Annotated in this window: 34 protein-coding genes; 19 read left to right on the top strand and 15 right to left on the bottom strand. The window is 43.0% G+C overall.

Features of this window, described 5'->3' with window-relative positions:
• Both V7K60_RS14645 and V7K60_RS14640 read right to left on the bottom strand, forming a co-directional pair.
• The coding region (locus V7K60_RS14645) for a leucine-rich repeat domain-containing protein (protein ID WP_334926604.1) at positions 1 to 924 on the bottom strand (924 nt) is incomplete at its 3' end.
• 168 nt (positions 925 to 1,092) lie between these two features.
• Complete coding sequence (locus V7K60_RS14640) at positions 1,093 to 1,356, bottom strand: hypothetical protein (protein ID WP_334926603.1); 264 nt, start codon at positions 1,354 to 1,356, stop codon at positions 1,093 to 1,095.
• Between the two features lie 180 nt (positions 1,357 to 1,536).
• Between V7K60_RS14640 and V7K60_RS14635 the strand changes: the two genes are divergently transcribed.
• The 3 genes from V7K60_RS14635 to V7K60_RS35255 all read left to right on the top strand — a co-directional run bounded on the left by V7K60_RS14635 (position 1,537) and on the right by V7K60_RS35255 (position 3,244).
• Positions 1,537 to 1,746 (top strand): hypothetical protein, encoded by a 210-nt coding sequence (locus V7K60_RS14635; RefSeq protein ID WP_334926602.1) that lies wholly within the window; start codon positions 1,537 to 1,539, stop codon positions 1,744 to 1,746.
• 257 nt (positions 1,747 to 2,003) lie between these two features.
• Complete coding sequence (locus V7K60_RS14630; protein ID WP_334926601.1) at positions 2,004 to 2,723, top strand: GUN4 domain-containing protein; 720 nt, start codon at positions 2,004 to 2,006, stop codon at positions 2,721 to 2,723.
• Positions 2,724 to 3,154: 431 nt separating this feature from the next.
• Positions 3,155 to 3,244, top strand: coding sequence for a nuclease A inhibitor family protein (locus tag V7K60_RS35255; RefSeq protein ID WP_292870531.1), 90 nt, complete (start codon positions 3,155 to 3,157; stop codon positions 3,242 to 3,244).
• A gap of 81 nt (positions 3,245 to 3,325) precedes the next feature.
• Here the strand turns inward: V7K60_RS35255 and V7K60_RS14625 are convergent, their stop codons facing one another.
• Positions 3,326 to 3,937, bottom strand: a complete 612-nt coding sequence (locus tag V7K60_RS14625; RefSeq protein ID WP_334926600.1) for a DUF4126 domain-containing protein — start codon at positions 3,935 to 3,937, stop codon at positions 3,326 to 3,328.
• Positions 3,938 to 4,704: 767 nt separating this feature from the next.
• Here V7K60_RS14625 and metH point away from each other — a divergent pair.
• From metH to V7K60_RS14595, 6 genes are all read left to right on the top strand, one after another.
• Positions 4,705 to 8,232 carry a methionine synthase gene (gene metH, locus V7K60_RS14620; RefSeq protein WP_334926599.1) on the top strand — a complete coding sequence of 1,176 codons (3,528 nt, stop codon included), beginning with the start codon at positions 4,705 to 4,707 and terminating at the stop codon, positions 8,230 to 8,232.
• Between the two features lie 518 nt (positions 8,233 to 8,750).
• Positions 8,751 to 9,392, top strand: a complete 642-nt coding sequence (locus tag V7K60_RS14615) for a class I SAM-dependent methyltransferase (protein ID WP_334926598.1) — start codon at positions 8,751 to 8,753, stop codon at positions 9,390 to 9,392.
• A gap of 52 nt (positions 9,393 to 9,444) precedes the next feature.
• Complete coding sequence (locus V7K60_RS14610; RefSeq protein WP_334926596.1) at positions 9,445 to 9,573, top strand: hypothetical protein; 129 nt, start codon at positions 9,445 to 9,447, stop codon at positions 9,571 to 9,573.
• Positions 9,574 to 9,634: 61 nt separating this feature from the next.
• Entirely contained in the window at positions 9,635 to 11,623 is a 1,989-nt protein-coding gene (gene htpG, locus V7K60_RS14605) for a molecular chaperone HtpG (protein ID WP_334926594.1), read from the top strand.
• A 169-nt stretch (positions 11,624 to 11,792) separates the two neighbouring features.
• On the top strand, positions 11,793 to 12,029 hold the full coding sequence (gene rpmB / locus V7K60_RS14600) for a 50S ribosomal protein L28 (RefSeq protein ID WP_334926592.1): 237 nt from the start codon (positions 11,793 to 11,795) through the stop codon (positions 12,027 to 12,029).
• Between the two features lie 833 nt (positions 12,030 to 12,862).
• Positions 12,863 to 16,054 carry a GAF domain-containing sensor histidine kinase gene (locus tag V7K60_RS14595; RefSeq protein ID WP_334926590.1) on the top strand — a complete coding sequence of 1,064 codons (3,192 nt, stop codon included), beginning with the start codon at positions 12,863 to 12,865 and terminating at the stop codon, positions 16,052 to 16,054.
• A gap of 363 nt (positions 16,055 to 16,417) precedes the next feature.
• On the opposite strand, the gene V7K60_RS14590 is transcribed toward V7K60_RS14595, so the two are convergent.
• The gene (locus tag V7K60_RS14590; protein WP_334926588.1) at positions 16,418 to 17,098 is read right to left on the bottom strand and encodes a DsbA family protein; all 681 of its coding nucleotides are present in this window, start codon (positions 17,096 to 17,098) and stop codon (positions 16,418 to 16,420) included.
• Between the two features lie 226 nt (positions 17,099 to 17,324).
• On the opposite strand from V7K60_RS14590, the gene ffh reads away from it, so the two are divergent.
• The 6 genes from ffh to V7K60_RS14560 all read left to right on the top strand — a co-directional run bounded on the left by ffh (position 17,325) and on the right by V7K60_RS14560 (position 21,596).
• On the top strand, positions 17,325 to 18,788 hold the full coding sequence (gene ffh / locus V7K60_RS14585; RefSeq protein ID WP_334926587.1) for a signal recognition particle protein: 1,464 nt from the start codon (positions 17,325 to 17,327) through the stop codon (positions 18,786 to 18,788).
• A 187-nt stretch (positions 18,789 to 18,975) separates the two neighbouring features.
• A complete protein-coding gene (gene rpsP, locus V7K60_RS14580; RefSeq protein WP_012409382.1) occupies positions 18,976 to 19,236 on the top strand; it encodes a 30S ribosomal protein S16 in 261 nt (86 codons plus the stop codon).
• Positions 19,199 to 19,633, top strand: coding sequence for a KH domain-containing protein (locus V7K60_RS14575; RefSeq protein WP_292735743.1), 435 nt, complete (start codon positions 19,199 to 19,201; stop codon positions 19,631 to 19,633). The genes rpsP and V7K60_RS14575 overlap by 38 nt, the downstream gene beginning before the upstream one ends.
• Positions 19,634 to 19,870: 237 nt before the next feature.
• Entirely contained in the window at positions 19,871 to 20,101 is a 231-nt protein-coding gene (locus V7K60_RS14570) for a hypothetical protein (protein WP_334926585.1), read from the top strand.
• Positions 20,102 to 20,181: 80 nt separating this feature from the next.
• On the top strand, positions 20,182 to 21,135 hold the full coding sequence (locus V7K60_RS14565) for a PhoH family protein (RefSeq protein WP_334926583.1): 954 nt from the start codon (positions 20,182 to 20,184) through the stop codon (positions 21,133 to 21,135).
• Between the two features lie 56 nt (positions 21,136 to 21,191).
• The gene (locus V7K60_RS14560) at positions 21,192 to 21,596 is read left to right on the top strand and encodes a ChuX/HutX family heme-like substrate-binding protein (protein WP_334926581.1); all 405 of its coding nucleotides are present in this window, start codon (positions 21,192 to 21,194) and stop codon (positions 21,594 to 21,596) included.
• A gap of 5 nt (positions 21,597 to 21,601) precedes the next feature.
• Here the strand turns inward: V7K60_RS14560 and V7K60_RS14555 are convergent, their stop codons facing one another.
• Complete coding sequence (locus V7K60_RS14555) at positions 21,602 to 21,940, bottom strand: carbon dioxide-concentrating mechanism protein CcmK (RefSeq protein WP_334926580.1); 339 nt, start codon at positions 21,938 to 21,940, stop codon at positions 21,602 to 21,604.
• Between the two features lie 94 nt (positions 21,941 to 22,034).
• Here V7K60_RS14555 and V7K60_RS14550 point away from each other — a divergent pair, with 94 nt between their 5' ends.
• On the top strand, positions 22,035 to 22,832 hold the full coding sequence (locus tag V7K60_RS14550) for a DUF6816 family protein (RefSeq protein ID WP_334926578.1): 798 nt from the start codon (positions 22,035 to 22,037) through the stop codon (positions 22,830 to 22,832).
• Positions 22,833 to 22,919: 87 nt separating this feature from the next.
• Positions 22,920 to 24,740 carry an ABC transporter ATP-binding protein gene (locus tag V7K60_RS14545; protein ID WP_334926576.1) on the top strand — a complete coding sequence of 607 codons (1,821 nt, stop codon included), beginning with the start codon at positions 22,920 to 22,922 and terminating at the stop codon, positions 24,738 to 24,740.
• 304 nt (positions 24,741 to 25,044) lie between these two features.
• Here V7K60_RS14545 and V7K60_RS14540 read toward each other — a convergent pair whose 3' ends face one another.
• Positions 25,045 to 26,001: a hypothetical protein gene (locus V7K60_RS14540; protein ID WP_334926574.1), complete on the bottom strand. Its 957-nt coding sequence runs from the start codon at positions 25,999 to 26,001 to the stop codon at positions 25,045 to 25,047.
• A 512-nt stretch (positions 26,002 to 26,513) separates the two neighbouring features.
• Between V7K60_RS14540 and V7K60_RS14535 the strand changes: the two genes are divergently transcribed.
• Positions 26,514 to 28,619 carry a M3 family metallopeptidase gene (locus V7K60_RS14535; protein ID WP_334926573.1) on the top strand — a complete coding sequence of 702 codons (2,106 nt, stop codon included), beginning with the start codon at positions 26,514 to 26,516 and terminating at the stop codon, positions 28,617 to 28,619.
• Positions 28,620 to 28,697: 78 nt separating this feature from the next.
• On the opposite strand, the gene V7K60_RS14530 is transcribed toward V7K60_RS14535, so the two are convergent.
• The 6 genes from V7K60_RS14530 to V7K60_RS14505 form a co-directional block, all read right to left on the bottom strand.
• On the bottom strand, positions 28,698 to 29,501 hold the full coding sequence (locus tag V7K60_RS14530) for a DUF928 domain-containing protein (RefSeq protein WP_334926571.1): 804 nt from the start codon (positions 29,499 to 29,501) through the stop codon (positions 28,698 to 28,700).
• Between the two features lie 121 nt (positions 29,502 to 29,622).
• Positions 29,623 to 31,962: a CHASE2 domain-containing protein gene (locus tag V7K60_RS14525; RefSeq protein WP_334926569.1), complete on the bottom strand. Its 2,340-nt coding sequence runs from the start codon at positions 31,960 to 31,962 to the stop codon at positions 29,623 to 29,625.
• Positions 31,963 to 32,145: 183 nt separating this feature from the next.
• A complete protein-coding gene (locus V7K60_RS14520) occupies positions 32,146 to 33,114 on the bottom strand; it encodes a DUF1822 family protein (protein ID WP_334926567.1) in 969 nt (322 codons plus the stop codon).
• 293 nt (positions 33,115 to 33,407) lie between these two features.
• Complete coding sequence (locus tag V7K60_RS14515; RefSeq protein WP_334926565.1) at positions 33,408 to 36,131, bottom strand: CHAT domain-containing protein; 2,724 nt, start codon at positions 36,129 to 36,131, stop codon at positions 33,408 to 33,410.
• Positions 36,132 to 36,475: 344 nt separating this feature from the next.
• Positions 36,476 to 37,126, bottom strand: coding sequence for a sigma-70 family RNA polymerase sigma factor (locus tag V7K60_RS14510; protein WP_334926563.1), 651 nt, complete (start codon positions 37,124 to 37,126; stop codon positions 36,476 to 36,478).
• Between the two features lie 160 nt (positions 37,127 to 37,286).
• Entirely contained in the window at positions 37,287 to 37,715 is a 429-nt protein-coding gene (locus tag V7K60_RS14505; protein WP_334926561.1) for a DUF4363 domain-containing protein, read from the bottom strand.
• A 272-nt stretch (positions 37,716 to 37,987) separates the two neighbouring features.
• On the opposite strand from V7K60_RS14505, the gene V7K60_RS14500 reads away from it, so the two are divergent.
• Entirely contained in the window at positions 37,988 to 38,272 is a 285-nt protein-coding gene (locus tag V7K60_RS14500; RefSeq protein ID WP_334926559.1) for a peptidase, read from the top strand.
• A 423-nt stretch (positions 38,273 to 38,695) separates the two neighbouring features.
• Here V7K60_RS14500 and V7K60_RS14495 read toward each other — a convergent pair whose 3' ends face one another.
• From V7K60_RS14495 to V7K60_RS14485, 3 genes are all read right to left on the bottom strand, one after another.
• A complete protein-coding gene (locus tag V7K60_RS14495) occupies positions 38,696 to 40,072 on the bottom strand; it encodes a DUF2330 domain-containing protein (protein ID WP_334926557.1) in 1,377 nt (458 codons plus the stop codon).
• Positions 40,073 to 40,108: 36 nt separating this feature from the next.
• Positions 40,109 to 41,029 (bottom strand): RnfABCDGE type electron transport complex subunit D, encoded by a 921-nt coding sequence (locus tag V7K60_RS14490; protein WP_334926555.1) that lies wholly within the window; start codon positions 41,027 to 41,029, stop codon positions 40,109 to 40,111.
• A gap of 231 nt (positions 41,030 to 41,260) precedes the next feature.
• Positions 41,261 to 41,710, bottom strand: a 450-nt coding sequence (locus V7K60_RS14485) for a M10 family metallopeptidase C-terminal domain-containing protein (protein WP_442944399.1), incomplete at its 5' end; no start/stop codon positions are given.

The following is a 41,710-nucleotide window of genomic DNA, read 5'->3' as shown; positions in this document are numbered from 1 at the left end:
CGGCAGGCTGCTGAGTTGATTGTTATTGAGGTATAGCGTTGTCAAGTTGGAGAGTTGGCTGATTTCTGGCGGCAGGCTGCTGAGTTGATTGTTATTGAGGTATAGCGTTGTCAAGTTGGAGAGTTGGCTGATTTCTGGCGGCAGGCTGCTGAGTTGATTGTTATCGAGGTCTAGCCTTGTCAAGTTGGAGAGTTGGCTGATTTCTGGCGGCAGGCTGCTGAGTTGATTGTTATTGAGGTATAGCCTTGTCAAGTTGGAGAGTTGGCTGATTTCTGGCGGCAGGCTGCTGAGTTGATTGTTATCGAGGTATAGCGTTGTCAAGTTGGAGAGTTGGCTGATTTCTGGCGGCAGGCTGCTGAGTTGATTGTTATCGAGGTCTAGCGTTGTCAAGTTGGAGAGTTGGCTGAATTCTGGCGGCAGGCTGCTGAGTTGATTGTTATCGAGGTATAGCCTTGTCAAGTTGGAGAGTTGGCTGAATTCTGGCGGCAGGCTGCTGAGTTGATTGTTATCGAGGTATAGCCTTGTCAAGTTGGAGAGTTGGCTGATTTCTGGCGGCAGGCTGCTAAGTTGATTGTTATTGAGGGATAGCGTTGTCAAGTTGGAGAGTTGGCTGATTTCTGGCGGCAGGCTGCTGAGTTGATTGTTATCGAGGGATAGCGTTGTCAAGTTGGAGAGTTGGCTGATTTCTGGCGGCAGGCTGCTGAGTTGATTGTTATTGAGGGATAGCGTTGTCAAGTTGGAGAGTTGGCTGATTTCTGGCGGCAGGCTGCTGAGTTGATTGTTATCGAGGAATAGCGTTGTCAAGTTGGAGAGTTGGCTGATTTCTGGCGGCAGGCTGCTGAGTTGATTGTTATGGAGGTATAGCTCCGTTACCTTTTCCTTAGCAGCTTGTTCAATAATTTGCAACAGTTCTTCGTTTGTCACCTGCAAACCTCACCAACTCTGTAGCGATATTTACTAAAGTAGTATATCGCAACTAAACGTTAGAGACTGGATTTGTGTGTTCATCTGCGTAATAACGGCTGTCATGTTTAAATTAGCAGGGTGCCGCAGCTACGCCCGTCGTAAACATCGCAACCCTCACAATAACATTCACTCATTCACGAGTATCAAAGACTCGCTCACGAGTATAAAAGACTCGTCAGCGAGTATCAAAGACTCATTCACGAGTATCAAAGACTCGTCGGCGAGTATCAAAGACTCGTCGGCGAGTATAAAAGACTCATTCACGAGTATCAAAGACTCGTCGGCGAGTATCAAAGACTCGTCCACGAGTATCAAAGACTCATCCACGAGTATTAAAGACTCATCCGCGAGTATAAAAGACTCATTCACGAGTATAAAAGACTCGCTCACCAGTATTAAAGACTCATTAACGAAGTTCAAAGGGTGCGTTACGCTTTCGCGCTAACACACCCGAAGACTACGATCGCTTTATAATTGCGATGTCTACGACGGGCGTAGCTGCGGCACCATCAACGCTACAGGCGATCGTCTTATGGCATACATTGAATATAGTTAACAGTCAGCAATTCTATGAGTATTCGTCAAGAATTTCTAAGTGTGATTGAACAACTGAATGATGAGCAGTTATCAGCATTGCAAGATTTAGCTGTTTCTTTCAAGAATGGTGAAAAATCTGTTAATCCTGCTGTTGAATCTCAGGCTTATCAGGATTGGGTAAGTCCTGAGAATGACATTTACGACGAAGTATTTGTTTTGGATAAATCAATACGCTTGAGTTAGCGTCAAAAACCAGTGGAAATGTTGTGTTTCCTTCCTCAACCCAACCTACGACTCTCCTTTACTTTCGCGCTAACATACCCGAAGATCGCTTTATAATTGCGATCGCAGATTCTTGGTTTTACATTATAGTGAAGTGACACAATGGTCTATGATCCACATAGAATAAGCTTTATAACTCTTCGACCTTGTTGAGAATCAGCCGATTTGTGACAAAGCGGCTATTGTCTTTACTCAATAGTTTAACGATAGACTAAGGTATGAAAAAAAAACGAATTCGGCTTGGAGTTGTTGTTCTACTTTTAACAGTCATAGGAACAATATTTCTAGGGGCATTAACTAAAAGCCCGTTTGGAGAAATGGGAACAGAGGTTAAAGCTGTACAACTGCTGTCGAAAAATAATACAGAATCAGAATTGAGAAAACAGGTTGAGAAACCTCTTTCTGAAGATTTATATGTTCAGCTTGAGAATTATTTGAAGTCTCAAAATTGGTTAGCAGCAAATACCCAAACATCCCAACTGATGCTCAATATTGCTAAAAAAGAAAAAGAACAATATTTAACTCCTGACGACATTAATAGTTTTTCTTGTCGAGACCTGCAAAGACTAGACAGACTTTGGGTCGCCAATTCACATAACCGTTTTGGCTTTAGTGTGCAAAAGGAGATATGGATTAAACAGGGAAATCTACTCGATATAAAAGCAAACCCCGCGATAGTTGAGTTGCGAGAAAGTGATCGTAAAACCTATTTACGGTTCGCTAAGTCAGTTGGGTGGGCGTCGGTAAAAGACAATGAAACGACAAGAGGCGAGTACATTGGTATCGACGACTTAACTTCACGTATAAAAAATGATCCAAATCTCTTGAGGGGGAGCTTACCAGTCTTTTCCACAGAACGTATTGCGTATACATTTTGGAGAGGGTGGATACGTTGGACTTACGGTCTTCTCTTGCGATCGCGTCAGTGCGGCTTGTAAAGTCTACCCTATAAGCGTTTCCGAATTTTTAATTATTACAGCACTTTTTATACGACAGAATCAGCATTCCACAAATCCAACGACAAAAGCTCGACTACCTATGCTGCTCAAACTGCTTTGATCTGCCCCAAAGCAGTTTTTTGTTATTGTATTGTTAAAAGTGGATTCTTGCACAAGTACTAACATCAATTGAACCGCATATGGTCAGTTCATTCTCGTCAAACACTGTCCTTTTCTTTGGGCAACCAAATCCTTTAAACATAGCTGTAGTTAGTAGACGCTATTTTAAAATGCCCAAAAGAAATACAGCGATCGCACTTTCCCTTAAGAAATAAGAATAGCATAATCAATTACAAAAGCAAGATGTTCCCAAATTTCAACGACTTGTGCAAACCCTTCGAGACAATCTCAATGCAGTTTAAGTTTATCGGATTGCACAAACAAATATTGATGTTTATATTGTTGGAGAAACTCCAGATGGTGGTTTAGCTGGAGTTGCAACAAAGCTGGTCGAAACTTAGTATCTCTTGCAGAATTTTATCTTTTCTAAATCAATTTAAATTGCAGCCTGTTTATATAAAGACTCATTCCAATTTTCTTGATCAAGAGACTGTTTCGCTAGTTTGAGAAGATGGTTTCTTGAAGAAGAAATTCCAAATTTTTTGAATAGCTATTATTAGACAACCAATTACAATCACTCCTGCTACCACTGGTAAAGCTAGCGCCAGCACAGACAGTGCGATTGCGATGACCAACTCAATGGTTGACACAACAGGATTGGTTAATCCACCTGAAACGCTTGTAGAACTTATCCGCAATGTATTCATTAATCCCTTAGTTAATCCTGCGGTTCCACCACCTGCAATTAAAGCTAACGTCCATTGCACCAGTGGATTCATCTCTGGAGCAACAGATGCTGTTACGATTGTCCCGGCGATAAATGCCGCAGGTGTGGCAACAATATCCAGCAGATGATCCAACCAAGGAATGTAATAACCGGTAATTTCTAGCAAACAAGCAACTGCAAATACAATTACAGCTTGAGGTGTTTCCAGCCAATCAAAGTTAGTCGGCAAATCTAAATGTCCAAAAACTGAAGTCACACTCAATGCTAGCAGTGGTACAAATACTCGAAAGCCAGCCGCCGCGCTCAAACTAATCCCCAGTAATAATTCAATAAATGTATTTAGATTGAACAAAGAATTTAAATCCATAGTAAGACTCAAATTATACTCCTGATGTTTTATTCCATCTTTGAGCTGAACGGAGTGACAACTCTAAGCTGTGATCCTAAGATAAGAAACTTGGCGAAAGTATTTCATCTGACTATGTGTAGAATTCAGTGAAACCCCACCTATGTCAATACTGCGTAGGTTTTGCCTAAAAAATAACTCTAATGTAGGTTGCGTTGAAGATTGTGAGCCTGCGACCTGTAGAGTGATATCATATCCGCATAATTAGTTAACCACAGTCATTACACCCTAACCCCTCCCCAATGGTGTCGAATTACCCCCCTTAATCCCCCCTTTGCAAGGGGGGAAACAAGAAATCCAGTTCCCTCCCTTTATAAGGCTACGGTGTACACACAAGTCGAATTACCCCCCTTAGAAAGAGGGGAAATAAGAAATCCAGTTCCCTCCCCTTTATAAGGGGAGGGTTAGGGTGGGGTAAAACCTTGGTTAATCAGCTATTTCAGACTTGTGTGTAAACCGTAGGCTTGCGGGGAGGGGAGAGAAAGTGCAACTTTGGCGAGGTGGGGTTGTACGAGTTTAATAAGCAATCAAGCGGATATGATATGAGGGCGCTTTTGTATAATTCTACCGTCGTCAACCTTGAGAAATCAGGTCAAAATGAGCGAATGGTGAGTTTCAGCAAAACTGAATTTTTTAAATAGTGCCCAAAATATCACAATTTGGGAAAATAATAAAGTAAGTGGAGTATCACAAAACTCACTTGATTTGCTCATTTATTCTAGGAAAATATGACTCATCCTTTCCTTGAACGCCTGCGTAGTCCAGATAGCCCAGTCCTCGTCTTCGACGGGGCGATGGGAACCAACCTCCAAACCCAAAACCTCACTGCTGAAGACTTCGGTGGCCCACAGTATGAAGGTTGTAACGAATACTTAGTCCACACGAACCCTGAAGCTGTTGCTAAGGTTCACCGTGACTTTCTCGCTGCTGGTGCAGATGTGATTGAAACGGATACCTTTGGCAGTACCTCCCTAGTGCTGGCAGAATATGACTTAGCAGACCAAGCCTATTACCTCAGCAAGACAGCCGCAGAATTGGCGAAGCGTGTGGCTGCGGAATTTTCCACGCCAGAAAAACCCCGGTTTGTGGCAGGTTCTATCGGCCCGACAACTAAACTCCCTACCTTGGGACATATTGACTTTGACACCATGAAAGCTACTTTTGCTGAACAAGCAGAAGCGCTGTGGGATGGTGGTGTCGATTTATTTCTGGTGGAGACTTGCCAAGATGTGCTGCAAATTAAAGCGGCGCTGAATGGAATTGAAGAAGTGTTTGCCAAAAAAGGCGATCGCCGTCCGTTGATGGTGTCTGTGACAATGGAAAGCATGGGCACAATGTTGGTTGGTTCCGAAATCAGCGCTGTGCTGACAATTCTGGAACATTACCCTATAGATATTCTCGGTCTAAATTGCGCCACAGGCCCAGACTTGATGAAACCACATATCAAGTATCTGGCAGAACATTCACCTTTCATCGTTTCCTGTATTCCCAACGCGGGTTTACCTGAAAACGTCGGCGGTCAAGCGCACTACCGCCTAACACCGTTGGAATTACGGATGTCGCTGATGCATTTTGTTGAAGATTTGGGTGTCCAAGTGATTGGGGGTTGCTGTGGGACGCGTCCAGAACACATTCAACAATTGGCAGAAGTCGCTAAAGGTCTGAAGCCGAAAGTTAGACAACCTAGTTTAGAACCAGCAGCAGCATCAATTTACACCACTCAACCTTACGAGCAAGATAATTCCTTCTTAATTGTTGGTGAACGTCTTAACGCCAGTGGTTCCAAGAAGTGCCGCGATTTGCTAAACGCGGAAGATTGGGATGGACTCGTTTCAATGGCGAGGGCACAAGTCAAAGAAGGCGCACACATCCTTGATGTCAACGTCGATTATGTGGGACGCGACGGTGTGCGCGATATGCACGAATTAGTTTCGCGCATTGTCAATAATGTGACACTACCTTTAATGCTTGACTCCACCGAATGGGAAAAGATGGAGGCGGGTTTAAAGATTGCTGGTGGTAAGTGTTTGCTGAACTCCACCAACTACGAAGATGGGGAACCGCGCTTTTTGAAGGTGCTGGAGTTAGCGAAGAAATACGGTGCTGGTGTAGTCATTGGTACTATCGATGAAGATGGAATGGCGCGGACAGCAGACAAAAAATTTGCGATCGCCCAACGTGCATACCATCAAGCTGTAGAATATGGTATACCACCCACAGAAATATTCTTTGATACCCTAGCGTTACCCATTTCCACCGGGATTGAAGAAGACCGAGAAAACGGTAAGGCAACAATTGAATCCATTCGGCGAATTCGTCAAGGATTGCCTGGATGTCATGTGATTTTGGGTGTTTCCAATATTTCCTTTGGTTTGAATCCAGCCTCGCGGATGGTGTTGAACTCGGTGTTTTTACACGAGGCGACGACGGCGGGAATGGATGCAGCTATTGTCAGCGCTAACAAGATTTTACCGCTTTCCAAGATTGAGGAACGCCATCAAGAAATCTGTCGGCAGTTGATTTATGATCAGCGGAAGTTTGAGGGTAATGCTTGCGTTTATGATCCCTTGGGAGAGCTTACCACAGTGTTTGCTGGGGTGACAACTAAGCGTGATCGCTCCTTAGATGAAAGTCTTCCCATCCCAGAACGTCTCAAACGTCACATCATCGACGGCGAACGCATTGGCCTAGAAGAACATCTGAAAAAAGCCTTAGAAGAACATCCCCCTTTAGAAATTATCAACACCTTCTTGCTAGATGGCATGAAAGTTGTTGGGGAATTGTTCGGTTCTGGACAAATGCAGCTACCCTTCGTCTTGCAATCTGCGGAAACCATGAAAGCGGCGGTAGCGTTTTTAGAACCGTTTATGGAAAAATCAGAATCAGGCAACAATGCCAAGGGAACCTTTATCATTGCCACAGTCAAAGGCGATGTCCACGACATTGGTAAAAACTTAGTGGATATCATCTTGTCCAACAACGGCTACAAGGTGATTAACCTGGGAATTAAACAGCCGGTAGAAAACATCATCAACGCTTACGAACAGCACAAAGCTGATTGTATTGCCATGAGTGGTTTGCTGGTGAAATCCACCGCCTTCATGAAAGAAAACTTGGAGGTATTCAACGAAAAAGGAATTAGTGTCCCCGTAATTTTAGGTGGTGCGGCATTGACTCCCAAGTTTGTCTATGAAGATTGCCAAAAAACCTATAAAGGTAAAGTTGTTTATGGCAAAGATGCCTTTTCTGACTTGCACTTCATGGATAAATTAATGCCAGCAAAAGCTGCTCATAACTGGCAAGATTTGCAGGGATTTTTGAACGAAGTTGAAACGGCTGAAGTTTCGACAAATGGTCACAAAGAATCAAAAGCTACAACTGCTGAAGAAACATCTGCTGAACCAAAAGAAGTAGATACAAGACGTTCTGAAGCTGTGGCTGTAGATATTGAACGTCCCACACCGCCTTTTTGGGGAACGAAGTTATTGCAGCCTAGTGATATTCCTATCGAGGAAATATTCTGGCATTTAGATTTACAAGCTTTAATTGCTGGACAGTGGCAATTCCGCAAACCAAAGGAACAATCTAAGGAAGAATATCAGGCTTTCTTGGCTGAGAAAGTGTACCCAGTTTTAGAAACTTGGAAACAGCGAATTATCGAAGAGGATCTGTTACATCCCCAGGTGATTTATGGGTATTTTCCTTGTCAAGCCGAGGGGAATTATCTACATATATATAACTCAGAGAACCAATCACAACAGGTTGCAACTTTCGAGTTTCCCAGACAAAAGTCTTTAAGGCGGCTGTGCATAGCAGATTTCTTTGCACCGAAGGAATCGGGAATTATTGATGTCTTCCCAATGCAGGCGGTGACTGTAGGAGAGATTGCCACAGAGTTCGCCCAAAAGCTGTTTGCTGCCAATCAATACACCGATTATCTGTATTTCCACGGTATGGCAGTGCAGGTGGCAGAGGCTGTAGCTGAATGGACACACGCCAGAATTCGCCAGGAGTTGGGTTTTGCTGCTGAGGAACCCGGCAATATTCGGGATATACTGGCACAACGCTATCGTGGCTCGCGGTATAGTTTCGGGTATCCAGCTTGTCCAAATATTCAGGATCAGTACAAACAACTGGAGTTATTGCAGACTGACAGGATTAACTTGTATATGGACGAAAGCGAACAACTTTATCCAGAACAGTCTACCACTGCGATTATTACCTATCACCCATTAGCAAAATACTTTAGCGCGTAGAATCCTACCTGTTAAACCAATACGCTTGGTGTTAGTGATATTTTGCCTTGGAAAATTCCTCTTCAAAGCCTCTCTCCTTCTAGGCTAAGGTGTACACACAAGTCCTTTTCACGCCCTCTAACTCGCCCTTAGTAAGGGCTACGGTGTACACACAAGTCGAATTACCCCCCTTAATCCCCCCTTTCCAAGGGGGGAAACAAGAAATCCAGTTCCCTCCCCTTTATAAGGAGAGGGTTAGGGTGGGGTAAAACCTTGGTTAATCAGCTATTTCAAACTTGTGTGTACACTGTAGCTTAGTAAGGGGGAGAACCGGATATTTTCCCCAATGCATCGGGGAGATTAAGGGGGTAAATCCAGGGTTTGGGCTTCATTACCTAGATGTATGTACACCGTAGCCTTCTAGGAGATGTATTGTATACAAACGAAACAAAGTACTGTTACTTTCATGATTTTTCCGGGAATCCTGTAGTTGTATACCCAGCAAATTTGTTAATCTCTCAGCTTAGGTAGGCTTATTTATGCAACTCATCAGCTCGTTAGATATTAGAAATTCAGAATATTTATCAAAAAATCGCCTCATCAGTTACCATCACCAGTTGCGTCTAATTTTTTCGCTGGGTAATCAGGTAAAAAACGTTCTGGAAATTGGGATTTTTAATTCTCTGTTAACAGACATCTTGAAGAATAATGGATACAACGTCTCCACTGCTGATGTTGACCCCAGCCTCAAACCAGAAATAATTTTGGATTTGACTACAGATTTTTCATTACCAAAAGATAAATTTGATGCGATTGTCCTGTTTCAAGTGCTGGAACACTTCCCCTACGAACAGTCAGAAGAAGCATTGAGAAAACTTGCTATTGCAACTAAGAAATTTTTGGTGATTTCGATTCCCTATAGCACTCAATACCTCTCGTTTCAGGTGAAAACCTCTTTCTCAGGTAGACCAAGGCATTTACTGTTCAATGTCCCAAAATTCTGGAGTACAACGCCAGTCTGTGACGAACACTACTGGGAAATGGGTTTGAAAGGTTATCCGCAAACACGGATTTTAAACTCTGTTGCCAAAGCTGGGTTAACTGTTAAGCAAGAATTTATCGATCCCACTTATCCATACCACTATTTTTTGGTGTTGGAGAAAAATTCTAATAATACTTAAACAGCAATCTGTGAAGAGTGGGGAATCAGGAGTAGGGAATCCGAATCAGAAAATGGCGGCAAACAATGCTCAAAAAACGAGCGTAGGCGCAGCCCGTCGTAGACATCGCTTAAGTTATGCTTTTAAAATCCTAATTGGTATTATGCCCTTCTGTGTTCTCCGGGTTTATCCTGGAAAATAGATGGCTAAGTTGTATTACCTACTATCATCGTTTCAGATACTAACATCGAAAACTACCAATTATGCTAGAACAAGGCACTATCAGTATTCATACTGAAAATATTTTCCCGATCATTAAGAAGTCGCTTTACTCAGATCACCAAATCTTCTTGCGGGAACTGGTATCCAACGCTGTAGACGCCATCCAAAAGCTGAAAATGGTATCCCGCGCCGGAGATTATGCTGGAGACATCGACGAACCAGAAATTGAAATTGCCATTGACAAAGATCAGAAAACCCTATCCATCTCCGATAACGGTATCGGGATGACTGCAGATGAAGTTAAAAAATATATCAATCAAGTTGCCTTCTCTAGTGCTGAAGAATTTATTCATAAATATGAAGGCAAATCAGATCAACCGATAATCGGTCACTTTGGTCTTGGTTTCTACTCTTCCTTCATGGTGGCGCAAAAGGTAGAAATTGATACCTTTTCTTACCAAGAAGGGGCGCAGGCGGTTCACTGGTCTTGTGATGGTTCCCCAGCATTCACCCTAGAAGACTCGCCCCGAACAACTCGCGGTACTACTATTACTCTCAGCCTACAAGGAGAAGAAGAGGAGTTTCTCGAATCAGCACGGATTAAGAATCTTGTCAAGACCTATTGCGACTTCTTGCCAGTCCCAATTAAACTGGATGGTGAAGTAGTAAATAAGCAAAAAGCACCGTGGCGAGAGTCTCCAAGTAACCTAACTCAAGAAGATTATTTAGAGTTTTATCGCTACCTGTATCCTTTTCAGGAAGAACCTTTGTTATGGGTACATCTAAATACAGACTATCCCTTTATCATCAACGGGATTCTATATTTCCCGAAAATGAAACCGGATGTAGATGTTACGAAAGGACAGATCAAGCTATTTTGTAATCAAGTTTTTGTCAGCGACAACTGCGAAGAAATTATCCCGCAATTTCTGATGCCGATGCGGGGTGTGATTGATAGTACCGATATTCCCCTAAACGTATCGCGCAGTGCTTTGCAAGGCGATCGCACCGTGCGGAGAATTGGTGATTACATTGCCAAAAAAGTAGGCGATCGCCTCAAAGAACTTTTCCGCGATAACCGCGAACAATACATTAGCGCGTGGAAAGACCTCGGTACTTTTGTGAAATTCGGCGTTCTCAACGACGAGAAATTCAAAAAACAAATTGAAGATATCATCGTCTTCCGCACCACCGCCAAGCTGACAGAAAAAGTTGCTGCTGAAACTCCAGTGGTTGAAGTCCAGTCTTCAGATGGGGATGCTTGGCAAGATGTCACTCCTTCACCCAGTTCTGAGAACTCAGCACCCAGCGCTCCCTATACTACGCTGAAAGAGTATCTAGAACGCAACAAAGAACGCCACGAAAACCGGGTTTTCTACAGCACCGATGGAGCAACTCAAGCTACATACATAGAACTGCACAAAAATCAAGGCTTGGAAGTCCTGTTTATGGACTCCTTCATTGACACCCACTTTATCAACTTCCTAGAGCGGGAATATCAGGATGTCAAGTTTACGCGGGTAGACTCAGATTTAGATAATACCCTGCTAGAGCAAGACAAAGCTACGGAAATTGTTGATCCTAAGACGAACAAAACTCGGAGTGAGACGATCAAAGAGTTATTTGAGAAATCCCTCAATAAACCCAAACTCAACATCCGTACCGAAGCTTTGAAATCAGACGATCCTCAAGGAACACCACCTGCGATCGTGCTTTTACCAGAAATTCTCCGCCGCCTGCGGGAAATGAACGCCATGATGCAGCAGCAGTCAGCAGAGTTTCCCGAAGACCACATTTTGCTAGTGAATACTGCTCACCCACTGATTCAAAATCTGGCAAATCTGAACCAAGGTAGTATCATTCAAGGTGATGGTGAATCGCCTACAGATCAATTAGTCAACTTGATTTGCCAACACGTTTATGATTTAGCCCTCATGTCTCAGAAAGGATTTGACGCTGAGGGAATGAAATCTTTCGTTGAGCGATCAAATGAGGTACTCACCAAGCTGACGGAACAAGCAAGTAAATAGTGCTGTTAGCGGAAGCGGGGCGTTTAGCCCGTGCCGAGTAGGAAGTTAGGAGTTAGGAGTTAGGAGTTATTTCTCCCCTGCTCCCCTATCTCCCTCATCTCCCCACTTCTGCTGCCTAAGACCTAAAATGGAAAGGCTGTATTAAAATAACAATCTGGAGATATTTGCTATGTCCCGTCGCTGTGAACTAACTGGTAAGAAGGCAAATAACGCTTTTTCTGTTTCCCACTCTCACCGCCGTACTAAACGCCTTCAGCACGCTAATCTGCAAAACAAACGTGTTTGGTGGGAAGGCGGAAATCGCTGGGTGAGATTAAAGCTGTCTACCAAAGCAATTAAAACCTTACAAATTAATGGGTTAGAAGCAATGGCAAAAGAAGCTGGCATTAACCTAAATCATTACTAAGTAATCTGGATTTCGTAACCCGAAACTTTCGTAGCTTGGAATATAGGTGATTCGTAGGGGCGCATAGTTGATCTGTGCGCCTCTAATGTTTATTACATCTTGAATGGCAGGCTTTATATATTTTGAATTACAGCAGATTGCAACTTGGTGAAGCAGCGCTACGCGAACGCGGAGCGTCTCGTAGAGAAGGAAGGGGGTTTCCCCCATGAGCGACTGCTGTTAGCGACACAGGAGCGTCACCTGCAGGGTGAGGTACAGATTATCGTAAGGGCACAACATTGTTGTGCCCCTACCTGTGTACCTCATTTATCTGAAAACGCTGTATGTTGGCAGCAAGAGAGAAATATAGGAATCCGTTTTGATTTGGAGAACTTATTTGGTTTAGCAGACAATAGATAAGAGCAAAAAGGCTCCTTGAATTATACTGAGCTTTTTGACGCAATCAAATATGAGTTCTTTATGCAATTGTTACACTACAGATAAATCACGGTGTATCTGAATAAAATACTTACCAGTTTTCTATTCTTCATAATTGAAGTTAAACCGCTCTGTACTCAAAATTAATTAATCATTTATTTTGTAATTGCTCAACATCCTTGACAAGAGGCAGAGATAGAGATTACCTAAAAAAATGGAAAAACTGCCTGACCTAAAACAACTATCGAAAGAGGCAAAAGAAGCCTTGATAGTAGATATCTAGGAGGAAATCCAGAAACTAAAAATCGTACTAGAAGCTCGAAGTAATCAAGACTCTCTAGCAGCCAAAACTAGTTGAGCGATTACAAATAAACAAGGGAATACTGAAAGTAGGTAGTCTATTTTATTTATACTTTATGACAACGAACAGTTATGAAGCGTCGAACCACTTAGACCTGCAAGAGTGTCATAAACAGCTACAGCTAACGGTTCAATATCAAAAAATATTGTCGAGGATTCTGGCTAAGATTCGCGCATCTGTAAACATTGAATCCCTCTGTTCGACTTCTTGTCAAGATATTTGTCGGCAATTGAAGATTGAGCGAGTTGCAATCTACCGCTTCAACACTGACTGGAGCGGTAGTTTTATCAATCGCTTTGGCTTTGCAGAACATCCTTGGGATGCATTGACCGCATTTGGACAGGATTTGGTGTGGCAAGATTCGCATTTGCAAGAAACCCAAGGAGGACGATATCGCAAAAATGAGCCGTTTGCTGTGACTGACATTTACGATGCAGGGCATGCTCGCTGTCATATCGAAGTATTAGAACAGTTTCAGATTCGGGCGTATGCGATCGCACCGATTTTTATTGGTGCAAAATTGTGGGGAATGCTTGCAGCCTATCAACACTCCGCTCCTCGGCAATGGTGTCTTCACGAAGTTGAATTCTTTGCTCAAGCTGCCAGCCATCTTGGTCTAGCAATGCAACAGGCAGAAAATTTAGAACAGACTAAACAACGCACAGCAGAACTACAAGATGCGATCGCGCGGCAACGTGCCTTGACGGAAGTGGTAGGAAATATTCGCTCGTCTGTAAATACCAAAATTATTCTAGACACTGCCTGTCAAGAACTCTGCAAACTCCTGAAGTTGGAACGGGCAGCAATTTACCGCTTTAATGAAGACTGGAGCGGCGAATTTGTCAGCCAATTCGGGATGGTAGAAGCGCAGTGGAATAGAATCCATCCTTTTGGCAAAAATCTCGTTTGGGAAGATACCCACCTCCAAGAAACGAAAGGTGGACGCTACCGCAATAACGAAAGTTTTGTTGTCAACGACATCTACCAGGCCGGACACTCGCGTTGTCACATCGATATTCTGGAGCAATTCAAGATTCGGGCATATACCTTAGCGCCCATATTCATCGGCCCAAAACTGTGGGGACTGATAGCAGCCTATCAACACTCCGGGCCGCGCCAATGGGCAAATTACGAAGTTGAATTCCTCGGACAGGTAGGCGCACAATTGGGAGTCGCAATTCAGCAAGCCGAGAATTTGGCTCAGTCGAAACAACAAGCTTCTGCCCTACAAGATGCGATCGCTCGGCAACGAGCATTAACTGAAGTGGTTGGGAAAATTCGCTCCTCTTTAAATATTGATTTAATCCTAAAAACTACTTGCCAAGAAGTATGTAAACTGCTGCGAGTTGAGCGGGTTGGTGTTTATCGCTTCAATGAAGACTGGAGTGGCGAATTCGTCAGTAATTTCGGCATGGTTGAGGCACAGTGGGACAGCATCAATCCCTTTGGTAAAAATCTCGTTTGGGAAGATACCCACCTCCAAGAAACCAAAGGCGGACGCTACCGCAACAACGAAAATTTTGCTGTAGAGGATATCTACCAAGCCGGACACTCGCGCTGTCACCTTGATATTTTGGAGCAATTCAAAATTCGCGCTTATGCGTTAACCCCAATTTTTGTAGGACGGAATCTCTGGGGATTATTGGCTGCCTATCAACATTCTGCACCGCGCCAGTGGGATAGTGTGGAAGTGGAATTTTTGGGACAGGTTGCTAGCCAACTGGGAGTAGCACTGCAAAGTTCTCAAATGGTAACTCAAATTCAAACTCGCGCTGATGAACTGCAACAATCGGCTGAACAGCGCCGGATTTTATTTGATTTGGTCGTCAAAATTCGGGAATCGTTGGATTTGGAGACGATTTTTAAGACTACAGTACAGGAAGTGCGGCGATCGCTGAATACGGATCGAGTCGGCATCTTCCGCTTCGATTCAAATGTCGGTTTTTGCAGCGGTGAATTTATTGCTGAAGATGTATTACCCAAGTTCGATTCTACCCTCGCCGTGAAGGTGCAAGACTATTGCTTCGGCGATCAATATGCACCCCAATATCGTCAAGGGCAAGTGCAAGTTATATCTGATGTCAACAGCGTTGGCTCCAAAGTACCTCATCTGGATGTGATTGAGCGATTCCAAGTCAAAGCACAGATTATTGTGCCGTTGATGGAAGGTGATGAACTGTGGGGATTGTTGTGCATTCACCAATGCACCCATACACGTCATTGGGAAGAAGCTGAATTGGAATTTGTTACCCAAGTGGCGGCTCAACTCAGTGTAGCGCTGCGTCAAGCCAACTTGTTTCAACAATCTAGTTTGCTGGGTCAAACTCGTGAAGAAGCGAATCAACTCGCCCAAGCACTGAATGAACTGCGTACTGCCCAAATGCAAATTATCCACGCTGAAAAAATGGCCAGTTTGGGGCAACTGGTGGCGGGAGTTGCTCATGAAATTAATAACCCGATTAATTTCATCCACGGCAACTTGGAACACGCTCACCAATACACGCAAGAATTGCTTCGCTATGTGCAGCTTTATTGGCATCATTATCCTGATGCCGCACCAGAAATCCAAGAGTTCTTTAGAAAAGCCGAAATAGAGTATTTGGTCGATGACTTACCTCAATTATTCCAGTCCATGCAGGTCGGCACTGAACGCATTCGTGAAATTGTCACATCTTTGCGGAACTTCTCGCGCTTAGATGAAGCTGACTTCAAGCCAGCAAATATTCACGAAGGCATCGACAGTACATTAATGATTTTGCAAAACCGTTTGAAGCCCTCAGCCGATAGCCTCACCATTCATGTAAGCAAAGATTATGCTACTTTACCTCTAATAGAATGCTATCCCGGTCAGTTGAATCAGGTATTTATGAATTTGCTGTCCAATGCCATTGATGCTCTAGAAGAACGAACCACGCAGGAATCTTCTGAAGTACTGGCAAAAAACCCCAGCAAAATCCGAATTTCTACCTCTCTGCTCAATAAAGATTGGATTGTCATTCGCATCGCCGACAACGGACTCGGCATAGATGAAAAAGTCCTCTCTCGACTGTTCGATCCATTTTTTACTACCAAGGTTGTTGGTAAAGGCACAGGACTGGGATTGTCTATCAGCTATCAGATAGTCACAGAAAAACATAACGGCAAGATATACTGTCAATCTGAACTTGGCAAAGGTACAGAGTTTGTGATTGAGTTGCCGATTCATCAGGTCGCAGCTAGAAGATCAGTAGCTAATACCAATTCGTAATTCGTAATGACGCTCGTGACGCTCAATGACTCGCTCTAAGCGAAGCCATGCCGTTAGCGTCTCTGAAAGAGAAGCCTCTCAAAGAGAAGGCTTTACGCTGCGCTATCGCCCTTGGGGTCTCCCCTTCTCCCAAAGGGAGAGGCTAACGCCTTCGCAGAGCGTCTCGTAGAGAAGGGAGAAGACTCGCTACCGTTGCGCTAACGTAATTTGTAATTAAAAAAGTTAGATTTAATCTGGGTTTTCAGCTTTACATCTGTAGGCTGATTTTGGAGAATTGGTAAAAAACCAAGGGGTTAGACCAGGAATTAGCAAGGAGGTAAAGTGATGATTTTTACAGGTTAAACTGAGAAAATTATCACTTTTTTACTCAGCACTCAGTACTGTTTTGGTCACGCCAGTATTACATAATTGTTTTACCTTTTCTCTTACCCAATCGACACGATCCTTTCCCCAAAATCTCTCGCCTTCCACTATCCAGGTTGGTACTCCAGGACAACCAAACTGCTCATATTCTGCCAAAGCTGCCATTGCTGCTTGTTTAGCTGCTTCCCCGTGGATTAACTCAAGAATATGATCGCCATTCAACCCGACATCATTTGCAACTTTCTTAATCACAGACTCATCGTTGACATCAAGTAGGTCAATGTACGTCGCTCGAAAGAACGCGGCATCAAGCAGATGCTCCTTCCCTGTTCCACAAGCAGCGTAATACGCTCTTGCAGGAAGTTCTTCGCGACCAAACTTCATTTTCTCCCAGCGCTTGACCCACCTACCAAATTCTTCAAGTTCCTTGAGCCGAATTTCAATGCCGTACTTTTTCGCCCACCGCAAACAATCTTCTTTGTGATACGACGATAAAAGGGCGTTTTCACTTCGTCCTTGCAGGTCAACTACCTTTATCCCACGCTCCTTCGGTATGTAAATCGGTCGTCGTTCAATATCAACAGGTAAACCCTGTAATGCTTTTTCGGCAAGAACGATACCAATATATGAATTTGACGAGTGGTATATCGAGTATGAGTATACTTTGATTTGCTGCGACATCTTGGCTAGCGTAGCTACCTAACTGATAATATTACAAATTAGCGATCGCAGCAGTAGCCAATATTCAATCATCAGAGTTCCTAATCTCCAATCCGTATCTGGTTGCTACAGTCGCGGTGAAAAATACTAAGCTGGTAGATAGCACGTTAAAACTTTAGCGGAAATTCCAAATCGCATTCATCGGCGGTTTAGAATTCTCCATTGGCGAACTACCTGTAATTACATTATGTTTGATGCATTATCTGACCGTTTAGAATCCGCCTGGAAAAAACTGCGGGGACAGGACAAAATTTCTCAATCCAACATTCAAGATGCATTGCGCGAAGTGCGCCGCGCCCTGTTGGAAGCAGATGTCAATCTCCAGGTAGTCAAAGATTTTATTAGCGAAGTCGAAGCCAAGGCACAGGGAGCCGAGGTGATTACCGGCGTGCGACCTGACCAACAGTTCATCAAAATTGTTCATGATGAACTGGTGCAGGTGATGGGAGAAGAAAATGTTCCCATCGCAGAAGCCCAGGAACAGCCTACTATTATTCTCATGGCTGGGTTGCAAGGTACTGGTAAAACCACAGCTACCGCGAAGTTAGCCTTACATCTGAAAAAATTAGAGCGTAGCTGCTTGTTGGTGGCGACAGACGTATATCGCCCAGCAGCGATCGACCAGTTGGTAACGTTGGGTAAGCAAATTGACGTACCAGTATTTGAACTAGGAAACGACGCCGATCCCGTAGAAATTGCCCGACAAGGTGTAGAACGCGCTAGGGCAGAAGGTGTCAACACAGTAATTATTGATACTGCTGGTCGCCTGCAAATTGACGAAGATATGATGGCGGAATTAGCCCGCATCAAAGCGACTGTCCAACCCCATGAAACTCTGTTGGTGGTGGACGCGATGACTGGTCAAGAGGCCGCAAATCTTACCCGCACCTTCCATGAACAGATTGGCATTACTGGAGCGATTCTCACCAAGTTAGATGGTGATAGCCGTGGCGGTGCTGCGCTTTCGGTGCGAAAGATTTCGGGAGCGCCGATTAAATTTGTGGGCGTGGGTGAAAAAGTCGAGGCACTGCAACCGTTTTATCCCGATCGCATGGCATCGCGGATTCTGGGTATGGGCGATGTGCTAACCCTGGTAGAAAAAGCCCAGGAAGAGTTTGACTTAGCCGATGCTGAGAAAATGCAGGAGAAAATTTTGTCAGCAAAGTTTGACTTTACTGACTTTCTCAAGCAGTTGCGGATGCTAAAGAACATGGGTTCTCTGGGAGGCTTGATCAAGATGATTCCAGGGATGAACAAGCTTTCAGACGATCAACTCAAACAAGGAGAAACCCAGTTAAAGCGCTGTGAGGCGATGATTAACTCCATGACTCGCCAAGAACGCCATGACCCCGATTTATTAGCTAGTTCTCCCAGTCGGCGGCGGCGGATTGCTTCTGGCTCCGGCTATAGAGAGTCAGATGTGACTAAATTGGTGGGTGATTTCCAAAAAATGCGATCGCTGATGCAGCAAATGGGTCAAGGTGGCTTCCCTGGAATGCCGGGAATGTTCGGCGGTGGCGGTATGGGCAACGCCTTTGCTGGTGCTGGTAATCGTCCCCCAGCCCCCGGATGGCGAGGTTATGATGGTGCCCCAGCCACGAAAAAGAAAAAACCCAAAGATAAAAAGAAAAAAGGCTTTGGCAATCTTTAGTCATTAACCAATGACAAAGGACTAATAGCAGCAAATGCTAGGCAGTGCTAAAATTAGCATTTCGACCTCAGAATTTATCAGCAGAGGAAACTAACCCTCAATATCTCGGCAGCAGCCAGATTTAAGTTACTTCCTCACCAATTAGTTGCTAACTAATATCTAACAACAAGAGAATGATTCTTCAACCATGATCAAACTGCGCTTGAAAAGATTCGGTAAAAAGCGGGAAGCAAGTTACCGCATTGTCGCCATTAACAACCTCGCTCGCCGCGATGGCCGTCCCTTAGAAGAATTGGGTTTTTATAATCCCAGAACTGATGAAGTGCGACTAGACGTTCCCGGTATCGTCAAGCGACTACAACAAGGCGCTCAACCCACTGACACCGTTCGTCGCATTCTAGTAAAAGCTAATGTTTTTGAGCAGGTCAGTGCAACAGCCGCATCATAATTTCGGAACAAAACTCCCAACAGCTAGCCCCAACTATGTTGAGCTGGTTCGGTTTTTGGTGCAGCCGTTTTTGGAATCTCCAGAGACATTAAGCGTCGATTGTGAAATTTCTCAGGCCCTTAACCGGGTTTGGGTTCGCATCGCCTTTGAAAGCACAGATAAAGGAAAAGTGTTTGGCCGAGGGGGACGCAATATTCAGGCGATTCGTACAGTAATTGCCGCAGCCGCAGCCGCAGCTGGGCAATCAACATACCTGGATATCTACGGCAGCACCACTCCAGGCCGCGAGGGTATGTCTTTTGATGAAGAGACAGAAGAACGATCGCCACCGCCAACTAAGAGAGAACCGCGTGCAAATGATGGGCCTAAACCCATTGTTAAACCACGCCTCCGTTAGGTTAAAACTAGACAGCAAATCTGAGCGGTTGTTGTTACCTCCGCTCAGAATTTTTATAAAGATGGAAAGTAACAAAAAGATTTAAAAATCTTTTTTTGAACTCTTTACCAGTAGGAGCGTACACAATACGGTTCGGATAAGATCCCCCCGCCTGCGGCGACCCCCTTAAAAAGGGGGTAAAGAGGAGAAAAAGCCCCCCTTTTTAAGGGGGGTTGGAGGGATCTTCAAGAGACAAATATGTTAACCGAACTGTATTGGGAGCGTACAGCTTTGTATTGGTGTAAACTTCAGATGAAATCTTCTGAGTGCATGAGTTTTGCCCTCACCCCCAGCCCCTCTCCCATGTTGGGAGATGGGAGTAAATTCTCCAGTTCCTCTTCTCCAACATGGGAGAAGGGGTTAGGGGATGATGGCAAGCTCTACGCCCTACAACCGATTAATTTATTACAAAAATTTTCCAAAATGTAGGTAATAAAAGCATAATTTCGCCATTAGCGAGAAAAAATTAACCTTTGTCAAATACAGATCCTCACCAATTAAGAAATACTATGGCAGGTGCCTTAACAATTCAGCTGCCGAATATTACCAGTGTGATCGCTCTTGCAGGCGATGGAGAAGAAAATCTCAAAATTTTATCTCGGCAAACAGGAGCCACCTTAGTGCTACGCGGGCAGGAATTAGTAATTTCCGGTACTGAAGGGCAAATTGATCTGGCTTCTCGATTAGTGCGATCGCTTGAAGACCTCTGGATTAAAGGCAATACTATTTCCAGTGCCGATATTTTAACAGCTCGTCAAGCCATAGATAGCGATCGCCAAGGGGAACTGCAAGACTTACAGCGAGATGTCCTCGCCAAAAGTCGCCGGGGTGAAGAAGTCCGTGCCAAAACCTTCCGCCAGCGTCAATATATCGACGCACTCCGTAAACGCGATCTCACCTTTGGAATTGGCCCTGCTGGTACCGGCAAAACTTATCTCGCTGTTGTTGTCGCCGTGCAAGCACTCCTTACCAACCAAGTTGAAAAGCTAATTTTAACTCGCCCTGCCGTCGAAGCTGGTGAAAAACTTGGTTTTTTGCCTGGAGATTTACAGCAGAAAGTTAATCCCTATCTTCGCCCACTTTACGATGCTATTTATGAATTCATCGACCCAGAAAAAGTACCTAGTTTAATGGAACGTGGTGTGATTGAAGTTGCACCACTCGCCTATATGCGGGGACGCACTCTCAATAACGCCTTTATAATTGTCGATGAAGCTCAAAATACTACACCCGCTCAGATGAAAATGGTTTTGACTCGTTTGGGTTTCCGTTCGCGGATGGTGATTACAGGCGACATGACACAAACTGATTTACCACTTCATCAACAATCAGGTTTAGGAGTGGCTTTACAAATTTTAAAACACGTTGAAGGCATTGCCTTTTGCGAATTTTCCCAAAGAGATGTTGTGCGCCATCCTCTAGTTCAGCGTATTGTCGCTGCTTATGAACAATACGAAAAATAGTCATTGATCATTAGTCATTAGTCATTAGTTAAAAAACTGACAAAGGATAACAATTTATGAGTACTACTTTGAAAGAATTTTTAGAAGCTTGCGAGACTCTTGGAACTTTGCGTTTAATTGTTACTAGTAGCGCTGCTGTTTTAGAAGCACGGGGTAAGGTAGAAAAGTTATTTTATGCAGAATTGCCTAAAGGTAAATATGCGAATATGCATACTGAAGGCTTTGAGTTTCACTTGAATATGGATAAAATCACTCAGGTTAAATTTGAAACAGGTGAAGCGAAAAGAGGTAATTTTACAACCTATGCCATCCGGTTTTTAGATGATAAACAGGAGCCTGCTTTAAGCCTGTTTTTACAATGGGGTAAACCGGGAGAATATGAACCAGGACAAGTGGAAGCTTGGAAAACTCTAAAAGAGAAGTATGGGGAAATTTGGGAACTTTTACCAGCAGAAATTTAATACAACTAAACTGATAGGGGTGGAGGAAATCGGATATCTGCACTGAACTGCTCAATATTAGCGCTGCGATGAATCGGTAAAATATATTCTAAATTTTCGTGGGGATGAGGAATAATATGACAAGAAAGTACCTCGCCACCGTCAACTTGCAGCACTGCATTTAATCCTGCTGTCACTGCTACATTCACCTCGCCTATAACTCCTCGAATTAACACGGTAATTCGTCCCAAATCAGTGTTTTCATAACCAACAAGGGTTACACGGGCAGCTTTACACATAGCATCTCCCACTTCCACAGCAGTGGGAACGCCATAAACTTCGATCATGCCTAATGCCAATGTCATGCTATCACTATAAATTCGGGATAGGGCTAATTATCTTACTATAAAGTTTTAATTTTTAATCGATAAATAATAAACATTAAATACAAAACTGTTAATGCTTGTAATCAAGGTAATTTGGAGTTTTTGCTTGCTGTTTTTTTTCCTATTGTGGGGTGGTGAAGCTTTTGCAGGAGAGTTATCTGAAAGATTAGCAAATTTTCCCCAATGGGAAAAACTAACTTCAGTGCAACCGACTTCAGGTGATTTAGTTTACCCTGAATGGATGGCTGGTACTTGGAAAGTCACAAGTACCTTAGTAGATTTAGCTGCACCTTTAGCACCAGAGATTGTAACACCAGGGTTTGAAGGTAATCGCCGACAATTAAATCAGCCCGTGAGTTTTGTAGTAAGATTTGTGAAAGAGCAACCATCTATTGCTGGGTTAAAAATATTTCCTCAGAGAGATTACAAATCCCCCATTTTAGCAGATAGAGCATTTAATAGTTTGAATTTGGCAAGAGCTTATTTAGGGGATGAAGCAGTGTTATTAGTCAAAGTAGATCCAGATTCACCTAATCGTCAAATTACGTTCTTGCGTAGCAGTCGCCAACTAGTTTCTATTGTAACTGCACGGGTCACAGAAACTACCCCTAATGGCAAGTTCATCACCACAGAAGTGTTTCAACAACTATTTAAAGGCGGTTTACGCCCCTATTTTAACTCTGTAGAATCTACTACGGCTTATCATAAACTTCCAACATCTAATCCGGCGATTGAGGCAGATCAAGTTACTGCTGTCTATCTTTCACCCCAAGATCCAGATTATTTTAAAGCTGATTCTCAACCAGTTGCTCTCTACCGCTATCACCTTGAATTTTTCCCTCAAGAACTAGCAACTACTCCCAAAGAGTGATTTGTCATCTAGCTCTTGACTATTTTGTAGTACGTTTGTAGTATATAAATTCCAAGTTTACGATCGCGCTCTTGGACGGTGTGCATCATGGCCAAATTTCAAGATATTGTCAATTACTTTCGCTCTGATTGGAAGCTGAGTGTTTTTAGTATCGCAGCATCCGGCATTTACGAAATTATTGATTTAGTTGTTCCTTATGCGATCGGGCAGATTTTAAACGTTTTGTCTGGTCAAGCTTTGGATAAACCAATTCAAAGTGCGATCGCAACTTTTTCAGACATCACTAATTATCCAGTCACAAAAACTCTATCTTTGAGTGTATTACTGGGTTTAGTTTTTGTTGTCACCGTAGTGAGAGCGCCAACACAACCCTGGTTAACCCATTGGTTTCATTGGGATATAACCTTAAGGTTGCGTCGGCAGAAAGCCCAAATAGCTATAGAAAAAATTCTCACTCTCCCACTAGAATTTTATGATCAAAATAATCCTGGACGCATTGCTGGAAGAATAGCTAGAGGTCTTACTAACCACACTTTTACATACCCCGAAATTGCTGGACAGTTGATTCCTAAACTAGTTCGGGTGCTGGGAATTTTCGTTTTTATCTTAGTGATTGAGTGGCGAATTGCGATTTTATATCTGATTTCCTTTGTAGTTATTCTTAGCTTTAGCTTGAAGGATTTAAAGCAGCTAATTTGGCACGAAACTATTCTGGATAAATATGGAGAGGATACTGAAAGTCGCAATTCTGAACTGATTACCAACATCAAAACGGTGAAAGCATTTGCCACAGAAGCAAACGAACTGAAGCGGCAAAAGCAACGTTTGGATCGTGAACTAATGGTGGTTGAGTATCGTGTCCACAAAGGTTATACAAAACTGGCTACTTGGCAAAGGACTGTAATTCAGTTTTGCGTATTTACTATCCTGGGTTTGACTCTAGCAGCAACCGTAGACGGTAGAATTTCTCTCGGTCACTTTGTCATGACCTTAACTCTTTCTAGCATGGCTTATGCCGAATTAGAACCTATTAACAATTTGGCAGAACTTTTTGCTCGTCGTTATTCTGCGATGCTGCGGTTTCACGAATTTCTCCAAGAGCCAACTGCATCTGATTCAGCTAGTCTTTTAGAAGAGAGCAACCAGACAGAATCACCTTATAAATTTACTGGAAAAGTTGAGTTGTCACACGTTAGTTTTGGATATGATGCCAACCGTCAAGTTTTGCAAGATATCAGCTTGTTAATTGAGCCATACCAAACAGTGGCATTAGTGGGGCGTTCCGGTTCTGGTAAGTCTACTTTAGTGAAATTACTGTTGCGGTATTTTGAACCTCAAGCAGGTCAAATTCTGATTGATGGTCAAGATATTCGCACTTTGAATGTAGGTAAGTATAGACGAAGGTTAGCGATCGTTCACCAAGAAGTAGACGTTTTCAACGGTACTATCTTGGATAACCTGACTTATGGCAAAACGAATGCCAGTTTGGAGCAGGTTCAGGAAGCCTGTAGAATTGCCAGAGTCGATGAAGTAGTGCAGCACTTACCCCAAGGTTATTACACTGTCGTGGGAGAACGAGGTGTCAGGTTATCGGGAGGACAAAGACAACGCTTAGGAATTGCTAGGGCGTTGTTAGTGGAACCAGACGTGCTGATTTTTGACGAAGCTACCTCTAGTTTAGATTATGAGTCTGAGCGTTCTATTCAGCTAGCGATGCGATCGATTCAGGGCACTTGCACCACCATCATTATTGCCCACCGTTTAAGCACAGTCCGGGAAGCCGATAAAATTGTCGTTCTAGAGCAAGGAAAGATTGTAGAAGTGGGTAGCCACGATGAACTCTTGCGTCACGAGGGTATTTACCGCCGCTTGCACTCCCTGCAAGAAACAGGAGAACTCCTGAGTTAGGGGATATACACCTTTTAGATTGACCACAGAATGAATCCGCTTGATTCAATCGACTTTATTCGCAATAAGGTCGATTTATATATATATTCAGAAATTAAATATGTATTATCCAGAATCCTTTCGCGCCTATTCGGTAGTACAACTAATATTATCAAGTGGGGAATTTACTCCTATTCCCCAAGAAAAACGTTAGCCATTGAAATCTGTTTTACGCACTTAGATGAAGCGTGATAAGTAAAGTAAATAATCTATTGCCTACTGCTGGAATACTAATTACTAATCGAAGTCTTCCAATCAGAAAAAACTAAGATTTGCTCTTATCAGCTTCTTTCTGTGCCGCCTCACTGTATTTTTTATAAAGTTGAGTCCGAATCTTAGCTTCTTGATAACGGCTGTGGGTTTGTGGTACCGTACTCATTAAATCTGAAGCCCGTTGCCACTTAGCAGCAATCTCTAACCACTGAGTTGAGGTTGTAGCTGTTTTGCCAGACGCAGAAGCTTGGTTGGCAATTCGCACAGATATTTGAAATGGATCGTCAGATGGCTCAAAAAAGCTATTGTTAGGAGCGCGAGATGGTGTTTGGGCTTTCCTATCATTAGTATTTTCTGTAGTTAAAGATTTGGAAGTTTCTGGTTGTATTAGGCTTTTCAGTTTATTACCTAGCTGGGCATAAACAACCCAACTAAGTAACAACAGTGAGCATAAACCAGCTGCTGCTAATATCTTTGTTTTAGGTTTATTTTTGGATTTTTCTTTGTTAATGAGTACTAAAGGACGAGAGACTTGAGTTTTAGGATAATTTGGTTTTCCTAGTTCAGCTTGAGCTTCTGTGAAATCTTTAATTAATTGCTTTACAATATTTGGCTGAATTAATGTAATTTCCTGTGACCAAAGCAATTGATTCTCGCGATCGCTATCTATTTCTTTTAACCACAGCAATTGTTGTTCTCGAACAATCCGACTGTTGATCTTGACGCGGCGAATGTGACGCGGGGCGATAGACTCAAGAATTTGCTGGATTTGTTCTACCAGGGAAGATTGTTCTAGTTGCTCTACTTTAGCTGCCTCGCACAGAATTTGTAAGACACCATCAGAAAAAATGGCTCTAGTTCTGACACAAGACTGGGCTAGCTTTTCATTCAATAGCTGAATAATCGCCGCAACGCTGCCTTGGTGAGCTTGCCACGCGATATCGTTTATCCGGTCTACCACCTGAAATTTAGTGATAGCTCTTCCACCCTGACTGATTAACGTATTCATTAATTTAGGGACTCTTTTCTACTGACCTTGATCTTGTCTTCGATTTTACGAGTAAAAAGATGAGTTGCCAAATAATATCATAAATATGGAAATATGGAGCCTTCCTTTTTGGTTTGGTAAGGACACTGGCTGACGCTCAGTTAATTTGTATGCTTCCACGCCTTGAAAAGGTGGAATTCTTGGGCTGAAACTGCGCTTTCCAGGTAACGCCCATGCTGACGGACGAGTTAGCTGTTTGACATATTACACCATCGTGTCTTTTTGCGATCGCCTTTAGTCAGGTTGAAGTGGGTGAATGCACCCTGCTACCGATGCGAAGCACCGACTATATGCGATCGCAACTTCATAAACTAAACAAAATAGTCCTATCGGCATACTTTTGTGAGGAATTATCGTTTTTTTTACCTTTTTGACACAATGGCAATACTAAATAGCACAGCGCTCGTTACATTAGAAGATATATAAATAAAAATCAACAATGATTTTTTTTCGTTCGCAGTTCACACAAAACCATGAGTGCAAGTACCATTATTTCCGATAATCCCTTACTCCAAGGTACTGGTTTACCTCCCTTTGCAGAGATTAAACCAGAACGAGTAGTACCAGCCTTCAATCAGTTGCTAGCAGAACTCGATCGGCAACTTACCACCTTAGAGGCTTGCGTACAGCCGACTTGGATTGGTTTAGTAGAACCCTTAGAAAAGCTGACAGAACGGCTTACCTGGAGTTGGGGGGTGGTAAATCATTTAATGGGTGTTAAAAATAGCCCGGAACTGCGCGAAGCTCATGAAATCGTACAGCCACTAGTTGTACAATTTATCAACAAACTCGGTCAAAGCCAACCCATCTACAATGCTTTTAAGGCACTCCGTAGCAGTGATAGTTGGGCAACTTTAGAATTAGCCCAACAGCGCATTGTAGAAGCCGCCATTCGAGATGCAGAACTTTCTGGTGTTGGCTTAAAAGGAGAAGCAAGAGAGCGTTTTAACGCCATTCAGATGGAGTTGGCAGAACTTTCTACTAAATTCTCTAACCATGTACTTGATGCCACGAAAGCCTTTAGCTTAACCCTGACTACAAAAGCGGAAATTGACGGTTTACCACCAAGTTTGGTGAGTTTAGCTGCCCAAGCTGCACGTGCGGCAAAAGAAGAGAATGCCACACCAGAAAATGGCCCTTGGCGCATTACTTTAGACTTTCCCAGTTACGGCCCTTTCATGCAACACAGTACCCGTCGAGATTTGCGCCAAAAGCTCTACAAAGCTCATATCACTCGCGCTTCTAGTGGCGATTTAGATAATAACCCGTTAATTGTACGTATTTTGGAGTTACGGCAAGAACTCGCAGATATACTTGGCTTTAAAAGTTTTGCCGAGTTGAGCCTTGCAAGTAAAATGGCTCCTAATGTTGAGGCAGTCGAAGCACTATTAGAAGAACTACGCCAGGCCAGTTATGATGCTGCTGTCAAAGACTTAAAAGAACTCCAAGCTTTTGCTGCATTTTATGGAGAAGAATATCAAGATTTAAAACATTGGGACATCAGCTTTTGGGCAGAACGCCAACGAGAAGCAAAATTTGCCTTTACCGCTGAAGAATTACGTCCCTACTTTCCCCTTCCCCAAGTGCTAGATGGCTTGTTTGGACTTGTTAAGCGGCTATTTGGTGTTACAGTAACCCCTGCCGATGGTAAAGCCCCAGTATGGCATGAGGATGTCCGTTATTTCAAAATAGCCGATGAAACTGGTTCTCCCATCGCTTACTTCTACTTAGACCCCTATAGCCGTCCAGCAGAAAAACGCGGTGGTGCTTGGATGGATGTATGCATCAATCGTGCCAAAACTGGAAATGGTGCAACTGCCATCCAGTTGCCTGTGGCTTATTTGATATGTAACCAAACTCCCCCAGTAGATGGCAAACCGAGTTTGATGACTTTCTATGAAGTAGAGACTTTATTCCACGAGTTTGGTCATGGATTGCACCACATGCTCACCAAGGTTGACTATTCTGGAGCCGCAGGTATTAATAATGTAGAATGGGATGCAGTGGAACTACCCAGTCAGTTTATGGAAAACTGGTGTTATGAGCGACCCACTTTGTTTGGCATGGCTAAACATTACAAAACTGGAGAAGCCCTACCAGAGCATTATTATCAAAAGCTGCTAGCGGCGCGTAATTATATGAGTGGTACTGGTATGTTACGGCAAATTCACCTTAGCAGTGTTGATTTAGAATTACACTACCGCTATCGTTCGGGTAGTAATGAAACTCCAGCAGATGTGCGTCATCGCATAGCCAAGACTACTACTGTTTTACCACCACTTCCAGAAGATTCAGTATTGTGTTCTTTTGGGCACATTTTTGAGGGTGGTTATGCAGCAGGTTATTACAGTTATAAATGGGCTGAAGTACTTAGTGCTGATGCTTTTGCCGCCTTTGAAGAAGCTGGGTTTGAAAATGAGGAAGCTATAAAAGCTACAGGTCAGCGTTATCGGGATACGGTGCTAGCACTCGGTGGTAGCAAGCATCCAATGGAAGTGTTTAAAACTTTCCGGGGTCGTGAACCAAGTACGATCGCTTTGCTCAGGCACAATGGTTTAGTAAGTGCTGCTGCAAACTAAACAACACCTATGTAGAGATGTTGTATTGCAACCTCTCTACATCAAAATTTTTGCTTAACCAAACATTATTTTCCGCGTTTAAGGTGTTCCTGGAAGAATGGGTTCTTCGGCAACATCATTTAAGCGGATGCTGCTTAACAAATTTTGCCACTCTGATTTCAGGGCTGGATCTTGAGGATTTTTTTGACGCAGTTCCGCCAACGTCGTCAATGCCTCGTACCATATCCCATTTTGAGCATAGATAGCATAGCGCTTTAGAGGTTCTGCTGTTTCTATTTCTTTGACTGTTGCTTGACTGAGGTTGACTCGTTTTATTACCCCTTCAACAAAAGTTGGGGGAGCATTCTGTTGCTTGTCACAATTAATGGTGAAAAACCAACGATATTGTTTATCTACTGCTAAACCGGGAGCAGTGCTAGGCAAAGAAACACGGATAACTCCGGGCTTATCCGATAAAGCGATCGCTTTTTTGTATACCTCATTAGCGTCTGGATCTTGCAGCACAAATTCAACTGTATATGGCGAATCTTTAGTATATGGCACATAGAAAAACCAACTTGGATGTTCTACTGTTGTTTGTGCCCAGACATTAATCACTGAATTAGCTTCCTGAATAAAGGGCACTAAAGCAGTCAAGTCAATTTTAGGTGGAGGACATCCACTAGGCCCCCCGCGCTTTGCTCCACCACGAACACGACCTCCAGGAGGTGGGCTATCTGGAATTGGAGGTTGAGTAAAAGTTGTGGCTTGAGCAAGGGTTGTCTTAGCGTCAGAGCGATTAGGAGTTGGTTTTGCCAGTATTGGAGTTAGGCTAACTAATAAACTTGTACAACTAAAAGCTACTACTAAAAACAGTTTTATCGGTTGTGAATTTAAATTCATAGAAACCTGACCTCATAAGATTTTAGGATTTTAGATTGGGCGTTGAAAAGAGGCAGAGGGGCGGAGGGGAAAAAACTTACTGGCAACTTCTTTCCTGCTCCCCTGCTCCCTTGCTTCTTCCCTATTCTCTATTCCCCGCCCGGATTTTTGTTTTTGAATGATTATAAATTGACATCAAACTCGCCATAGCTACAAGCGATAAAGCCGACGGTACAAAAGGTACCCAAGCACCTGAAATTAACAGACCAAAGCAAACTACATACAAAACGCTAGAAGTAACACCGATTGCCAATGCCAACCAGGGTAACGAAAGCTTACGCCAAACCAGTATTCCCCCGATCAAAGACCAGCCCCAAATCCAGATTACCTCCGCCCACCATGACCAAGCTCGCAGCAACGGCCGCCCATCCTGGACTGCACTAAGGATCTGGCTGACCATGTGAGCTTGTACCAGTACTCCTGGCATTTGCTCATCTAAAGGAATGCCATAAGGTGTCGGCCAGGTGTCTGGAGAATCCCCCTTTGCAGTCACACCAATCAGAACAATCCGATCTTTGATAGCATTGGCGTCAATCGGACTAGATAAAAATTTGGTTAGCTTTACCTGTTGGGCTATTTCTTTTGAAGAACGGTAGTTGAGCAAGATTTGACCGATAGCATCAATATTTTGATAGCCGCCAGTATGAGATTTCAGATTTGGAAAAATAATTTTACCCAACTGCAAATTATTTTCAGGGGTGAACTTTGTTTGAATTCCTAAAGGTTGCAGATAAAGAGAGGCTAGTTGGAAACTGAAGGCATAGCGAGCAGGACACAATGATGTCGGCTCTTGCTTCATGAACAGAAGATGCCGACGGATAACTCCATCACGATCATCAATAAAGTCACTGAATCCTAAATGTGTTGTGGGAATTTCTGGTGGCGGTCCATTGCCTGGGATATTTTCTGTGGCATCGCTCCCCTTACATACGCCAATCAAGTTGTGAGTTTTTTGGAGACGAGTAATTAAATCTGGTTGTGTGGCTTTAAAATCACGGTAGATATCCAAGCCGATCGCGCGGGGTTGGTATTGATTCAGTTTTGCTAAGAGTTTATTGAGAGATTTTTCAGAAATAGAAGCTCCAATCAAGGACTCGCCATTTTGTCTTTGAGTAGCCAGATCGTCATCGTCAATTGTGATGATCAACAGTCGGGGATCGAGTCCTTCTGGGGGGCGCGATCGCATCATCAGGTCAAAGGCTTGAATCTCAGGATTTTCCAGCAATCCCAGCAATCTTACGCCACAAACTAAGATTGTGACTGCCAAGCTGGATAACACAGTTGTTTTAAATCTGCGTCTGTTAGATAAAGGTAAATTCGCTTCATCTTCATCTTCAGATTTTGCAGATATTAATTCATCCCAAGTCGGTGGAATCTGTGCCGGATTTTGACAAATCACTGGTAGCCAAGTTGCACAAGGAAATTTATCCTCAAGTCCTTGCAAGCGTTCCCGCGCTTGGCGTACCGCTTGATACAAAGACTCGCCATTGGCAAAGCCTTGGAGAAAATACTTTAAAAACTCCTTGGCAATCTGGTCTGGGACGGGTTCGCGCATGACGATCATTTGAGGAATTTGCAAATCAGCTAATTCTCGCGCCAATCCCAATCCATCACAAGAGTTGAATATAGCTAATTGCAAACCATTTTCAATGGCTTTTTTGAGAGCGTACCTTAACTCGCCAATGGTAAGACTATCAGTTCTATTCAGGTAAATTCGTCCGCTTTCTCCATTTCCTTGACTCGAACTGTGTCCGGCAAAGAAAAGAATATCCCAGTTTTTTCCCCAAAGATGCTCAGTCAAGTCCTTACGTTGTGGTTCTACCAAAAAGCTCACCTCTGCATTACTACACTGTTGCAGTAAAGCTCGATCAGCTTGGGTGTCAATCCCTTTACTATTGCCCACAATTGCCAAAATATTGACTAATTGATTGAGAGTGCGTGGCTTGTGAATGCGATCGTAAGATGGTGAAGAAAGGGCAATTTCAGCTTTGGGATAGCGATCTAACAAGTCCCACAGATGCCAGGGTAATAGCTGCAATTGGCTATTTTCTGTTTGCAGAATCACCCGTATTTCGTCGCTGGACGATAATCTTTCTAACCATTTTTCCCTCAAAGGGCGAAACTCCTCTGCTCGCAGCCAGGTATTAAAGCGTGCCCGCAAAATATGAGAAGCGTTTTCGCAGTCTTGAACCATCGATACATTCGTCACCTGCATTTGGTCAGCATGGAGGCGATAACGATTGCCTATCTGTCGATAACTAGACTGCCAATGACTATAGTAGAGCGGCATTTCCGGGAATGAAGGTAGCCTCCCGGTGATTTCTGTTGCAGCACGCTCGTGTTCTTCACCAATTTGGAGAGTGACAGCAAACCCCTGCTCAAAACTACCTTCTCCAAATTTGATCGCCACTAATTTACCCATAACCGTCGCTATTTCCCCATGCAAGATCGTGCCCTGTTCTAATGTCCGATCGCAAGCTTCACAAGTGTCTACAGATTTTTTTCAAAATCCCCAAAAGCTGGCTTGGATTTTTAATTTTTAATTTTCAATTAATGAATTATCACTTAATAAATTACTGACAAAGAAGGAAGATAGCTACATATTTCAAATTCGGAAATATTCGGTAATACTGGTATTATCCAAGGCTACCCTAACACTAAATTGCTCTGTGGGTTCACCACGAAACTGCAACTGAATGTAGTTGTCTGATTTTCTAGATTGAGCGTCTAAAAATATTGCTCCTGAACTATCTATAACAGTGAGATGAACTCCTGGTGGTAAGTAGATTTGATTTCCAGTGGCGTGCAATTGGAGATGAATACTAGTTTGTTGATCTTTTTCAGGGCTGATTTCCACAATCAACATCACAGGTTGGTTGTGGATTTGGATACCTAAATCAATCACTTTTGCCCGTTTAGTAATTGATTCTGGTTGTTTAAGGGCATCTAATTCCAAAGTTCCAATACTGCGAAAGGCATAAGTTGGCCTGAGTTCTGGCACGTTCCACAGCGATTCAATAGTTTCCCAGCCCGTCTCAAATATACCAGCAAACCACTGACTCAAAGTCACTAATGAATTAAGTGGGGATTGACGCAGTTGCCAGATGTGGTCAATAAACGCTTCCAATGGTTGCAGTTGCCCTAAAGGAACTATTTCAGTGGTCACACTAGGGATAAAACCAAGCAGCCTTGCTTCTTCGAGCGATTCATCAAATTGAACTATTAAATAACCCACCCGTTCTTCCCAAGTTTCTGGAGGAATAGAACATATCTGCTGATGCAGATGGACAGGGCGACACTCCAGACGGCCAATCGAGGGCACTTCTAAATCAGCGACATCCCCACAAAGGCGCATGATCGGGTTCCAACTGTCACTAGCTTGAAGATCGGTAGGAATATCCATCATCTGCAAGTAGTCATTCACCACCCATACAGCTAAAGTATTCAGCCGGACTTGCTCTGCTTTTTCAAGATTTGGTTGCTGGTTAGCAAATTGCTGGGCAGTTATGCGAGCTGTTTGGGAAATCGGCAATGTTAAAGCGAAATCATCTAGCTGATAGGTGGAGTTATTCATAAGTCAATTTCTAGGGTTCAATGCTGCTATGTATATATCACCCGCATTCAATAAATTTATGCCACAAAATTGAATACTGGAAAAAGAGAATTGGGGACTGGGGATTAGGTAAAAATATCCCATAAAATTAAAAGATTGTATATTGAAATGATATATGAGATAGAGCTTTTGAGTATTTATACTTTTATCAAGATAGTTTCAAGCCGCTAAAAGCGGCTTATCAACTAGCAGATAGTTTGCCAAATTTTGAGCGTACAATTTGAGCGATCGCTTACGAAGATTGGCTCCCCAAATCACAACCAATTGCCAATCAATACATAGGCAGACCAAAAGCTTGGCGCTCTATAGTTGGGATGTTTCAATAGTTGTAGCTGGGCACGGTGGACTGCTTCGGCTTTGGTGATTTTGCCACTCTTGAGTTCTCGATAGAAAGCACTAACAAACATCGCTGTTGATTCATCATCAATTTGCCACAGGGAAGCTATGGTACTACGTGCCCCGGCTCGGACAGCTGCTCCTGCTAGACCGAGTGCTGCACGGCTGTCTCCTGTTGCTGTCTGGCAAGCACTCAAAACTAATAATTCTACTACGGTTTTACCCTGACTGCGGAAGAGAGTATCAAAATCTTTGACATTGATCTGACCATCGAAATCTAAAATAAAAGTCTCTTCAAGACGAGAACTAAACTGACCGTGGGTTGCCAAATGCACTATGTTGAATGAAGCAGCACCAATTTCACTTTCCAAATTCTTTTTCTTAAAATCTCCATCCAGTAGGCTGGTTGTTGAAACTCCTGCTTTAACAATACCGTCAAATTCAGATTTGATCGCCAGCAATGGTGCAAACTTGGGATATCCTGGCGGCGGCTGAGTCAGTCCTGCGGTTAGCGCTCGAAGCTGCTGTTTTACCAGCGGTTTTGGGTCGAGGAGTTGTAGACCGACGCTCAGGGCGATCGCATATTTCTCTATCAAGTATTGTTTACCATCGTAGAGAGCTGCCATTGGTAAATTGCGTAATGGGCCATCTAGAACGAACACTAAAGTATCGACGCCACTTTTTTGCAATTGTGACTCAATGGGTTTAAGCAGCCAGCTGTAAACTTCTTGCGATTGGGTTTGGACGATCTTAGTAGCAGTTGGATCGACAAGATTTCTTCGCAGTTCTATTAAGAGTTTCTCTACTTCTCCTTGGGAAATTTTGTTACTGTAGCTTTGCAGAGGTTGTTTAGGAATTTTGACAATTACCTGGAGTTCGTCACGAAGAATAATTGGATAAAGGATGGCAGCCTTGGAATTATCTTTGTCTACTACTCGATCGAGGGCTACTTTCTGACCTTGCAGACAAGCTTCCTGAAAGAAGTCGTCTAATTCTGCTAGTTGGAGTGATTCAATCCGTTCGCGTGCTTTTTCCAATATTTTTTCATTTGGTTTTCCCTGTTGAGATTGCAGCAGTAACTCTACTGACTGGCGGTAGACGGGTTCTACACTGTCGCGGAAGTCAAATTGTACATCCTGGTTGACTACATCTTTATTTACTACTAAATCTCTGCGGAGAGACTCAAGAGTGTCTACAGCAGCATCATAAGCGGTGATCGCACCATTAATATTTTTTTGTGCCCAAAGCAATCTACCTAACTGCCACTCCAAGCTATAGGTAATTTCTGGTGCATTGCTACTTTGTGCCAAAGCTAATCCTTGCCTGGTCAAGTCTTGCGCTTGTGACCACTGTCTGCTTTCTTCGTACAAGCCGCCTAAACTCTTCAGAGCATAAGCCTCTGCCCGCTTATCACCTAAACTGCGGGATTGCTGGATGGCACTAGCAAGTAATTTTGCTGAGTCTTTTGTACTTAATCCTGAGTAAAAACTCTGACTGGATGCTTGTAATACACCACTCTTGACTTTTGCCAAACTTTGCGAAAAGTTAACCTGAGCGTAAATACTCGCACGGCTGAGGGGGAGTTGGTCGAGGCGGGACTCAATCGACGGCAAAAGAGTTTGAACCTTTGCCCATTCTTTATCTTTAATCAGTAGTCCCAGGTGATTGAGTTCTGCTTGAACTTTTGTTAAAGGTGAGGGAGATACTGCGACTGTTTGTTGATAATAGGCGATCGCCTGTTCCTTTTGGTTTTGTTTACGGGCATTATTCCCCAAGCTGAACAGACTAGCCGCAATATCAGCACTTGATTGTAGATTTTGAGCAATGATCAGACTTTGTTCTAATGCTTTGCGTGAGTTTTTCAAATCGCCCAATACCAAAAGGGCATCACCGAGCGATCGCAAACTCACTGTCTTTTCTATAGAATCTGGTTGAGATTTTAACGTCTGACTTATTCGAGCGAGTGTTTTGATCGCCCGCGGGTAAAATCCTTGGGTGCGCCACGCCTGTGCTTGATTGATTAGCGATCGCACCATGCCACTTTTATCATCTGCTTGTTTGTAAATTTCTTCTGTCTGCTGCCAAGTTGCCAAAGCCGCCTCAGACTGTCCCATTGCCAATTGCAGACGACCTTGAATATCTAGTGATTGGGCAAATATTTGCAGATTTTGGTTTTTACCCAGTCCTTTGAGTAAATTTAAGCTTTCTGTAATTGCCTGCTGCGCCTGACTCCATGCACCGAGTTGCTGGGAAGCTAGGGAAAGATTACTCAGTGTCACTGCTAGTGCAAGGCTCTCCCCTTGCTGCTTATATATTTGGACAGCCTGTTGTAACACTTCTACAGCTTTGGCAAATTTGCCAGTACTGTATAAAACTTTGCCCTGCTCTAGGAGTGAGGCGGCATCAGTGGGTACAGCCAGCGATGTCAGAGTGTTTATTGGCAGTTGGGATGAAGAATTGATTGAATTAGGAACTTTTGCTAGCACTGGTGAACCGACAATGCATAGCAAAGCGACCAGGAAGTACAAAGGCAAACGTAAAAAGTGAACTAGGGGGGTGAGCCAGCGCGTCCTTGCCGCTTCCCGACTCCTGCTTTTAAACTTTACAGAATTCGCACCAAAAATCCTAGTTGTTTTAGCCATAAGCAATGACGAGAGGGAGGTGATAACCAGAAACACATAGGATGAACTATTAGGTTAACAGGGTAATGTTACCATTCCCATCCCTCACCAATCTTTGAGCTTGGACAATCTTCTTATTTTTTGCGATCGCAGTGAAACTTGATTAGCAAAGTATAGTTAAAAGGCGATCGCAAACCTTAAACAAAAAACCACCGAAATAGTGCTGAGTAAAAAGTAAAATTAACTAGGCTTAGGCATAAAATTAATTCCGAGGAATGAATACCTCGGCTGAAAGTGAGAAGATTCATCAGTAATACTTCTGACTCAGCACTGGCTCAACCCTAGCTATTCGCTAACAGCACCGATCATAATAATCCCTCCAATTCTGCAAACTTACGCAAACGCGGTAAACATTGGCGTTGATAAAAACTGCTTAATGTCGGAATTGACAACCCAAATTCCTCAGATAAATCTTTCCAGCTAACTTCTGGGGGTAAGCGTTTGAGAATTAACACCTGACAATTCACATCTGGACGTCCTTTAATGTAAGTAGCGCGCAGTTCCCCATCCGAATCTGTCTTCGTCCATATCTCCAAGTCTTCCAAAATCGGAGGTGCTTGGGGGCTAGCCGGTAGGTTATCTACAGGATCAATAGTTTCACTTGTTCCACCAGATGTAGACTGACGAATTCTCAGAGAGACTGTTGTGGCTTGTTCTCGGTTCTGGTTAAGGTAAAAGTCTTGTAGTCTCCGTTTTAGGTAAGCATTCAGCCAGGTGATCACACTGCCATAATTGGGATCGTAAGTTTGGCCTGTCAAACCTTCACAAACATTGCGACAGAAATACAACCAAGTTTGTTGTAGTGCATCTTGATAGTAGGTAGTATTTTCCCTCCAGAGTCTACTTGCTGTCAAGCGAATAATTTGCGTGAGCAGCTTCTGACGCTGAGGGCTTCCAGGTTGGTGTCCACAGGCTTCTGTAACTAAGCGGCGTAGCTGTTCATCGAATTGAACCATGACAATCTTGGCGAAGAAAGCAAGAATATCTTAGTATTGCGTATAACAACACCCGAAAGAATTACCTTTCGTCAATTTACTGCTCTTATCCTTACCCTATGAGTACATTCAAGGTAGAAAGAGCCGCGATGCATTCAAAATGACTTGAATGCGTATTTAGTTAAGATTTTGAAACAGCAGTAATAGTTTTTTCTAATGACTGCAATGTTGTCAATAATTTGTCTTTTTGGGGTTTAGAAGCTTTAAGTTCTCCTGTAACCTGATCCATATTTGTCTCTATAGTTTCATAATTATTACGAGATTTAACTTTGATACCGTCTTCAACTTCTTTCCAAGCATCCTCAAATTTGTCAAATTCTTTTTTAGCTTCAACAAAGTTGCCAGATGTAACTGCGGCTTTAGTTTTGGATACTATAGTTAATAAACTACTATTACTTATAGTGGATGTTGTCGCTGGGGCTGATGCTGCGCTAGCATTAGGAGTCACCTGTGGGGTGGTTTGGGTAGTAGGTTGTTCGGGACTGTTGCAGCCTACCAAAGCTAGCAAGCTTATACCCGCAACGCTCGACATTAGTTGAAAACGCTTCATTGTAAAACTCCTCGATTCATTATTAAGCTGTAATTTATAAAAGTGAATAGTCTGCTTTTTGCCAGCATTAATAGCAACATTTATGCAGCTAGTCTCTTCTAGATAAATATATCACTTAATCCTATACTTATTTATAGAATAAGTTTACAAAGGTAAAAATATACATCGAAAACTCAAAAATGCAGGAAAAAAACATGATTCTTCCATAATTCAGCAACACCTAATTTTAATAATCACTAGTATAAAAATAATAACCTTTCTGAAAAATGACTATGAAACGATCATTTCGTAAGTATCACCGCACGATTGGTATCATAATTTGTCTACCTTTAATGTTAACTGTATTGACGGGAATTTTGACGACTATTGTTAAGGAATGGCCAATTAATACTGGGTTGTCTTCTAGTTTACTGTTAAGAATTCATACAGGAGAAATCTTACATTTAGAAGCAATTTACCCAATTTTTAATGGATTGGGACTGATTGGTTTGCTGGTAACAGGAATAAATATGTCTGGGTTATTAAATCGGAAAAAACGGAGCGATATCAATAATTAAGATTAGCTTAATCGAGATATTAGAGGTTCTGTAAGGAGTACTTCTAACAACACCTTACTTTTTATCAAAACAAAATTCAGAAGTCAGGAGCCAGAATTCAAAATTGAATTCTGTGTAACTGGCGGATGAAGAAACGGCGTTTTTGCACCCCCACTAAATAGGAAAGCGCAGTGTCTCTGAAAGAGAATATTTAGTGGTCAACAAGAAAGTGGTGGGTTTGAATCCCCCACTAATTGATTCTGACTCCTGAATTCTTCTTCAACAAATCATAAAAAGTAAGGAAAGGAAATTACAGCAGATTTCAAGTTAGAGAGGTACACAAGCTAAGTCTTTTACCCAGATATAAAGCGGGTTTTACTCCTGAATTCAGAATTATGAATTCTGCTGTATCAGATTTGATTTTTATCTTACTCCTCACTCTCCTTAATATAATCCCAGCCAGGATAGGACATTTTCCCACCAAGAATATCGCAGATTACCTACACTCAACTTCATTTTGTTGCGAATATCTTGGATTTTCCAGTTGGTTAGTTTAGCTAGAGTTTGCGCCTCTTGTTCAAAACGTTTGGGTAAAGACTGCTTATATTGTCTACCAGCCTGACATTTGAGTTCCCCTTGGAACGGATGTTGTAAAACATAGCGTCCTTGAAAAGATTCAGTGTTGGCAGTTTGTTGAAATATCAAGTCTTCAGGGAATTTGTCGCGGGTATAGCGAATATGCAATCGAGAGATGAAGACGTTACTTCTAGGAGAGGGACGACGAAAACTGGGGGGTACTGGCACATTACTTGTAGAATTATCATCTAGCCAAGATACGCCTGCTTGCTTGAGTTCTTCTGGAGTCAGGGGTTCAGCAGAACAAGGATCGCAACTACCCATATCCCAAGCGTATTCTAAAAAACCAACTTTCCTGTCTTCTTTGGTGTAGATAGTTTGAAACATGGATTTGTAAAATTCACCAAATTCATCTTTGACAAATAAGGGAATATTGGCGTCGGAGGGAATTTTTACCGTCCGATAGTTGGTGATTTCTGCCTGTCCTTGAGGCGAGAGGATGTAGACAATCAAATCCTGCTCTGTCGTAGCATTGATCATGCCTAAACGAATTGGCAGCATGAATTTAGGCGATTGGTAGGAAATTTGTAGTGGACGGAGGAACTGATAGCCAGATTGCTCAAATTTATCCAAGTTGACTTTAGCAACAAAGAATTTCATTGAGGAGCGAATATAAGGCTGAAGTAACTGTTTCGCACCTCTGGGGATTTTGTAGCCACTGCGTTTTAGCCAAGTTTCCAATCCGCCAGATTCTTTCGCACTGAGGATCACAATGTCGTATTCGCCAACGTTAAAACGTGCTTCGACCCTCACACCCAAACTAGCATCGCCCCTTGCACTCCCTGCCTCACTTCTGGCTGCTGCTGGCGCTGGTACTGCTGATAACTCTCTTTCGTAAACTGGGGCACAAGGATCTGGGTCAAAATATTCCACCAATCGCGGCGCACTAAAAGCATCTAGGCGCTCGATAATCTTGGGTTCAGTGACGCGAACTTGTTCTTTTTGCAGCACCGTTGGCACTGGTACTACCATTGCAAAATCTTTGACTTCGCCTTGAAAGTCGTTTGCCATTGTTAGGATAGTGCGATCGCCATCCCGCGCGATCGCCACCTGAGAAGCTTTGTTATACAGTTTTGTATCAGCTTTGGCTACATAAAATCCACAAAATGCCCAAGCTGCTGGTGCAAAGCACAAAACAGCTACAATTGCCAACAATAATGGTGTTAAAAGTCGAAAAAACTTCATTTTTTATACCTCTATTTTTTAGTGCTGAGTTAGGAGTTAGGAGTTTGGAGTTAGAAGTTCTACCCCTGCTCCCTCATCTTTCTCTTGCCAAGCAAACCTTGGGGCTAACCAGAAACCATCTAGCAGGATGCTCAACGGTGCAAGGGCAAATAGCGCCCAGAAAACTGCTGTGGAAACAAAGAAATAATTTCGCAGGATAAAAGTTAATCCAGCGATACAAACTGCCCAAACTACGCGCCCAATTCGGGAATTGGGGATTGATCGCGGATCTGTAATCATAAATAGGGCAAACAGCAGCAAAGACCCACTCATCAATCGATGCCAGTAAACATCCCAAGTCCAACCCAGCCAGAGATTGCGAATCGCCTCTAGCAAAGAGTAGGAACCCAAAAAAGCTGCTGTAGTGTCCCAGCGACCAATGCGCTGCAAAATCATGCCACCAGTACCGAGAAATAATAGCCCATACCACCACTCTTCACCCCATTGTCCCGGCGAAACCCAAGCATCAGGGGTGAGAATCAAGGCAGATATGATGCCAAAGTTGGCAGGATTGAAGAAATGCTTATCGCCGACTCGGAAGATAAATTTGCTGGCGATCGCAATTGTTGCAGCTATTGCCATTGTCGTCCAGTGGTCAGCCCGCAACAGTAAACTGAGTCCCAGTGAGGTAATTAAAGCACTGCGCAAATTTAGGCTTTGTCCTTTGTTGTTTGCTAATGACCAATGACCAATACTTCGGCTTACCTCGGCTTCGGCTCCATTGAGCGAAGTCGAGATGCTCGGCACAAGTCGCTCAGTACAAGTGACTAATGACAATATCCATTGAGTTGCAAGACAAGTGGCGATCGCTACCCCAATTAACTCTGGTCGCAATGTCCAATCTCGTGTACCGATTCCCAAGACTAGGAACAAGCCCAAAAATAAAATCTGATAATCTCGTATATCTTTTAGTAACATCAACCCTTAATTCAGGGATTCCCCGTAGATTTCTCATCAATTTAGACGAGTACTAGGTAAAATAGCATTGCTGTTACAGATTTTGTTACAAAATAAAGCATTGACAGATCAAAGCGATCGCTGTGATGTTTGAACTTAAAGATAATCAAAAAAGGTAGGAGTGCGATCGCACTCCTACCTTTTTCAAGTTAATTGATCAAAGTATGAAGATATGGAATAAAAGGAAAAGATTTATACCAGCACAACATCTAGATTAACTGAGAAGAAAGAAGGCTTGTTCTCAATGGTGGCAAATTGAAAGCCTGCGAAGAATAAGTTACCATTAGTGCTGTTGTAGCTGAACTGATTGTTAGAGTTAGCACCAAATCCAGACTTGGAAATCTGGATTTTGTCACCCTCTCTCCACTCGAAGTCTTTGATGATATCGATACCTTCAAATTTGCTATTGAAGACAAACTTATCTGCGCCAGCACCACCTGTGAGTACGTCAGTGCCATAACCACCAACGAGAGTGTCACTACCTGCTTCACCGTTAAGAACATTATTGGCGCTACTACCAACAATCGTATCGTTGCCAGTTGTACCAATTAAATTCTCAATGCTGACTAATTTATCCGTGAGAGTAGAATTTCCCGGAAACTTGACTACACCAGTAGAGAGATTGGCATCAATTGGACCAGA

This window comes from Nostoc sp. (genome assembly GCF_036917555.1).
In the GTDB taxonomy this organism is placed as follows: domain Bacteria; phylum Cyanobacteriota; class Cyanobacteriia; order Cyanobacteriales; family Nostocaceae; genus Nostoc.
The sequence above is the reverse complement of the archived record's forward strand: the minus strand, read 5'-3'. Positions and strand labels throughout refer to the sequence as shown.

Bases quoted from the DNA above. Each gene is read 5' to 3' on its own strand.
- V7K60_RS14520 (WP_334926567.1), bottom strand. From the start codon at position 33,114: ATGAATAACTCCACCTATCAGCTAGATGATTTCGCTTTAACATTGCCG.
- V7K60_RS14500 (WP_334926559.1), top strand. From the start codon at position 37,988: ATGAAACGATCATTTCGTAAGTATCACCGCACGATTGGTATCATAATT.
- V7K60_RS14505 (WP_334926561.1), bottom strand. From the start codon at position 37,715: ATGAAGCGTTTTCAACTAATGTCGAGCGTTGCGGGTATAAGCTTGCTA.
- V7K60_RS14590 (WP_334926588.1), bottom strand. From the start codon at position 17,098: ATGTCGCAGCAAATCAAAGTATACTCATACTCGATATACCACTCGTCA.
- V7K60_RS14615 (WP_334926598.1), top strand. From the start codon at position 8,751: ATGCAACTCATCAGCTCGTTAGATATTAGAAATTCAGAATATTTATCA.
- V7K60_RS14575 (WP_292735743.1), top strand. From the start codon at position 19,199: ATGTTTTTGAGCAGGTCAGTGCAACAGCCGCATCATAATTTCGGAACA.
- metH (WP_334926599.1), top strand. From the start codon at position 4,705: ATGACTCATCCTTTCCTTGAACGCCTGCGTAGTCCAGATAGCCCAGTC.
- V7K60_RS14490 (WP_334926555.1), bottom strand. From the start codon at position 41,029: ATGTTACTAAAAGATATACGAGATTATCAGATTTTATTTTTGGGCTTG.
- V7K60_RS14510 (WP_334926563.1), bottom strand. From the start codon at position 37,126: ATGGTTCAATTCGATGAACAGCTACGCCGCTTAGTTACAGAAGCCTGT.
- V7K60_RS14625 (WP_334926600.1), bottom strand. From the start codon at position 3,937: ATGGATTTAAATTCTTTGTTCAATCTAAATACATTTATTGAATTATTA.
- V7K60_RS14560 (WP_334926581.1), top strand. From the start codon at position 21,192: ATGAGTACTACTTTGAAAGAATTTTTAGAAGCTTGCGAGACTCTTGGA.
- V7K60_RS14495 (WP_334926557.1), bottom strand. From the start codon at position 40,072: ATGAAGTTTTTTCGACTTTTAACACCATTATTGTTGGCAATTGTAGCT.
- rpsP (WP_012409382.1), top strand. From the start codon at position 18,976: ATGATCAAACTGCGCTTGAAAAGATTCGGTAAAAAGCGGGAAGCAAGT.
- V7K60_RS14635 (WP_334926602.1), top strand. From the start codon at position 1,537: ATGAGTATTCGTCAAGAATTTCTAAGTGTGATTGAACAACTGAATGAT.
- V7K60_RS14535 (WP_334926573.1), top strand. From the start codon at position 26,514: ATGAGTGCAAGTACCATTATTTCCGATAATCCCTTACTCCAAGGTACT.
- V7K60_RS14540 (WP_334926574.1), bottom strand. From the start codon at position 26,001: ATGAATACGTTAATCAGTCAGGGTGGAAGAGCTATCACTAAATTTCAG.
- ffh (WP_334926587.1), top strand. From the start codon at position 17,325: ATGTTTGATGCATTATCTGACCGTTTAGAATCCGCCTGGAAAAAACTG.
- V7K60_RS14630 (WP_334926601.1), top strand. From the start codon at position 2,004: ATGAAAAAAAAACGAATTCGGCTTGGAGTTGTTGTTCTACTTTTAACA.
- V7K60_RS14570 (WP_334926585.1), top strand. From the start codon at position 19,871: ATGTTAACCGAACTGTATTGGGAGCGTACAGCTTTGTATTGGTGTAAA.
- V7K60_RS14555 (WP_334926580.1), bottom strand. From the start codon at position 21,940: ATGACATTGGCATTAGGCATGATCGAAGTTTATGGCGTTCCCACTGCT.
- V7K60_RS14595 (WP_334926590.1), top strand. From the start codon at position 12,863: ATGACAACGAACAGTTATGAAGCGTCGAACCACTTAGACCTGCAAGAG.
- V7K60_RS14525 (WP_334926569.1), bottom strand. From the start codon at position 31,962: ATGGGTAAATTAGTGGCGATCAAATTTGGAGAAGGTAGTTTTGAGCAG.
- V7K60_RS14545 (WP_334926576.1), top strand. From the start codon at position 22,920: ATGGCCAAATTTCAAGATATTGTCAATTACTTTCGCTCTGATTGGAAG.
- V7K60_RS14530 (WP_334926571.1), bottom strand. From the start codon at position 29,501: ATGAATTTAAATTCACAACCGATAAAACTGTTTTTAGTAGTAGCTTTT.
- V7K60_RS14610 (WP_334926596.1), top strand. From the start codon at position 9,445: ATGGCGGCAAACAATGCTCAAAAAACGAGCGTAGGCGCAGCCCGTCGT.
- rpmB (WP_334926592.1), top strand. From the start codon at position 11,793: ATGTCCCGTCGCTGTGAACTAACTGGTAAGAAGGCAAATAACGCTTTT.
- htpG (WP_334926594.1), top strand. From the start codon at position 9,635: ATGCTAGAACAAGGCACTATCAGTATTCATACTGAAAATATTTTCCCG.
- V7K60_RS14550 (WP_334926578.1), top strand. From the start codon at position 22,035: ATGCTTGTAATCAAGGTAATTTGGAGTTTTTGCTTGCTGTTTTTTTTC.
- V7K60_RS14515 (WP_334926565.1), bottom strand. From the start codon at position 36,131: ATGGCTAAAACAACTAGGATTTTTGGTGCGAATTCTGTAAAGTTTAAA.
- V7K60_RS14565 (WP_334926583.1), top strand. From the start codon at position 20,182: ATGGCAGGTGCCTTAACAATTCAGCTGCCGAATATTACCAGTGTGATC.